This is a genomic window from Bradyrhizobium sp. Ce-3 (assembly GCF_022835695.1).
GTDB lineage: Bacteria > Pseudomonadota > Alphaproteobacteria > Rhizobiales > Xanthobacteraceae > Bradyrhizobium.
Map to the genome: position 1 here is coordinate 336,818 of NZ_BQUV01000007.1, position 56,437 is coordinate 393,254.

Annotated in this window: 52 protein-coding genes and 1 tRNA gene (2 of these 53 cut by a window edge); 29 read left to right on the forward strand and 24 right to left on the reverse strand. The window is 64.7% G+C overall.

Features of this window, described 5'->3' with window-relative positions:
- A protein-coding gene (hisB, locus tag BRSPCE3_RS25040) for an imidazoleglycerol-phosphate dehydratase HisB (RefSeq protein WP_244068958.1) crosses the window boundary here: on the reverse strand, window positions 1–306 show its 5' portion. 288 nt of this gene lie to the left of the window's left edge; 306 of the gene's 594 nt are visible here — the first part of the coding sequence; its start codon is at window positions 304–306; its stop codon lies off the left edge, out of view.
- A gap of 267 nt (window positions 307–573) precedes the next feature.
- Here hisB and hslV point away from each other — a divergent pair, with 267 nt between their 5' ends.
- The 5 genes from hslV (at window position 574) to BRSPCE3_RS25065 (ending at window position 4,871) form a co-directional block, all read left to right on the forward strand.
- Complete coding sequence (hslV, locus tag BRSPCE3_RS25045) at window positions 574–1,131, forward strand: ATP-dependent protease subunit HslV (protein WP_244068959.1); 558 nt, start codon at window positions 574–576, stop codon at window positions 1,129–1,131.
- Between the two features lie 2 nt (window positions 1,132–1,133).
- Window positions 1,134–1,619: a GNAT family N-acetyltransferase gene (locus BRSPCE3_RS25050; RefSeq protein WP_244068960.1), complete on the forward strand. Its 486-nt coding sequence runs from the start codon at window positions 1,134–1,136 to the stop codon at window positions 1,617–1,619.
- Entirely contained in the window at window positions 1,616–2,212 is a 597-nt protein-coding gene (locus tag BRSPCE3_RS25055) for a DUF2585 domain-containing protein (RefSeq protein WP_244068961.1), read from the forward strand. Before BRSPCE3_RS25050 ends, BRSPCE3_RS25055 begins: the two co-directional genes overlap by 4 nt.
- A 61-nt stretch (window positions 2,213–2,273) precedes the next feature.
- Window positions 2,274–3,578, forward strand: a complete 1,305-nt coding sequence (hslU, locus tag BRSPCE3_RS25060) for an ATP-dependent protease ATPase subunit HslU (protein WP_244068962.1) — start codon at window positions 2,274–2,276, stop codon at window positions 3,576–3,578.
- A 168-nt stretch (window positions 3,579–3,746) separates the two neighbouring features.
- Window positions 3,747–4,871, forward strand: a complete 1,125-nt coding sequence (locus tag BRSPCE3_RS25065; protein ID WP_244068963.1) for a hypothetical protein — start codon at window positions 3,747–3,749, stop codon at window positions 4,869–4,871.
- Window positions 4,872–4,873: 2 nt separating this feature from the next.
- Here the strand turns inward: BRSPCE3_RS25065 and BRSPCE3_RS25070 are convergent, their stop codons facing one another.
- Genes BRSPCE3_RS25070 through BRSPCE3_RS25080 form a run of 3 tightly spaced genes read right to left on the reverse strand, consistent with a single transcriptional unit; the run spans window position 4,874 to window position 7,762 of the window.
- Window positions 4,874–5,464 carry a Smr/MutS family protein gene (locus tag BRSPCE3_RS25070; protein ID WP_244068964.1) on the reverse strand — a complete coding sequence of 197 codons (591 nt, stop codon included), beginning with the start codon at window positions 5,462–5,464 and terminating at the stop codon, window positions 4,874–4,876.
- The gene (locus tag BRSPCE3_RS25075) at window positions 5,461–7,080 is read right to left on the reverse strand and encodes a murein transglycosylase A (protein ID WP_375709958.1); all 1,620 of its coding nucleotides are present in this window, start codon (window positions 7,078–7,080) and stop codon (window positions 5,461–5,463) included. The genes BRSPCE3_RS25070 and BRSPCE3_RS25075 overlap by 4 nt, the downstream gene beginning before the upstream one ends.
- Entirely contained in the window at window positions 7,058–7,762 is a 705-nt protein-coding gene (locus tag BRSPCE3_RS25080) for a Tim44/TimA family putative adaptor protein (RefSeq protein ID WP_244068965.1), read from the reverse strand. The genes BRSPCE3_RS25075 and BRSPCE3_RS25080 overlap by 23 nt, the downstream gene beginning before the upstream one ends.
- A gap of 420 nt (window positions 7,763–8,182) precedes the next feature.
- On the opposite strand from BRSPCE3_RS25080, the gene secB reads away from it, so the two are divergent.
- Window positions 8,183–8,671, forward strand: a complete 489-nt coding sequence (secB, locus tag BRSPCE3_RS25085) for a protein-export chaperone SecB (RefSeq protein WP_106321797.1) — start codon at window positions 8,183–8,185, stop codon at window positions 8,669–8,671.
- Between the two features lie 152 nt (window positions 8,672–8,823).
- On the opposite strand, the gene dnaQ is transcribed toward secB, so the two are convergent.
- From dnaQ to BRSPCE3_RS25105, 4 genes are read right to left on the reverse strand one after another with little or no spacing between them, the layout of a single operon-like run.
- Window positions 8,824–9,546 carry a DNA polymerase III subunit epsilon gene (gene dnaQ / locus BRSPCE3_RS25090; RefSeq protein ID WP_244068966.1) on the reverse strand — a complete coding sequence of 241 codons (723 nt, stop codon included), beginning with the start codon at window positions 9,544–9,546 and terminating at the stop codon, window positions 8,824–8,826.
- Between the two features lie 31 nt (window positions 9,547–9,577).
- Window positions 9,578–10,177: a dephospho-CoA kinase gene (coaE, locus tag BRSPCE3_RS25095; RefSeq protein ID WP_244068967.1), complete on the reverse strand. Its 600-nt coding sequence runs from the start codon at window positions 10,175–10,177 to the stop codon at window positions 9,578–9,580.
- A 47-nt stretch (window positions 10,178–10,224) separates the two neighbouring features.
- The gene (locus tag BRSPCE3_RS25100; RefSeq protein ID WP_244068968.1) at window positions 10,225–10,833 is read right to left on the reverse strand and encodes a Maf family protein; all 609 of its coding nucleotides are present in this window, start codon (window positions 10,831–10,833) and stop codon (window positions 10,225–10,227) included.
- Window positions 10,834–10,843: 10 nt separating this feature from the next.
- The gene (locus BRSPCE3_RS25105; RefSeq protein ID WP_050425362.1) at window positions 10,844–11,680 is read right to left on the reverse strand and encodes a pyruvate, water dikinase regulatory protein; all 837 of its coding nucleotides are present in this window, start codon (window positions 11,678–11,680) and stop codon (window positions 10,844–10,846) included.
- 450 nt (window positions 11,681–12,130) lie between these two features.
- Between BRSPCE3_RS25105 and hemJ the strand changes: the two genes are divergently transcribed.
- From hemJ to BRSPCE3_RS25140, 7 genes are all read left to right on the forward strand, one after another.
- Entirely contained in the window at window positions 12,131–12,553 is a 423-nt protein-coding gene (gene hemJ / locus BRSPCE3_RS25110; RefSeq protein ID WP_244069056.1) for a protoporphyrinogen oxidase HemJ, read from the forward strand.
- A 251-nt stretch (window positions 12,554–12,804) separates the two neighbouring features.
- Window positions 12,805–14,070, forward strand: coding sequence for a transcription termination factor Rho (gene rho / locus BRSPCE3_RS25115; RefSeq protein ID WP_021078151.1), 1,266 nt, complete (start codon window positions 12,805–12,807; stop codon window positions 14,068–14,070).
- 311 nt (window positions 14,071–14,381) lie between these two features.
- Window positions 14,382–15,707 (forward strand): tRNA uridine-5-carboxymethylaminomethyl(34) synthesis GTPase MnmE, encoded by a 1,326-nt coding sequence (gene mnmE, locus BRSPCE3_RS25120; RefSeq protein ID WP_244068969.1) that lies wholly within the window; start codon window positions 14,382–14,384, stop codon window positions 15,705–15,707.
- Between the two features lie 237 nt (window positions 15,708–15,944).
- Window positions 15,945–17,828 carry a tRNA uridine-5-carboxymethylaminomethyl(34) synthesis enzyme MnmG gene (gene mnmG / locus BRSPCE3_RS25125; protein ID WP_244068970.1) on the forward strand — a complete coding sequence of 628 codons (1,884 nt, stop codon included), beginning with the start codon at window positions 15,945–15,947 and terminating at the stop codon, window positions 17,826–17,828.
- Between the two features lie 131 nt (window positions 17,829–17,959).
- A complete protein-coding gene (gene rsmG, locus BRSPCE3_RS25130) occupies window positions 17,960–18,625 on the forward strand; it encodes a 16S rRNA (guanine(527)-N(7))-methyltransferase RsmG (protein WP_244068971.1) in 666 nt (221 codons plus the stop codon).
- Between the two features lie 31 nt (window positions 18,626–18,656).
- Window positions 18,657–19,508, forward strand: a complete 852-nt coding sequence (locus BRSPCE3_RS25135; RefSeq protein WP_244068972.1) for a ParA family protein — start codon at window positions 18,657–18,659, stop codon at window positions 19,506–19,508.
- 141 nt (window positions 19,509–19,649) lie between these two features.
- Window positions 19,650–20,540 carry a ParB/RepB/Spo0J family partition protein gene (locus tag BRSPCE3_RS25140; RefSeq protein ID WP_244068973.1) on the forward strand — a complete coding sequence of 297 codons (891 nt, stop codon included), beginning with the start codon at window positions 19,650–19,652 and terminating at the stop codon, window positions 20,538–20,540.
- A gap of 154 nt (window positions 20,541–20,694) precedes the next feature.
- Here the strand turns inward: BRSPCE3_RS25140 and holA are convergent, their stop codons facing one another.
- The 7 genes from holA to pheS all read right to left on the reverse strand — a co-directional run bounded on the left by holA (window position 20,695) and on the right by pheS (window position 30,953).
- Window positions 20,695–21,726 carry a DNA polymerase III subunit delta gene (gene holA / locus BRSPCE3_RS25145; protein ID WP_244068974.1) on the reverse strand — a complete coding sequence of 344 codons (1,032 nt, stop codon included), beginning with the start codon at window positions 21,724–21,726 and terminating at the stop codon, window positions 20,695–20,697.
- 8 nt (window positions 21,727–21,734) lie between these two features.
- Window positions 21,735–22,292, reverse strand: a complete 558-nt coding sequence (gene lptE, locus BRSPCE3_RS25150; RefSeq protein ID WP_244068975.1) for an LPS assembly lipoprotein LptE — start codon at window positions 22,290–22,292, stop codon at window positions 21,735–21,737.
- Window positions 22,279–24,927: a leucine--tRNA ligase gene (leuS, locus tag BRSPCE3_RS25155; protein ID WP_244068976.1), complete on the reverse strand. Its 2,649-nt coding sequence runs from the start codon at window positions 24,925–24,927 to the stop codon at window positions 22,279–22,281. The genes lptE and leuS overlap by 14 nt, the downstream gene beginning before the upstream one ends.
- A 284-nt stretch (window positions 24,928–25,211) precedes the next feature.
- Window positions 25,212–26,156, reverse strand: coding sequence for an MBL fold metallo-hydrolase (locus tag BRSPCE3_RS25160; RefSeq protein WP_244068977.1), 945 nt, complete (start codon window positions 26,154–26,156; stop codon window positions 25,212–25,214).
- 31 nt (window positions 26,157–26,187) lie between these two features.
- A complete protein-coding gene (locus tag BRSPCE3_RS25165) occupies window positions 26,188–26,964 on the reverse strand; it encodes a sulfite exporter TauE/SafE family protein (protein WP_244068978.1) in 777 nt (258 codons plus the stop codon).
- Between the two features lie 214 nt (window positions 26,965–27,178).
- The gene (gene pheT, locus BRSPCE3_RS25170; protein ID WP_244068979.1) at window positions 27,179–29,587 is read right to left on the reverse strand and encodes a phenylalanine--tRNA ligase subunit beta; all 2,409 of its coding nucleotides are present in this window, start codon (window positions 29,585–29,587) and stop codon (window positions 27,179–27,181) included.
- Window positions 29,588–29,870: 283 nt separating this feature from the next.
- The gene (pheS, locus tag BRSPCE3_RS25175) at window positions 29,871–30,953 is read right to left on the reverse strand and encodes a phenylalanine--tRNA ligase subunit alpha (RefSeq protein WP_244068980.1); all 1,083 of its coding nucleotides are present in this window, start codon (window positions 30,951–30,953) and stop codon (window positions 29,871–29,873) included.
- Between the two features lie 219 nt (window positions 30,954–31,172).
- On the opposite strand from pheS, the gene BRSPCE3_RS25180 reads away from it, so the two are divergent.
- The gene (locus tag BRSPCE3_RS25180) at window positions 31,173–31,583 is read left to right on the forward strand and encodes a hypothetical protein (protein ID WP_244068981.1); all 411 of its coding nucleotides are present in this window, start codon (window positions 31,173–31,175) and stop codon (window positions 31,581–31,583) included.
- A gap of 16 nt (window positions 31,584–31,599) precedes the next feature.
- Here BRSPCE3_RS25180 and rplT read toward each other — a convergent pair whose 3' ends face one another.
- From rplT to infC, 3 genes are all read right to left on the reverse strand, one after another.
- Entirely contained in the window at window positions 31,600–31,959 is a 360-nt protein-coding gene (rplT, locus tag BRSPCE3_RS25185) for a 50S ribosomal protein L20 (protein WP_029081033.1), read from the reverse strand.
- A gap of 75 nt (window positions 31,960–32,034) precedes the next feature.
- On the reverse strand, window positions 32,035–32,235 hold the full coding sequence (gene rpmI / locus BRSPCE3_RS25190) for a 50S ribosomal protein L35 (protein WP_008539890.1): 201 nt from the start codon (window positions 32,233–32,235) through the stop codon (window positions 32,035–32,037).
- Window positions 32,236–32,614: 379 nt separating this feature from the next.
- Window positions 32,615–33,154, reverse strand: a complete 540-nt coding sequence (infC, locus tag BRSPCE3_RS25195) for a translation initiation factor IF-3 (RefSeq protein ID WP_244069057.1) — start codon at window positions 33,152–33,154, stop codon at window positions 32,615–32,617.
- 228 nt (window positions 33,155–33,382) lie between these two features.
- Here infC and BRSPCE3_RS25200 point away from each other — a divergent pair, with 228 nt between their 5' ends.
- Together BRSPCE3_RS25200 and BRSPCE3_RS25205 are read left to right on the forward strand one after the other, a co-directional pair.
- Window positions 33,383–34,219 carry a carboxylesterase gene (locus tag BRSPCE3_RS25200; RefSeq protein WP_244068982.1) on the forward strand — a complete coding sequence of 279 codons (837 nt, stop codon included), beginning with the start codon at window positions 33,383–33,385 and terminating at the stop codon, window positions 34,217–34,219.
- A gap of 176 nt (window positions 34,220–34,395) precedes the next feature.
- The gene (locus tag BRSPCE3_RS25205; RefSeq protein ID WP_244068983.1) at window positions 34,396–34,863 is read left to right on the forward strand and encodes a nuclear transport factor 2 family protein; all 468 of its coding nucleotides are present in this window, start codon (window positions 34,396–34,398) and stop codon (window positions 34,861–34,863) included.
- A 134-nt stretch (window positions 34,864–34,997) separates the two neighbouring features.
- Here BRSPCE3_RS25205 and BRSPCE3_RS25210 read toward each other — a convergent pair whose 3' ends face one another.
- From BRSPCE3_RS25210 to BRSPCE3_RS25220, 3 genes are read right to left on the reverse strand one after another with little or no spacing between them, the layout of a single operon-like run.
- Window positions 34,998–35,795: an acyl-CoA thioesterase domain-containing protein gene (locus BRSPCE3_RS25210; protein WP_244068984.1), complete on the reverse strand. Its 798-nt coding sequence runs from the start codon at window positions 35,793–35,795 to the stop codon at window positions 34,998–35,000.
- Between the two features lie 34 nt (window positions 35,796–35,829).
- Complete coding sequence (gene queG, locus BRSPCE3_RS25215) at window positions 35,830–37,017, reverse strand: tRNA epoxyqueuosine(34) reductase QueG (RefSeq protein WP_244068985.1); 1,188 nt, start codon at window positions 37,015–37,017, stop codon at window positions 35,830–35,832.
- Window positions 36,966–37,658: a glutathione S-transferase family protein gene (locus BRSPCE3_RS25220; protein ID WP_244068986.1), complete on the reverse strand. Its 693-nt coding sequence runs from the start codon at window positions 37,656–37,658 to the stop codon at window positions 36,966–36,968. Before BRSPCE3_RS25220 ends, queG begins: the two co-directional genes overlap by 52 nt.
- Window positions 37,659–37,921: 263 nt before the next feature.
- On the opposite strand from BRSPCE3_RS25220, the gene BRSPCE3_RS25225 reads away from it, so the two are divergent.
- Window positions 37,922–38,728: an undecaprenyl-diphosphate phosphatase gene (locus BRSPCE3_RS25225; protein ID WP_244068987.1), complete on the forward strand. Its 807-nt coding sequence runs from the start codon at window positions 37,922–37,924 to the stop codon at window positions 38,726–38,728.
- Between the two features lie 143 nt (window positions 38,729–38,871).
- Here the strand turns inward: BRSPCE3_RS25225 and BRSPCE3_RS25230 are convergent, their stop codons facing one another.
- Window positions 38,872–39,840, reverse strand: coding sequence for a complex I NDUFA9 subunit family protein (locus BRSPCE3_RS25230; protein ID WP_244068988.1), 969 nt, complete (start codon window positions 39,838–39,840; stop codon window positions 38,872–38,874).
- Window positions 39,841–39,988: 148 nt separating this feature from the next.
- Between BRSPCE3_RS25230 and BRSPCE3_RS25235 the strand changes: the two genes are divergently transcribed.
- A tRNA-Leu gene (locus tag BRSPCE3_RS25235) sits at window positions 39,989–40,075 on the forward strand.
- Window positions 40,076–40,237: 162 nt separating this feature from the next.
- On the opposite strand, the gene BRSPCE3_RS25240 is transcribed toward BRSPCE3_RS25235, so the two are convergent.
- The gene (locus BRSPCE3_RS25240; protein ID WP_244068989.1) at window positions 40,238–41,503 is read right to left on the reverse strand and encodes an MFS transporter; all 1,266 of its coding nucleotides are present in this window, start codon (window positions 41,501–41,503) and stop codon (window positions 40,238–40,240) included.
- Window positions 41,504–41,965: 462 nt separating this feature from the next.
- Here BRSPCE3_RS25240 and BRSPCE3_RS25245 point away from each other — a divergent pair, with 462 nt between their 5' ends.
- The 8 genes from BRSPCE3_RS25245 (at window position 41,966) to ptsN (ending at window position 51,823) form a co-directional block, all read left to right on the forward strand.
- The gene (locus BRSPCE3_RS25245) at window positions 41,966–44,749 is read left to right on the forward strand and encodes an autotransporter outer membrane beta-barrel domain-containing protein (protein WP_244068990.1); all 2,784 of its coding nucleotides are present in this window, start codon (window positions 41,966–41,968) and stop codon (window positions 44,747–44,749) included.
- Window positions 44,750–45,008: 259 nt separating this feature from the next.
- A complete protein-coding gene (locus BRSPCE3_RS25250; protein ID WP_244068991.1) occupies window positions 45,009–45,623 on the forward strand; it encodes a ribonuclease D in 615 nt (204 codons plus the stop codon).
- A 170-nt stretch (window positions 45,624–45,793) separates the two neighbouring features.
- Window positions 45,794–46,528 (forward strand): LPS export ABC transporter periplasmic protein LptC, encoded by a 735-nt coding sequence (gene lptC, locus BRSPCE3_RS25255; protein ID WP_244068992.1) that lies wholly within the window; start codon window positions 45,794–45,796, stop codon window positions 46,526–46,528.
- 5 nt (window positions 46,529–46,533) lie between these two features.
- Window positions 46,534–47,265, forward strand: a complete 732-nt coding sequence (locus tag BRSPCE3_RS25260; protein WP_375709959.1) for an LptA/OstA family protein — start codon at window positions 46,534–46,536, stop codon at window positions 47,263–47,265.
- 352 nt (window positions 47,266–47,617) lie between these two features.
- Window positions 47,618–48,604 carry an LPS export ABC transporter ATP-binding protein gene (gene lptB, locus BRSPCE3_RS25265; protein WP_244068994.1) on the forward strand — a complete coding sequence of 329 codons (987 nt, stop codon included), beginning with the start codon at window positions 47,618–47,620 and terminating at the stop codon, window positions 48,602–48,604.
- 90 nt (window positions 48,605–48,694) lie between these two features.
- Window positions 48,695–50,344 (forward strand): RNA polymerase factor sigma-54, encoded by a 1,650-nt coding sequence (rpoN, locus tag BRSPCE3_RS25270; protein WP_244068995.1) that lies wholly within the window; start codon window positions 48,695–48,697, stop codon window positions 50,342–50,344.
- Between the two features lie 185 nt (window positions 50,345–50,529).
- Window positions 50,530–51,129 carry a ribosome hibernation-promoting factor, HPF/YfiA family gene (gene hpf / locus BRSPCE3_RS25275; RefSeq protein WP_244068996.1) on the forward strand — a complete coding sequence of 200 codons (600 nt, stop codon included), beginning with the start codon at window positions 50,530–50,532 and terminating at the stop codon, window positions 51,127–51,129.
- 232 nt (window positions 51,130–51,361) lie between these two features.
- Window positions 51,362–51,823: a PTS IIA-like nitrogen regulatory protein PtsN gene (gene ptsN / locus BRSPCE3_RS25280; RefSeq protein ID WP_139479410.1), complete on the forward strand. Its 462-nt coding sequence runs from the start codon at window positions 51,362–51,364 to the stop codon at window positions 51,821–51,823.
- 201 nt (window positions 51,824–52,024) lie between these two features.
- Here ptsN and BRSPCE3_RS25285 read toward each other — a convergent pair whose 3' ends face one another.
- Window positions 52,025–52,630 (reverse strand): TetR/AcrR family transcriptional regulator, encoded by a 606-nt coding sequence (locus BRSPCE3_RS25285; protein ID WP_244068997.1) that lies wholly within the window; start codon window positions 52,628–52,630, stop codon window positions 52,025–52,027.
- A gap of 379 nt (window positions 52,631–53,009) precedes the next feature.
- Between BRSPCE3_RS25285 and BRSPCE3_RS25290 the strand changes: the two genes are divergently transcribed.
- From BRSPCE3_RS25290 to BRSPCE3_RS25300, 3 genes are all read left to right on the forward strand, one after another.
- Window positions 53,010–53,813 carry an SDR family NAD(P)-dependent oxidoreductase gene (locus tag BRSPCE3_RS25290; RefSeq protein ID WP_244068998.1) on the forward strand — a complete coding sequence of 268 codons (804 nt, stop codon included), beginning with the start codon at window positions 53,010–53,012 and terminating at the stop codon, window positions 53,811–53,813.
- 36 nt (window positions 53,814–53,849) lie between these two features.
- Complete coding sequence (locus BRSPCE3_RS25295) at window positions 53,850–54,980, forward strand: DUF5938 domain-containing protein (RefSeq protein WP_244068999.1); 1,131 nt, start codon at window positions 53,850–53,852, stop codon at window positions 54,978–54,980.
- 142 nt (window positions 54,981–55,122) lie between these two features.
- A protein-coding gene (locus BRSPCE3_RS25300; protein WP_244069000.1) for an AMP-binding protein crosses the window boundary here: on the forward strand, window positions 55,123–56,437 show its 5' portion. 215 nt of this gene lie beyond the right edge of the window; the window shows 1,315 of its 1,530 coding nt (coding positions 1–1,315); it begins with the start codon at window positions 55,123–55,125; its stop codon lies beyond the right edge, outside the window.

The following is a 56,437-nucleotide window of genomic DNA, read 5'->3' on the forward strand; positions in this document are numbered from 1 at the left end:
CAGCGTCTCGTCCATCGGCATGTGGATCGAGGCGTAACGGGTGATGCCGGCCATGTTGCCGAGCGCCTGCTTGACAGCCTGCCCGAGCGCGATCCCGACGTCTTCGGTGGTGTGGTGGTAATCGACATGGAGATCGCCATCCGCCTTCACCGTGATATCGATGCGCGAATGCCGGGCCAGGAGGTCGAGCATATGGTCGAAGAAGCCGATCCCGGTCGAAACCGTGGATACGCCTGCTCCGTCGAGGTTGACCGTCACCTCGATGTCGGTCTCCTTGGTCTTGCGCTTGATGGTTGCCGTGCGCATGAAGATTAAGCTTTCCCGTGCCGAAAACGCCGGTCTTTTAACAGGCTGATGTCACCTTCGCTACTGCGGGATGACCCCGAAACGGCCTAACTTCGGGCCATGGTGACCGGAAATCCTTGTCGATTTAGTTGTGACGCGTTTTCTTCCCGCGAACCGGTGCCCATCCCGGATCGAGTCCGGGACAGGCTTCGCTCGAAAACGCTCTGATTTCCCCCGATTGTAACCCCCTGCCCGACCGCCTAAATCTGCCCGGAAGAGAGGTAAACTATGCAAGCATCCCAAAATGAGCTGCCGGTCTGGCATGGCACCACGATCTGCACGGTCCGCAAGGGCGGCAAGGTGGTGATCGGCGGCGACGGGCAGGTCTCGATCGGCCAGACCGTGATCAAGGCCAATGCCAGGAAGGTCCGCCGGATCGGCAAGGGCGACGTGATCGGCGGCTTTGCCGGCGCCACCGCCGACGCCTTCACCCTGTTCGAGCGGCTGGAAAGCAAGCTGGAGCAGTATCCGGGGCAATTGACCCGGGCCGCCGTCGAGCTCGCCAAGGACTGGCGCACCGACCGTTATCTGCGTCGGCTGGAGGCCATGATGATCGTGGCCGACAAGGACGTCTCCCTGGTGCTGACCGGCACCGGCGACGTGCTGGAGCCCGAATCCGGGGTGATGGCGATCGGTTCCGGCGGCAATTACGCCCTCGCCGCGGCCCGCGCGCTGGTCGATACCGACAAGGACGCCGAGACCATCGTCCGCCGCGCGCTGGATATCGCCGCCGATATCTGCGTCTACACCAACCGCAACGTGACGATCGAGACGATCGGCGGCTGAGCATGGCCGGCCCCTATCATTTCCGCCCGATGACGACGGCCGACCTGCCGCAGATCAGGCGGTGGCTGGCATTGCCGCATGTCCGTGAGTGGTGGGGCGATCCGGCCGAGCAATATGCGCTGGTCAGCGGCGACCTCGATGAGCCGGCGATGGACCAGTTCATCGCCGCGACCGATCAGGGCGATATCGGCTATATCCAGTGCTACGACCTGACGGCGTGGAATTCAGGCTTCGGCACCCATCCGGCCGGCACCCGCGGCATCGATCTCTTCATCGGCGAGCCAACGATGATCGAGGGCGGCCACGGCTCGGCGCTGATCCGCGCCTTTGCCGACGACCGGCTGGCGCAAGGTGCGCCGCGCATCGTCACCGATCCCGATCCGGCCAATGCGCGTGCCGTCCGTGCCTATGCGAAGGCCGGCTTCCGAGAGGCAGGAATGGTCGACACGCCCGACGGGCCGGCGCTGCTGATGGTGCGCGACGCATGACGATCGCGCCAAAGCCCGGCATTCGCGTTCCGGCGTGGCAATGGCTCGCGATCGCAGCCGCGCTGCTCGCGCTCCAAGCGGCGTTGCTCTATGCGATGGGCCGTTTACCGATCTGCGCCTGCGGCTATGTCAAGCTCTGGCACGGCACGGTGCAGAGCTCGGAGAACTCGCAGCATATCGCCGATTGGTACACGCTGTCGCATGTGCTGCATGGCCTGCTGTTCTATGGCCTGACCTTCCTGCTGCTGCCGCGGCTCGCCTGGCCGGGGCGGCTGATTGTCGCGATGCTGATCGAGGGCAGCTGGGAGCTCGTCGAAAACTCCAACTGGATCATCGAGCGCTACCGCGCCGGCACGATCTCGCTCGACTATTACGGCGACACCATCGTCAATTCGGTCTCGGACACGCTCGCGATGGTTTTCGGCTTCCTGCTGGCGCGCAAGCTGCCGATCGCCGCAACGGTCGCGCTCGGGATTGTGTTCGAAATCGTGATGCTGCTGCACATTCGCGACAATCTGACGCTCAACATCATCATGCTGATCCACCCGTTCGAGGCGATCAGGCAGTGGCAGGCCGGTCCGCCCATCTTTTAGGGGATATTGCCTTGGAAGAGTGCCGCTTGCCGAGACCCCGATTTCAACCTAGCTAGAGCCAATGACCGACTTCTCCCCCCGCGAAATCGTTTCTGAACTTGACCGTTTCATCGTCGGCCAGGCCGACGCCAAGCGCGCCGTCTCGATCGCGCTGCGCAACCGCTGGCGGCGGCTGCAGCTCGCCGGTTCCCTGCGCGAGGAGGTTCTGCCCAAGAACATCCTGATGATCGGGCCGACCGGCGTCGGCAAGACCGAGATCGCGCGGCGGCTGGCCAAGCTCGCCGGCGCGCCGTTCCTCAAGGTCGAGGCCACCAAGTTCACCGAGGTCGGCTATGTCGGCCGCGACGTCGAGCAGATCGTCCGCGACCTCGTCGAGGTCGCGATCGCGCAGACCCGCGAGCGCAAGCGCAAGGACGTCCAGGCCCGCGCCCAGCTCGCCGCCGAGGAACGCGTGCTGGATGCGCTGGTCGGACCGGGATCGAGCCCGGCGACGCGCGAGTCGTTCCGCAAGAAGCTGCGTGCCGGAGAGCTCAACGACAAGGAAATCGAGATCGAGACGCAGTCGGGCGGCAGCGGCATGCCGATGTTCGAAATCCCCGGCATGCCCGGCGCCCAGATGGGTGCGATCTCGCTCGGCGACATCTTCGGCAAGATGGGCGGCCGCAGCAAGACCCGCCGCCTGACGGTGGAAGGCTCGCACGAGATCCTCGTCAACGAGGAATCCGACAAGCTGCTCGACACCGATCAGCTGGTGCAGGAGGCGATCAGCGCGGTCGAGAACAACGGCATCGTGTTCCTCGACGAGATCGACAAGATCTGCGTGCGCGAGAACCGCGCCGGCGGCGATGTCTCGCGCGAGGGCGTGCAGCGCGACCTGCTGCCGCTGATCGAGGGCACCACGGTTTCGACCAAGCACGGCGCGGTCAAGACCGACCACATCCTGTTCATCGCCTCGGGTGCCTTCCATATCGCCAAGCCGTCGGACCTGCTGCCGGAGTTGCAGGGCCGCCTGCCGATCCGCGTCGAGCTACAGGCGCTGACCCGCGACGACATGCGCCGGATCCTGACCGAGCCGGAAGCGTCGCTGATCAAGCAATATGTCGCGCTGCTGAAGACCGAGGGCGTCACGCTCGACATCACCGACGGTGCGATCGACGCGCTGGCCGACGTCGCGGTGGCGGTCAACTCCACGGTCGAGAATATCGGCGCAAGGCGTCTGCAGACCGTGATGGAGCGCGTGCTCGACGAGATCTCCTTCACCGCCCCCGATCGCCACGGCGAGACCATCCAGGTCGACGCCGACTACGTGACCAGGCATGTCGGCGACCTCGCCAAGAACGCCGATCTGAGCCGGTTTATTCTTTAGCCGACGCTATGCCGTCGCCCCGGCGAAGGCCGAGGCCCATAACCATCGCTGCCTGTATTGAGCCAAGACTCGGGCCGCTATCCTGTCTAAAAACTGAGCTTTGTGGTTATGGGTCCCGGCCCCCGTGCGCAATCGCGCACTAGGCCGGGACGACACAGTGGGCGATCGATGAATCTGCGGGTGTGGCAAAACCCTTGGCGCTTGATGCTGGCCGTCAACGCGGCGGTGCTGGTCGGGGTGTTCCTGCACAAGATCGCGCTGCCGCCCTTCGTTCCCTACATCCATTTGCTGGTCGACTATCACTACGGCTTCACCAAGCGCGCGCTGGTCGGCGCGATCGTGTCGCTGTTCACCGACAAGGTGCCGGTGTGGCTGGTGTTCGCGCTGGCCGGCGCGATCTGGCTGCTGACGCTCGGACTGTTCGTCCGGCTCTTTCATCGCACATTCGGCTTCGACGATGCGCATTGGCCGCTGTTCGTCTTCATGGCGGGGTCGCCGTTCTTCCTGAAGAACTTCATGCATACGCTCGGCCATTTCGACATCTATGGCTGTGCGCTGACGATCGTGCTGCTGCTGATCCCTGCGCGCTCGGTCATGTATGTGCTGATCGCCGCGCTGTTCTCGATCGTTCTGATCCTGGTCCATCACATCTTCGTCCTGATGTATGTGCCGACGATCACCGCCATCGTGATGCTGCGCTTCTACCTGATGCAAAATGCGACGCCGCGAAGCATTATCTTCGGCATCGGCGCACTCGTGGCGGTCGGCATCCTGTTCCTGGTCGCGCAATTCGCCGGCACGGTCGACGTGCCCTATGACGAATTCATCCGCCACCTGCAAAGCCGGATGGCCGATCCGTCACGCACCGACCTGCTGCAGTTCGGCTACATCTGGTACCAGCCGCTGTCGAAGGAGTTCGCCGATACCTGGGCGCGAATGCCCTCGAACATCCTCGGCGTTCCGGTGTTCGCGCTGCTGATCTGGCTGCACACGCCGCTGTGGCGCTATTTCGCGCGGCTGATCGGCGCGCTCACCAACGAGCTGCATCGGCGGATCGTGCTCGCCGCGCTCGTTGTAATCAGCGCCGGCTACCTCGTGATGTTCGTCACCGTGTTCGACTATTCGCGCTGGATCTCGAACTGGGCGGTCTGCATGTTCCTGATGCTGCACGCGGTGAAGATGCTGCCGGCGTCGAAAGACGTAGCGCCGATCGCCTCGGATGATCGCAAGACGACAGTCTTGGGCTGGATCGTCACGCTGATCCCGCGCGTCGGAATCGTCAGACCGTTTTAGGCTCAGCGCGCGCGGCGGACCCGCACATAGAGCGCGCCCTCGCCGCCATGGCCGACATGGGCTTCCTCGAAGCCGACCACCAGCGAGCGGAATTCCGGAAGGCTGAGCCATTCCGGCACCTGGCGGCGCAACACACCGCGTTCGGACTCCAGTCCTCCGACCTTGCCCTTGCCGGTGATCACGAGCACGAAGGTGAGCCCATCATGATGGGCGCGCTGCAGGAAGGCGAACAGCACGCGATGCGCGCGGATCTGCGTCATGCCGTGCAGGTCGAGCCGCGCATCGATCTCCTGCCGGCCGCGCGACAATTTTGCGCGCTCGCGGCGGCCGATCGGCGCCAGCGGCGGCGCCTGCGGCCGCGGCACCGGCGCGGCCTTGACCGATGTGACCGGCTTGACCGGAATCGGCTTTGCCGCGGCGTGGTGGGTGGCCGGATCAGAGGCCGTGGCGTGGGCCTTCGCGGCGGCCGACTTCTTGCGCAGCGGCTTGACCTGCTTGGCGACGCTTTCCCAGAGCGCACGCTCCTCCTCGCTCAGCGCACGCTTGCGCCGCGGCGGAGCGGACAGATCGGGGATCGGCGCGGGTCGTTTCATTGCTCGCGATGATGGCGATAGCGCCGAAAGCGCCGCTTCTCCTGAGACTGCGGAATATCCGGCCGGGCGACCGGCAACGGCACCGGTTCTGCCACAGGAGCGGCCTGCGCGACAGGGGTTGTTGCCGGAGGAGCAGCGGGCGCTGCATCCTTCGCGGGCGGATTCTTGGCGGCGCCGCTGGTTGCGTCTTTTGTCCCGGCCTTGGCGACGGTCGCAGTCGGCACATCCGCGGGCTTCGCCGCCGGCTTGTCCTTTGGCGGATCGGTCTGCGGAAACAGTTTTGCGATTTTGGCCGACGGCCGCTCGTCAGGGATCGGCAGCTTGTGGCCGCGCGCGACGGGATCGAGACCCCTGGGCACCAGCATCACGAACTGCATATTGTGCCGCAGCCGGCCCGAGACCTTTCCGGCGTCGGCGCCGGCGCCGAAATAGAGATCGGCGCGCGCCGGGCCGACAATGGCCGAACCAGTGTCCTGCGCGATCATCAGCCGGTGGAACGGCGTCTTCGACTGTTCGGATTCGATCGGCAGCTCGCCGGCGATGAAGAACGGCGTGCCGTAGACATGCAGCGCCTTATCGACCGCGATCGAGCGGCCCGGCGTCAGCGGCACGCCCTGCGCGCCGACGGCCTCGTCCTTGTCGGATAACGGCACCTCGCGGAAGAACACGTAGGCGCGGTTCTGCCGCCGCACATCCTTGGCGCCGTCGGGGTTCTGCTCCATCCATTCCCTGATCTTCTGCATCGACATCTGCTCCCTCGGGATGATGCCGCGATCGATCAGGACGCGTCCGACCGGCGTATAGGGGTAGCCATTATGCGCGTCATAATTGATGCGCAGCGTGGTGCCGTCCTCGAGCTTGATCCGCGCCGAGCCCTGGATCTGCGCGAACAACAAGTCGGTCTGGCTCTTCAGCCAGGCGATCTCCAGCCCGCGGCCGGCGATCGCGCCGTCCTCGATCTGGGCGCGGTCGTAATAAGGCACGAGCTTGCGCCGGCCGATCTTGCGATACACCGGGCCGCCGTTGGGCAGCCCGACCGACGCCTGCGTCTTGCCGCGCACGAACAAATTGGACGGGCGGCGATAAACCGGAACATTATAGACGTCGGTCTGGGTCTTCGAACCATCGAGCACCGGCTCGTAATAGCCGGTGACGAAACCGGCCTCCTCGCCGAGCCGCGAGATCCGCAGCGGCACAAAATTCTGCTCGAAGAATTCCTTCGCCTTCGCGCCAACGGCGAGATTGAGCCCCTTGGCGATCCGGCAGGGATCGCGCAGCGAGCTGCCGAGTGCCTTCGAATCGACCGGTGCGCCCTGCTGAGCGGCGATCGGCTTGCAGCTGGTGCGAAACGCGTTGTAGGCGGCGAGATGATCGTCGTCGTTCCAGCCGGCGACATTGGCCCAGCCGAGCGGCTCATACTGGCTGCCGCTGACCTGCAACGGCAGTTCCAGGTTGGGATAGGGGATCGGGTGGGTCTGCTCGTGCCGCGGCGGGGTGTGCCGGCTCGACCTGTAACGCGCGGCGATCGCCGCCGTGGAGCACACCACCGCGAGCGCGCAGCACGCGATGGCGAGGCGCCCGTAGCTGAGATGTTTAGTGAGCGCTTCCAGTGCCAACCAGCTTCCAGTTCGGATCGCGGGAAGTCGAGTCGCGGGCGAATGTCCAGACGTCGGTGATGTCGGCGACCTTGTCCGGGCTGCCGTCGACGATGGTGCCCGCCTTGTCACGCGTGACCGAGATCATCTGCGACACGAAACGGACGGTGAGCTGGGTCGAGCGATCGCGCGTCTCCGCGCTGACGATCTCCGCCTTGTCGATCGAGACGAACCGCGTCTCGGTCTTCTGCTCATGCTTCTCGCGGTCCTTGATCGCGGCCTCGAAGCTCTCATAGACCTCGCTCGAGAGCAGGTCGCGCAGCGCGCGGCGATCGCCGTTGGCAAAGGCCAGCACGATCATTTCATAGGCCGAACGGGCGCCCGAGAGGAAATGCCGCGGATCGAACGACGGATCCTGGACGGCCACCGCGTCGAGACCCTGCGCCAGCGGCGTGCCGGGCTCGGCGACGCCCTTCCAGCGTTCGGTGGGTTCGACCGGCTCGGCGGGCGCGGCCGGGGGCGGCTGATCGATCACCGATCCCGGGATCGGCACGACGTTGTTATCCTGGCCGCGCTGCAGGACGTTGGGTGCTGCACGATCATACGGCGGCCGCTCGCTTCCCGTGCGCTGCCCGAGAACGCTGCGCAGGCGCAGGAAGATAAACACGGCAAGCGCCAGGAAGATGATGGTGTAGATATCCACGTCGAATTCGCTTTCTGGTCTCTGCCGGCAACGGGCCGGACACCAAAGCGTTCCCGGTCGGGAACGGCAGAGATTACATCGCCGAGTGAGTCCGCAGCATGTAGGCACGAAACTGTGCCCGGCCAATGGCGCTTTTTGGCACGGGCAAGTGTAGCGTGTTTTGACCCCCGGGGGAAACCCGTTCCTTCCCGGAAATCGCGCATCTTCAATAATTTAGGAAGCCGTTAAGAGGTTGGGCGGAGCTGTGCTCGCGCGGCCCGTTGCCGCAGATTTGGTCGCAGGCCGTCGGGACGCGCCCGTTCGTCGTCCTTGTGGACCGAGCCGGGCCTATGATAGCCACTCGCCGGCATCGGCATTCCCAACACCTTAACGCGTGCCGTCGGGCATCCTGTCCCGAGCGCCGCTCCAGGAGACATTTCCATGACCAATGGCAACGGCGCCCCCGTCGAACAGGCCGCTCCCCAGCTCAACGTGCTGGCGCAGTACACCAAGGACCTGTCGTTCGAGAACCCGAATGCGCCGGCCTCGCTCGGCCAGCAGCAGCAGCAGCCGGCGATCAACATCCAGATCAACGTCTCGGCCAACAACCTGTCGGACAATGAGTACGAGGTGATCCTCTCGATCGAGGGCAAGGCCGAGACCGCGGGCAAGGTGATGTTCAGCTTCGACCTCGCCTATGCCGGCGTCTTCCGGATCGTCAACGTGCCGCAGGAGAACCTGCATCCGCTGGTCATGATCGAGTGCCCGCGGCTGCTGTTCCCGTTCGCACGCGAGATCGTCGCGACCTCGGTCCGCGACGGCGGCTTCCCGCCGCTGCTGCTCGACCCCGTCGATTTCGTCGGTCTCTATCGTCAGAACATGGAACGGCAGGCGGCCGCCCAGGCCGCTTCCGGCGTCAAGCCGAGCTGATCTGAGTCAGCGAATACGGAAAGCCAAATCCCGTCATCCTGAGGAGCGCGCAGCACGTCTCGAAGGATCGACGGGCCCCGATCATGGCCGATTCATCCTTCGAGGCTCGCTCCGCTCGCACCTCAGGATGACGGAAATCGCAATACGTTGAATCAAGCCGCCGGGGCCGCAGCGGGCGCTGGCGGCGGCAGATAATCGTTCCAGAGCGGCTTGTCGCCGAGCGTGGCGACGAAGGCCCGGTGGGCCTCGCGATCCGCATCGCTGACCCGTGCAACCAGCGGAGTCTCGCGCTGGCGCCGCGGCGCATCACTGTGGCTGCCCGCACGCGCATCCGAATTTTCCGACGCCAGAATGAGCTGCGACTGCCGCGCACCGATCAGGTCGATATAGACCTCGGCCAGCAGCTCGGCGTCGAGCAAGGCGCCGTGCTTGGTGCGGCGGGAATTGTCGATCTGATAGCGCGAGCAGAGATCGTCGAGCCGGTTCGACACGCCGGGATGCTTCCGTCGCGCCAGCAGCAACGTATCGACCAGCCGGTCCTTCGGGATCGCTTTCCGCTTGATGCGGTCGAGCTCGGCATTGATGAAGCTGATGTCGAAGGACGCGTTGTGGATCACCAGCGGCGTGTCGCCGATGAAGGCCAGGAACTCCTCGACCACTTCGGTGAACAACGGCTTGGAGGCCAGGAACTCGGTCGACAGCCCGTGCACGGCGAAGGCCTCAGCCGGCATGTCGCGCTCGGGATTGATATAGACGTGGTAGGTCTGCCCCGTGGGCATCCGGTTGAAGATCTCGACGCAGCCGATCTCGACCAGCCGGTCGCCGCGGAGCGGATCGAGGCCAGTGGTTTCGGTATCGAGAACGATTTCGCGCATGACTTGAGGGAATCCGGAAAAGGCGAGCGAATCAGGCGCGCCGCTTCGGCATCTTAGCAACCTCGGCCAGAATGTCGCGGATACGCGCCCGCACCGGATCAAGTCCGTGCGAGGTATCCACCATGAAATCCGCGCGCTTGCGCTTCTCGGCGTCCGGCATCTGCTTGGCAATGATGGCATCGAGTTTCGCCGCATCCATGGTGCCGCGGGCCAGCACGCGCTCGCGCTGCAGTTCCGGCGAGGTGGTGACGACGACGACGGCATCGACGCGCTTCTCGCCACCGGTCTCGAACAGCAGCGGCACGTCGACGACGACGATCGCCTTGCCTGCCGCTTCCGCATCGGCAAAGAACTTCTGTCGCGACGCGCCGAGCATCGGATGCACGATCTGCTCGAGCTGCTTCATCGCCGCGGGGTCGTGCACCACGCGCGCCGACAGTTTTGCACGATCGACCTTGCCGTCGGCGGTGGTGCCGGGGAAGGCTGCCTCGATCGCCGGCGCGGCTTCGCCTTCGTAGAGCTGATGCACGGCCGCATCGGCGTCGTAGACCGGCACGCCGGCCTCCATGAACAATTTCGCCGTGGTGGATTTCCCCATCCCGATCGAGCCGGTCAGTCCAATAATCAACATGGCATCAACATCGGTTCAGCATCTCTTCGTCGCCATCCCTCAGTGCCTCACACCGCGAGCAGTTTTTCACGGCGCAGGAACGCGAGCAGCGACAATAGCGGCAGGCCGAGGATGGTGAAATGGTCGCCTTCGATCCGCTCGAACAGATGAACCCCGAGGCCCTCGAGCTGGTAGGCGCCAACGCTGGTCGTCACCGCCTCCCCGGCCTGGGCGAGATAGGCCTCTATCTCGCCGGCGGTGAGCCGCCGCATCGTCATCCGGGCCACGCTCACATCATCGAACAGGACCTTGCCATCGCGCGCGACCGAGACCGCGGAATGCAGAGCGTGGGTCTGTCCGGCGAGCAGACCGAGCTGCTCGGCCGCCTGTGCGCGGTCGGCAGGCTTGCTGAACATCCGCTGCCCCAGCGCCAGGGTCTGATCGGCACCGACGACATATTGCCCGGGCCTTTGCCCGGAGACGAACAGCGCCTTCGCGCGCGCCAGCAGCGATGCGATCTCGCCCGGCGCCGAAAGGCCGGAGTTTTTCTGCACCGCGCGTTCATCGATATCGGCCGGCAACGTCCCGAATTTGAGGCCGGCGTTTTCGAGCAACATCCTTCGCGCCCGGCTTTGCGAGGCAAGGATCAACTGCTGCGGGCCGCACCAGATGCTCATGATGTGACGATCACTCCGGCGGCCGCGCGCGCTGGCGGTCGTTATAGAGCTTCATGATCGCAGCCGCCGTCTCCTCGATCGAGCGACGCGTCACGTCGAGCAATGCCCAGTTGAATTTCGCACTCAGGCGCCGCGCAAACGCGACTTCGTCGGCCACCGCCTGCTTGTCGATATAGGTGTCGTTGTCGCGGTCGCCCATCGTGAGCAAACGGTTCTGCCGAACCTGGATCAAGCGCTCCGGTGTCGCATGCAGGCTGACCACCAATGGCTTCTTCAGGGTCTCGAGCTGGTGCGGCAGCGGGATGCCCGGCACCAGCGGCACATTGGCAGTTCTGATGCCGCGGTTGGCGAGATAGATCGAGGTCGGGGTCTTCGAGGTGCGCGACACCCCGACCAGAACGACGTCGGCCTCCTCGAGGCCTTCGACATGCTGACCGTCGTCATGGATCATCGTGTAATTCAGCGCGTCGATCCGGCTGAAATATTCCGCGTTCAGCACATGCTGCGCACCGACGCGTCCGGTCGTCGCGGCACCCAGATACGCCTCGAACAACTGCATCACCGGCCCGATGATCGACAGGCTCGGCACATTGATCTCCTTGCACTTGCCCTCGAGCCGGCCGACCAGATCCTTCTCCAGCAGCGTGAACAGCACGATGCCGGGCGATTCCTCGATCTCGTCGAGCACCCGATCGAGCTGCTTCTGGCTGCGCACCAGCGGATAGACATGTTCAACCGCGGTGACGTTGGCGTATTGCGCGGCGACCGCGCGCGCCACGGTGATCAGCGTCTCGCCGGTCGAGTCCGACACCAGATGCAGGTGGAAATAATTGGAGGTCGTCGGCACCAGAGCCCCTGTCTATCCTGTGAATCCCTGTGGAGGTCGGGGAGAGAATCCGGGTCCGCCGCCCGGCCTTTGTATATCTCGTCCCTTTCTTCACAGCACCGCGGAAAAGGATAAGTCGACGTCACAGACAGAATGATAGTGAACCGGTGTGGATTTGTCTCTTGATAAGCTGGCCACAGCGATCCGCAACCAATTGAGTCCTGCGGCGGATTCCGGATTTCCGCCACCAACTGCCGAAATGTTGAGGGATGTGAACAAGCCCGCAAGAACGGCTGGATCGTTTTGCATGAGTCAAATTCACCGCCACTTAGACTCAAACCTTAGATTCTAAACTTAATTAGGTTTAGGAGAGCCGTGTGAGCGGATATGTATCCGTCCCCCGCTGGCAGAGCTTCGCGCGCAACGCCAAGACCTCCCCCGAGCTGTTCCCTGAAAGGCATCGCTGCGATGTTGTATGACTGGATCAAGGCGCTGCACATCGTCGCCGTCATCTCCTGGATGGCCGGCATGCTCTATCTGCCGCGGCTATTCGTCTATCATTGCGAAGCCGAGCCCGGCTCGAAGCAGTCCGAGACCTTCAAGGTCATGGAGCGGCGGCTTTTGAAGGGGATCATCAACCCTGCGATGATCGTCACCTGGTTGGCCGGGCTCTATCTGGTCTGGGCCGGACACTGGTACCTGTCGGGCTGGTTTCACGTCAAATTTACGCTGGTCCTCATCATGTCGGGTATCCACGGCTTTTTGTCTCGCTGTGTGAAGGATTTCGCCGCCGACCGGAATCAGCGAAGCCAGAAATTCTATCGTATTATCAACGAGGTGCCGACGCTTCTGATGATCCTGATCGTCATCATGGTGGTGGTGAAGCCATTCTAGACATTGCGATGCCTAAGAAGCATGCTTCAGTCCTTCTTGCGAAGGACGGATCGATTTTCTATATAGGTTTTATCCCACCCCACGCAGGCGGATGTGGCCGCGTTCCGGTTCTTTTCGGGCCGGCGCCGCATCAGGTTTGAAAGCCCAAACGGCACTTTCCTGGCTGAGACCTGCGGACCTTCCTTTGGCGTCCGCTTTTTCCAAGCCACCTCGCACCCCTTCCCAACCTACTTCCTGACAGGACTACCCCAATGCGGGAAATCAAACTCCAGGACCTCAAATCGAAAACGCCGGCCGAGCTCGTCTCGTTTGCGGAAGAGAATGGGGTCGAGAATGCCAGCACCATGCGCAAGCAGGAGCTGATGTTCGCAATTCTCAAGCAGCTCGCGATCGCCGAGACCGACATTATCGGTGAAGGCGTCGTCGAGGTGCTGTCCGACGGCTTCGGCTTCCTTCGTTCGCCCGACGCGAACTACCTGCCCGGCCCCGACGACATCTACGTGTCGCCGTCGCAGATCCGCCGTTTCGGCCTGCGCACCGGCGATACGATCGAAGGCCATATCCGCAGTCCGAAGGAAGGCGAACGCTATTTCGCGCTGCTCAAGGTCAACACGCTCAATTTCGAAGACCCGGAAAAGTCGAAGCACAAGGTCAATTTCGACAACCTCACGCCGCTGTTTCCCAATCAGCGTTTCCGCATGGAGCTCGAGGATTCCACCAAGAAGGACCTTTCCGCCCGCGTGATCGACATCGTCGCGCCGATCGGCAAGGGCCAGCGCGCGCTGATCGTGGCGCCGCCGCGCACCGGCAAGACGGTGCTGATGCAGAACATCGCGCACTCGATCACCGCCAATCATCCCGACTGCTATCTGATCGTGCTGCTGATCGACGAGCGTCCGGAAGAAGTCACGGACATGCAGCGCTCGGTGAAGGGCGAGGTGGTGTCGTCGACCTTCGACGAGCCCGCGGTACGCCACGTCCAGGTCGCCGAGATGGTGATCGAGAAGGCCAAGCGCCTGGTCGAGCACGGCCGCGACGTCGTGATCCTGCTCGATTCGATCACGCGCCTCGGCCGGGCCTACAACACCGTGGTGCCGTCATCCGGCAAGGTGCTGACCGGCGGTGTCGACGCCAATGCGTTGCAGCGTCCGAAGCGCTTCTTCGGTGCCGCGCGCAACATCGAGGAGGGCGGTTCGCTGACCATCATCGCGACCGCACTGGTCGATACCGGCAGCCGCATGGACGAGGTCATCTTCGAAGAGTTCAAGGGTACCGGTAACTCCGAACTGATCCTCGACCGCAAGGTCTCGGACAAGCGGACCTTCCCGGCGATCGACATCGCCCGCTCCGGCACCCGCAAGGAGGAGCTCATCACCGATCCGCAGGTGCTGAAGAAGATGTATGTGCTGCGCCGGATCCTCAATCCGATGGGCACCATGGACGCGATCGACTTCCTGCTCGACAAGCTGCGGAACACGAAGAGCAACTCGGAATTCTTCGATTCCATGAACACCTGAGGCCTAAGGTCGGGCCGAACAGGAAAGGGCGCTCCGCACAAACGGGGCGCCTTTTTTCATGCTGCGGGTTTGCTGCAGCACGATGCAGCAAAAATTGAGCCGCCTTTCGCACCGAATATTCATATAAATATCTGATGTGATTTATATTTCCATCATGGCTGTGTGATTTGGTTGATAATGCCGCAGCAAAATTGCTGCGCGGCTGCTGCAATGAATTGCGATGCTGCAACGCAGCATAGTGCGGCACGGCGTGCAAAACGGGAGCCAAAACGGGAGCGTTGCCTTTGCCGATTTGCTGGAAGAAATAGGCGATGCATCCGCGCGACCAGACTATCTTCGCATTGTCCTCCGGACGGCCGCCGAGCGCGATCGCCATTATCAGACTGTCTGGCCCAATGGCCGAGTCGGTCATTGCGGGACTGGCCGGCAAGGCGTTGGCGCCGCGGATGGCGACCCGGGCGCTGCTCCGCGATTCGAACCATCAACCGATCGATGACGCAGTCGTGCTCTGGTTCCCGGGTCCTGGTAGCGCGACCGGCGAGGACGTCGCCGAATTTCATGTCCACGGCGGGCGTGCGGTCCTGGCGGCGATGTTCGACGCCATCGCGGCCTTCGACAATGTCCGACCGGCCGAGCCCGGCGAGTTCACCCGGCGCGCATTCGAGAACGGCAAGCTCGACCTGACCGAGGCCGAAGGCCTGGACGATCTGATCCATGCCGACACCGACCGTCAAAGGCGCCAGGCACTGCGCCAGCTGAAAGGGTTGCTCGGCGACCGCGCCCGCGACTGGCGCGAGCGGATCATCGCGGCGTCCGCGCTGATCGAGGCCGGCATCGATTTCTCCGACGAAGGCGATGTGCCGGCGGAACTGATCGCGCCGGCGCTGGAGAAGATCCGGGCGCTGCATGACGAGATCAAGCAGGTGCTAGCGGGGCAGGGGCAAAGCGAGCGGTTGCGCGACGGCCTGGTGGTCGCGATCGCGGGCCCGCCGAACGTCGGCAAATCGACCCTGATCAATCAGCTTGCCAAGCGGGAGGTCGCGATTGTCTCGCCGCATGCCGGCACGACGCGCGACGTGATCGAGGTCCAGCTCGATCTCGATGGCTATCCCGTCACGGTCATCGACACCGCCGGGATCCGCGAGACCAGCGATCCGGTGGAGCAGGAGGGGGTTCGCCGGGCGCGGGCCCGGGCCGCCGAAGCCGACCTCGTGCTGTGGCTGGCCGACAGCGGCGGCGCGAAGCCCGCGCACGGTGGCGCGACCCCGACCTGGCTGGTGCGAAACAAGATCGACCTGGTCAGGACGCCGGCGGGTGAGGGCAGTAGCTACCCCGAGTTCAGGATATCGGCGGCCCGCGGCGACGGTCTCTCCGAGCTGATCGCCGCATTGGTCGGTTTCGCTCACGACTATTTCGCGACCAGCGAGGGCGGTCTGATCAGCCGGACCCGGCAGCGCGGGTTGCTCGAGGAGACTGTCGAATCTCTTCGGCGCAGCATCGACGTGGTCGGGCAGGGCGAGGAGCTCGCCGCTGAGGAACTGCGCAGGGCCGCCTATTCGCTCGGCCGTCTGCTCGGTCGGGTTGATGTCGAGGACATCCTGGACGTCATCTTCCGCGAGTTTTGCGTCGGAAAGTAGCGGGGGACGCCCCCTTGTTTCACGTGAAACATGGTTTCGATCTGGTTAAGGAACTCTCCTCCGTTTCACGTGAAACAATTGCCGTCAGCTGGAGTGCGCTGTTTCACGTGAAACAGCTCCGCCCGGCGTTGCGAGCGAGGTGAAGCAAGCCATATCTCGCCCATCGGACCAGGTCGCAGACCGCCGATCTCAACTTCGTTCTTCCGGCTTTCATCACTCCGCGATAGAAGTCCCGCCATGACTTCCAGGGCAGATTCATTTGACGTCATCGTCATCGGCGGCGGCCATGCCGGCTGCGAAGCCGCGAGTGCTGCTGCCCGGATGGGCGCGAAGACGGCCCTGGTGACGCATCGTTTCGCGACCATCGGCGCGATGTCCTGCAATCCCGCGATCGGCGGGCTTGGTAAGGGCCATCTGGTCCGCGAAGTCGATGCGCTGGACGGTCTGATGGGCCGGGTCGCCGACGCCGGCGGCATCCAGTTTCGCATGCTCAATCGCCGCAAGGGTCCGGCGGTCCGTGGCCCCCGGGCCCAGGCCGACCGCAAGCTCTATGCGGCGGCGATGCAGGCGGCGATCACCGAGACAGCGAACCTCGGCGTCATCGAAGGCGAGGCGGACGAACTGATCGTCGTCGACGGCCGCGTGACCGGCATCCGTCTGGGCGACGGCCGTCAGCTCGATGCGGGCGCTGTCGTCATCACGACCGGAACCTTCCTGCGCGGTCTGATCCATCTTGGCGAGAAGAACTGGCCGGCTGGCCGGGTAGGCGAGGCGCCGGCCATGGGCCTGTCCAACTCGTTCGAGCGAGCCGGCTTTGTGCTCGGCCGGCTCAAGACCGGGACGCCGCCGCGTCTCGACGGCACCACGATCGACTGGTCTGCGGTCGAAATGCAGCCGGGAGACGAGCCTCCGGAGCCCTTTTCGGTCATGACGGACCGGATCACGACCCCGCAGATCCAGTGCGGCATCACCCGGACCACGCCGGCGACCCATGAGGTGATCCGGGCCAATGTGCACCGCTCGCCGATGTATTCCGGCCAGATCAAGAGCTCCGGGCCGCGCTATTGCCCCTCGATCGAGGACAAGATCGTCCGCTTTGGCGACCGCGATGGCCACCAGATCTTCCTGGAGCCGGAAGGGCTCGATGACAGCACGGTCTATCCCAACGGCATCTCGACCTCGCTGCCGGAGGAGGTCCAGCTCGCGATCCTCGCCACCATCCCCGGCCTTGAGCGGGTGAAGATGGTCCGGCCGGGCTATGCGATCGAATACGACCACGTCGATCCCCGTGAGCTCGATCCGACCCTTGAGACCAAGCGTCTGCGCGGGCTTTTCCTGGCCGGGCAGATCAATGGCACCACGGGATACGAAGAGGCGGCCGGGCAGGGCATCGTTGCCGGGCTCAATGCCGCCCTGGCCGCCGGCGGGACCGATCCGATCGTGTTCGACCGTGCTGACGGCTATCTCGGCGTGATGATCGACGACCTCGTGACCCGCGGCATCACCGAGCCCTATCGGATGTTCACCTCGCGCGCCGAATACCGGCTGACGCTGCGGGCCGACAATGCCGATCAGCGGCTGACCGACAAGGGTATCGCGCTCGGATGCGTTGGAGCGGCCCGCGCGGAGCGCCATCGGACCAAGATGACGGCGCTGGATGCGGCCAAGACCCTGGCGAAGTCGCTTGCGATCACACCGAATGAAGCCGCCAAGCACGGGCTGGCGCTCAATCGCGACGGTCATCGCCGCTCCGCCTTCGAGCTGCTGGCCTATCCGGAGATCGAGTGGCCGGCGGTCCAGGCGATCTGGCCGGAGCTATCGGCCATTGACCCTGCGATCACGGTGCATCTCGAGATCGATGCCAAATACGATGTCTATCTGAAGCGCCAGACCGCAGACGTTGACGCCTTCCGGCGCGACGAAGGCCTGGTCCTGACCGATGTCGACTATGCCGATGTGCCCGGCCTCTCCAACGAAGCGCGCGCCAAGCTGCAGAAGGCGCAGCCGCGGACGGTCGGCCAGGCCGGCCGGATCGACGGCATGACGCCGGCGGCGCTTGGAATCTTGGCGGCCTATCTCCGGCGCGAGGCACGACGGAAATCGGCTAAGGCGACCGCCTGACGTTTCACGTGAAACACGAAGGCTGAGCGCCGATAACTTTCGCCAGGCCGAAGCGTTGGGCAGGTCCATCGCTTGCCAGACTCAGCTACGATTGACTTTCCATCGTCAGACCGCACGGCCCTGCTCCCAGAATGGCTTCAGCTCCGCAATCCGCCGAACTCGGCATCTCCGCCAAAGACAAGGCAGCGGCACTCGTGCTGACGCCTGTTTCACGTGAAACAGAGGTCCGGCTCGATCGCTACATCGCCCTCCTCCTGGAGTGGCAGGCCAAGACCAATCTCGTCGCGCCGTCGACGCTGCCAAATCTCTGGACCCGCCACGTCTCCGATTCGTTGCAGCTCCTGAGCCTCGCGCCGACGGCCAAGTCCTGGGTCGATCTCGGCAGCGGCGGCGGCTTCCCCGGCGTCGTGCTCGCCTGCGCCCTGGCCGAGACGCCTGGGGCGTCGATCCATCTGGTTGAGCGAATCGCCAAGAAGGCCGCGTTCCTGCGGGAAGCGATTCGGGTCACGGCGTCACCGGGGACGGTGCATCTGGCTGATATCGGGGATACTGTGGATAGAATCGCGGGGCCCATCGATTGCGTCACCGCGCGGGCACTGGCTCCGTTACATCAACTGATCGGCTTTGCCGAGCCGTGGGTCAAAAAGGGCGCCAAGGCGCTGTTCTTGAAGGGTCAAGATGTAGAGGCCGAATTGACCGAGGCCACTAAATATTGGAATATTGAGCCAAAGCTACACGCCAGCCGGACCGGCGGACAGGGCTGGATCGTCGAACTCGGGTCAATCGAGCGGCGCTAGGGGACTCCGCAAGAGCAAATGGTATTTTGGTATGACTGTGATGGACAAGGTTTATCAAGGGGATAAGGCGCTCCAAGCGCCGGGCCATCCGCGCATCCTGTCGCTCGCCAACCAGAAGGGCGGCGTCGGCAAGACCACCACAGCGATCAATCTCGGCACCGCACTCGCTGCGATTGGCGAGCGCGTCCTGATCGTCGATCTCGATCCGCAGGGCAATGCCTCGACCGGGCTCGGCATCGACCGCCGCAGCCGCAACTGCTCGACCTACGACGTGCTGATCGGCGAAGCGCCGCTGCGCGATGCCGTGGTCGCGACCGCGGTGCCGCGGCTGCATATCGCCGCCTCCACCATGGACCTCTCCGGCCTCGAGCTCGAGCTCGGCACCACGCCGGGCCGCGCCTTCCGGCTGCGCGACGCGATCGCCGGGTTGAACAACAACGTTTCACCCGATTCCGATTACACCTATGTGCTGATCGACTGCCCGCCCTCGCTCAATCTGCTCACGGTGAATGCGATGGCTGCGTCGGACGCGATCCTCGTGCCGCTGCAATGCGAGTTCTTCGCACTCGAAGGTCTGTCGCAATTGCTGCAGACCGTAGAGCAGGTGCGCTCGACGCTCAATCCGACCTTGTCGATCCACGGCATCGTGCTGACCATGTTCGACTCGCGCAACAACCTCTCCAACCAGGTGGTTGCCGACGTGCGCCAGTTCATGGGCAACAAGGTCTACGACACCATGATCCCGCGCAACGTGCGCATCTCGGAAGCGCCGTCCTACGGCAAGCCGGTGCTGGTCTACGATCTCAAATGCGCCGGCAGCGATGCATATCTCAAGCTCGCCACCGAAGTGATCCAGCGCGAGCGCGAGCTGCGCGCGCATTGACGATGCACAGGATGGGCGCCATGCAGCGATCCCCATCCTCGTCCGCGACGACAGCGATGGGTTTCGCCGCGCGCGGCCCATCCTGCGATTCTGAAATTCAAGTCTGGAGTACTGCGCGTGAATCCAAGGGAGCTCGCAACAATGGCCGATGAAGCGCGTTCGCGACTGGGGCGCGGGCTGGCAAGCCTGATCGGAGATGTCGGCGGCGAGGCGGCCGCGCATGTCGAGCGGCCGCGCAACCAGCGCAAGGTGCCGATCGAATTCCTCAAGCCCAATCCGCGCAATCCGCGACGCAGCTTCGCCGACACCGAGCTCGGCGAACTCGCCGATTCGATCAAAGCGCGCGGCGTGATCCAGCCGATCGTGGTGCGCGCGATCAAGGGCACCCAGGACCGCTACGAGATCATCGCCGGCGAACGCCGCTGGCGCGCCTCGCAGCTCGCCGGCCTGCACGAAGTGCCGATCGTGCCGGTCGAGGTGAATGATTCCGACGCGCTCGAGATCATGATCATCGAGAACGTGCAGCGCGAAGACCTCAACGCGATGGAAGAGGCGCTGGGTTATCATTCGCTCGCCGACGAGTTCAAACGCAGCCAGGAAGACATCGCCAAGATCGTCGGCAAGAGCCGCAGCCACGTCGCCAACATGATGCGGCTGACCAAGCTGCCGGCCGAGGTACAGGCGCTGATCTCGAAGGGCGATCTCTCCGCCGGCCACGCCCGTGCGCTGATCGGCGTGCCGGATCCGCTTGCCGCCGCAAAGCGCATCGTCGCCGAAGGCCTCAACGTCCGTCAGGCCGAGGCGCTGGCGCATGAGGAGGGCGTGCCGGAACGCAAGCCGCAGAAGGCGCGCAGCGGCAGCGCGGCCAAGGTCGACAAGGATGCCGACACGCTGGCGCTGGAGAAGCGTGTCAGCGATGCGCTCGGTCTTGCCGTCACCGTCAGCCACCGCGATCCCGGCGGCACCGTCCAGATCAACTACCGCAACCTCGAGCAGCTCGACGAGGTGATACGGCGGCTGGAAGGCGGCTAGTTCTTCCAACAACTCTCCACGTCATTGCGAGGAGCTCGCGACAAAATTGCAAAGCAATTTTGCGCTGAAGCGACGAAGCAATCCATCGATCCGCATATGCGGACCCATGGATTGCTTCGCTTCACTGGCAATGACGTCTTCCCAATATCGTGCGTTATCCCCGCCGCTTCGCGTTCGCCGCGATCGACAGCAGCGCGCGCTGCCCGATCACGGCGGCGAGCGAGGCCTGCTTGCGCATGTCGAGCGCCGCGGTGGCGAGCTGGTCGATCACGATGACCAGGCGTTGCGGCGTGAAATTGCGCAGCGCGATCTCGACCATCGGTTTGCGCGAGAAATGCAGCCGCGGAAATCCGCCTTCGAGCACGGCCGATGCCGGCGTCCCGTCAGCGATCGCCAGCGCCGATTTGTGCAGCCACGCCGCCTGGCGCTGCGCGGCCGAGATGATCACGCCGGGGTAGGTGCCGGCGACCATTGCCTTGGTGAACTCGCTTTCGACCAGCGCGGCGTTACCGGCGAACGCGCCGTCGACGATCGGATCGAGCTTCAGCTCGGAGGCGTCGGAGACCACGGTCATCACGTCGTCGAGCGTGATCTCGCCCTTGCCATGCGCGAACAGCGCGAGCTTGCGCAGCTCGTTGCGCGAGGCCATGCGGTCGCCGCCGAGCAGCGACATCAGCACCGCACGCGCGTCTTGCGCGAGCCGCAGGTTGGAGGTGCGCAGCTCGTCCTCGATCAGCTTGGTCAGATCGCGCTCGGTGTCGGGATAGCAGCCGATCGCGACCGCGCTCTTGGCGCGCTCGCAGATCTTGCGCAGCGGCGATTCCGGCCGCAGTTCGCCGGCCTCGATCACGATGCGGCAATCTTTCAGGGCTGGGGTTTCGGTCAGCGTCTCGACGCCGCTCGAGAAATTGCGTGATCCGGCCCGGACGCGGATGGCGCGGCGGCCGCCGAACAGCGGCACCGTCATGGCCTCGTCGACCAGCCGCGACGGCTCGGCGGCGAGCTCGTCGCCATCGAGCCGCACCAGCGAGAACGGATCGTTGGGATCGTCGACGGCCGAGGCCATCAGCGCGTCGGCGCGCTCGCGCACCAGGCCGAGGTCCGGGCCGTAAACCAGGATGATCGGCCGGCCGGCATCAGGCCGGGCGAGGAAGTTATCGATTTCTTTTCCGCGAAGCGCGACCAATGCAGCGATCAGGTTCCGGCCGAGAAGAACGAGGCGAGCCGGGTCTGGATGTTGTCGGCGATCTCCTGCGCGGCGCGGTCCTCGGCGTCGCGGAGGGCGCGGGTCCGGGCGAAGCGCTGGTAGGAACCGGGCATGTCATAGGACACGCGCGAGAAGGTGGTGCCGGTCATGACCGACTTGTTCGACGCGATCTCGACCAGGTTGAACTGGGCATCGATGCCGTAGTTCTCGCTGGTCGGCAGCGCGGTGGTCGGGTCAATCATCAGCGAGGAACGGCTGGTATTGAAACGCAGCACCAGCCGGTGCGTCGGCGGTGCGCCGGTGGCGGTGCCGTAGAGCTTGAAGGCGAGGGCGTTGCGGACCTCGACGCCGACCCGGGCCTCGCGGGACGCGTTCGCCTTGTCGACCGGGGGAACCTCGACGCCCATCAACTTTTCGCGCAAGGCGGACGACTGACCGTCGAGCGTGCGCTCGGCATACATCGGCTGGAAGCATCCGGCCGTCAGCGCGGCCAAGGCAGCCACAGCCACGAGCCGGGCGGCGATCCCAATCCTAGCCGACAACATTGACGATCCTCATGGGCACCACAATCACCTTGCGGACGGGTTTGCCGCCCAAGGCGGCTTTTACCGCATCGAGCGCCAAAACGGCAGCCTCTATATCCGCATTTTGCGCCGTCCGTGGCACGGTAACATCACCTCGTTTTTTACCGTTGACCTGGACGACCAGGGTCACGCTGTCTTCGACCAGCAAATCGCGTTCGATTTGCGGCCAATCGGCCTCGGAAACCAGCCCGGACTGGCCCAGAACCACCCAGCACTCCTCGGCCAGATGCGGCATCATCGGCGAGAACAGCTGGACCAGGACGGTTGCGGCTTCCTTCACCGCCCAAGAAACATCTGGAGCGAGGTCCGGCGCCGGCTGGTCGCTCACCGTGGTTTCCTTGGCCAGCACCTCGGACAGCGCATTGGCGAATTCCCGGATATGGGCGAGACAGACGTTGAAATGCAGCCGCTCGATCCCGGACGACACCTTGTCGAGCGCGCCATGGGCCGCCTTGCGCAGCGCCAGCGCCTCGGGCCCGAACGTCGCCGGCCGGGCCGCCGGCGCCGTTTTGGCAATCTCGGCCGATTCATTGACCAGCCGCCACAGCCGCTGAACGAAGCGCGAGGCGCCCTGCACGCGTTCGTCGCTCCAGATCACGTCGCGGTCCGGCGGCGAGTCCGACAGCATGAACCAGCGCGCGACGTCGGCGCCGTAGCTCGCGATGATGTCGTCGGGGTCGACGGTGTTCTTCTTCGACTTCGACATCTTCTCGATCGGGCCGATCGCGATGTCCTCGCCGGTCGCCAGCAGCATCGCGCGGCGGCCGTTGCCGCCGACCTCGATCTTCACCTCGGCCGGCGTGACCCAGCTGCCGTCGGCCTTCTGGTAGGTCTCGTGCACCACCATGCCCTGGGTGAACATGCCGGCGAACGGCTCGCTCATATCGATGTGGCCGGTGGCCTTCATCGCGCGGGTGAAGAAGCGGCTGTAGAGCAGATGCAGGATCGCGTGCTCGACGCCGCCGATATACTGGTCGACCGGCATCATCCGGTTGGCGACCGCGGGCGTGGTCGGCGCGGTCGCGTTCCACGGATCGGTGAAGCGCGCGAAATACCAGGACGAGTCCACGAAGGTGTCCATCGTGTCGGTCTCGCGCACCGCCTTGCCGCCGCACTTCGGACAATTGACGTGCTTCCAGGTCGGGTGATGGTCGAGCGCGTTGCCCGGCTTGTCGAAGGACACATCCTCCGGCAGCGTCACCGGCAGCTGGTCGTCGGGAACCGGCACCACGTCGCACTTCGGACAATGGATCACCGGGATCGGGCAGCCCCAATAGCGCTGGCGCGAAATGCCCCAGTCGCGCAGGCGGAAATTCACCTGCCGCTCGCCGACCGGCGCATTGCCGCGCAACTCGCTCTCCAGCCGCTTCGCGACCTCTTCCTTCGCCGCTTCGATCGTCATGCCGTCGAGGAAGCGCGAATTGATCATGCGGCCGTCGCCGTCATAGGCGGTGTCAGTGATCACGAATGTCTTCGGGTCCTGGCCCTCGGGGCAGACCACCGGCACGTTGCCGAGATTGTACTTGTTGACGAAGTCGAGGTCGCGCTGATCGTGCGCCGGGCAGCCGAAGATCGCGCCGGTGCCGTATTCCATCAGCACGAAATTCGCGACATAGACCGGCAGCTTCCAGCTCGGATCGAACGGATGCACCGCCTTGATGCCGGTGTCGAAGCCCTGCTTCTCGGCGGTGTCGATGATCGATTGCGCGGTGCCGATCTTCTTGATGTCGGCGATGAACTCGGCGAGCTTCGGGTTCTTCGCTGCGGCCGCCTGCGCCAGCGGATGATCCGCCGAGATCGCCATGAATTTTGCGCCGAACAGCGTGTCCGGCCGCGTCGTGAAGATCTTCAGCTCGTTCTCGCCGGCCGGCGTGGTCGCCGGATCCAGCGCGAAGCGGATCAACAGGCCCTCGGAGCGGCCGATCCAGTTGCGCTGCATCAGCCGCACCTTGTCGGGCCAGCGGTCCAGGCCGTCGAGCGCTTCCAGCAGCTCCTGCGCGTACTTGGTGATCTTGAAGACCCACTGGCTCATTTCCCGTTGTTCAACAACGGCGCCCGAACGCCAGCCGCGGCCGTCGATCACCTGCTCGTTGGCGAGCACGGTCATGTCGACCGGGTCCCAGTTCAGCTTGCGCTTCTCGCGCTCGGCGAGGCCGGCGCCCAGCATGTCCAGGAACATCTTCTGCTGATGCTTGTAATAGCTGGGGTCGCAGGTCGCGAACTCGCGGCTCCAGTCGAGCGACAGCCCGATCGACTTGAGCTGCTTCTTCATTGCGGCAATGTTGTCGTAGGTCCAGGCCTTCGGCGCCACCTTGCGCTCGATCGCGGCATTCTCCGCCGGCAGGCCGAACGCGTCCCAGCCCATCGGGTGCAGCACATTGAAGCCCTTGGCGCGCATGAAGCGGGCCAGCACGTCGCCGAGCGTGTAGTTGCGGACGTGCCCGATATGGATGCGCCCCGACGGATACGGGAACATCTCGAGGACGTAGTATTTCGGCCGCGGATCGTCGTTCTTGGAGGCGAAGATCGCCTTTTCGTCCCAGGTGGCTTGCCAGCGGGGCTCGGATTCACGGGCGTTATAGCGTTCGGCGGTCATGAAATCGCAAGGATTTTGGGTGGCTTTGGGGTCCCATCCGGGGACGGCGGACTAGGCCACAAAAGCGCCTGCGGGGTCAACGGCTTGGGGCCCCCAAACGCCCGATCCCGCCGCGCAGCCGCCCTGTCGCTGCCGCAGGGGCACCGCCCGTCGCCTCCCCCGTCGTCCTGGCTTTCGCCAGGACGACATCGAATATTTGGCGCGATAGGGTCGCCGCTCTCTCCTCCCGTCGTTCCGGGGCAGCCCGCAGGGCTCTCGCTTCGCGAGCCCCGGAATGCCTCGCCTCACACCGGCAGCTTCAGCTCCATCAGATCCTTCGCCACGACGATCCGGCCCTTGAAGTTCGTCTTCACGTCCCTGGTCCAGTCGTCGTCGGTGACGGTGGGATCGTCACCGGGAACGAAATGGCTCAGCACAAGCGTCTTGACGCCGGCGGCGGCGGCGATGCGGCCGACGTCTTCGGTCGAGGTGTGGCTGTCGAGCAGATGCTTCTTCAAGGTCGCGCCGTTCTTGGTCTTGGCGACCAGGCGATCGACCGCGGGGATGTAGAGGCATTCGTGCACCAGCACGTCGGCGCCCTTCGCGAACTCGGCAAGCTTCGGATTGTAGGCGGTGTCGCTGGAGAACACGATCACACCGTCCGGCGTCTCGAACTTGTAGGCGAAATTGTCGACGATGGGCGGATGCGGCGTGCGGAACGCGGTGACGGTAACGTCAGGCGTCTTCAGCACCACGCCGTCCTCGGCGATGTCTTTCGCGATCAGCAGCTTGCGCGGGTCGGGCCGGCCTTCGTCCTCGATCCGGGTCTCGACGTCGAACTTGTTCAGCTCCCAATATTCTTTTGTCATCGCCTCGATGCCCTTGGGGCCGAACGAATGGATCGGCGTCGAGAGGCCGGCGGCCCAGGCGTTGTAGAACAGGTTGCCGTATTCGAGGTTGTGATCGGAATGGTGGTGGCTGATGAAGATGTACTTCACGGACGGGATCGGCACGCCGGCGCTGACCAGCTGGCGGCTGACGCCCATGCCGCAATCGATCACGAACGGCGTGTCGTTGACGACGACGAGATTGGCGGGGTTGGAGGCGCCGATGCCGACGCGCGGTCCGCCCTTGGTGCCGAGGAACACGATACGGGTGCGGGGCTTCGCATTCTGCGCGCGCACCGCCGGCGCCGCGAGCACGGCGGCGCTGCCGAGCGCCAGTTTCAATGCATTGCGGCGATCGATCATCGGTTCACTCCCTGAATTCCTTGCGGCGACCCTAGCCGCCGCGCAAAAGGCCATCAAGCGCCGGCAGGCCGACGATGACGGCGGCCGCGATCAGCGCGTAGCAGATCGCGCGGAACGCCTGCTCGCTTGCCTTGCCGAACAGTGAGGCGCCGAACCAGACGCCGATGCCGTAGACGGGACCGACGATCAGCGAGAACTTGATCGATTCGATCGTGATTAATCCGGTGAACCAGTAGCTGACCAGCGAGAAGAAATCCGAGGCGCCGAAGAACAGCACGATGTTGGCGCGCGAGATCACCGACGAGATCGGGCGTCCCAGCCAGTAGGCGACGATCGGCGGACCGCCGGTCTGGGCGAGGCCGCTGCAGAAACCGGACAGGCCGCCGACGCCGATCGAGAGCGCGGCGTGGTCCTTGCCGTGGTAGCGCCAGCCCGACAGCAGCAAGGCGAGCAGCGCCGCGACGAAGCAGGAGATGATCCAGCGCGTCGTCACCGGCTCGAGCACGGTGAGGAAATAGGTGCCGATCGGAACGCCGACCAACGCGCCGGCGACCATCACCGCGGTGGCCTTGCGGTCGGCATGGGTCCAGGCGTTCGGCAGCAGCGGCGTCGCTGCGACGAAGTCGATGACCAGCAGCAGCGCCGCCACCAGCCGCGGCGCGGCGACGCTGCTCGCCAGCGGCATGAAGATCAGCGCCGAGCCGAAGCCGGAGAAGCCGCGCGCAGTGCCCGACACGAACGCGATCGCGCAGATTGCAAGCGCGATGCTGGTCGAGATGTCGGAGGGGATCAGGGAGAGGGAGGTCATGGGAAGGGAATGAGGTTCAATTAGCTACCCGACAAATGCACTCATGCTGACAGGCCATTCTGTCAGACCCGTCATCCTGAAGCGCGAGCTCTTGCGAGCCTCGAAGGATGAATCGGCCCGCAGTCGGGCCGTCGACTCTTCGAGACGGCCGCTGCGCGGCCTCCTCAGGGTGACCGTGGTGGGGTTGCGCGGTGCCCCACCACCATGACCCGCCTCACGCGCGCAGCGTGCCGCCGGTCTTCTTCGTCACCTCGGCGACGATCTTGGCGGCGACGGCGTCGATCTCCTGATCGGTCATGGTCTTCTCGCGCGGCTGGATCGTCACCGCGATCGCGATCGACTTCTTGTCGGGATCGATGCCCTTGCCCTCGTAGAGGTCGAACACGCTCACGTCGGTGATCAGCTTCTTGTCGACGCTCTGCGCCGCGCGAACGAGATCGCCGGCCTTGACGCTGCGGTCGACGATGAAGGCGAAGTCGCGCGACACCGGCTGGAACGCCGAGAGCTCCAGCACCGGCTTGGCGCGGGTCGCCCGCTGCTTGCCCTGCGGGATGCGCTCGAGGATCACCTCGAACACGATCATCGGACCGTCGGCGCCAAGCGCCTCGGCTACCCGCGGATGCAGCTCGCCGAAAGTGCCGAGCACGTTCTGCGGACCGATCTGGATGGTGCCGGAGCGCCCCGGATGCAGCCAGGCGGGGCCGCCAGGGACGATCTGCAACGCCTGCATCGGCGCGCCCGCGGCGGCCAGCACGGCGAAGGCGTCGGCCTTGGCATCCATTGCGTCAGCCGTGGTCGAGCCGGTCCAGTGCCGTCCGATCCCCTTCGACGAGGCGTAGCCATGGCGCACGCCGGAGGCGGCCACCAGCTGGTCTTCCGGCCGGTCGCCGCGGAATACCTGGCCGACCTCGAACAGCGCCACGTCAGGAGTGCCGCGGTTGATATTGGCCTGAGCCGCTGCGACGAGACCGGGCAGCAGGCTCGGCCGCATGTCGGAGAGATCGGCTGCGATCGGGTTGGCGATCACCAGCTCGCTCTGGCCGCCGCCGAACAGTTTTGCGGCGTCATTGGTGATGAACGACCAGGTCACGGCTTCCACCATGCCGCGCACGCCCAGAGCGCGCTTGGCGCGGCGGGTGCGCTGCTGCATTGGCGTCAGCACCGGCTTGCGCGGCTCCTCGCCACGCTCGAACGGCGTCATCGGCACCTTGTCGACGCCGACGATGCGCACGATCTCCTCGACGAGGTCGGCCTTGCCCTCTACGTCGGTGCGCCAGGACGGGACCGCGACCTTCACCACGGGGCCGTTGCCGGCCAGCATGAATCCGAGCCGGGTCAGGATCAGCTTCACCTCGACCAGCGGCACCTCGATGCCGGCCAGACGCTTCACCTCGCCGAGCGGGAAGTCGATGACGCGATCCTCGCCGAACTGCTTGCCGACCACGACGTTCTCGGACGGCGTACCGCCGCACAGCTCCAGCACCAGCTTGGTCGCGAGCTCGAGCCCGGGCACCATGAAGGCCGGATCGACGCCGCGTTCGAAGCGATAGCGCGCATCTGAATTGATGCCGAGCTTGCGGCCGGTCTGCGCGATGTTGATCTCGTTCCACAGCGCCGATTCGATCAGCACATCCGTGGTGTTGTCGTCGCAGCCCGAGGCCTCGCCGCCCATGATGCCGGCGAGCGATTCGACGCCGTGCTCGTCGGCAATTACGCAAACATTGCTGTCGAGCGTGTAGGTGCGGCCGTCGAGTGCGAGCAGCGTCTCGCCATCTTTCGCGCGGCGGACGGTGAGCTTGCCCCGCACCTTCTTGGCGTCGAACACGTGCAGCGGACGGGCGCGGTCGTAGGTCATGAAGTTGGTGATGTCGACCAGCGCGTTGATCGGGCGCAGGCCGATCGAAGTCAGCCGCTTCTGCAGCCATTCCGGCGACGGGCCGTTCTTCACCCCGCGCACCAGCCGCAGCGCGAAGCCCGGGCATAGCGTGGCGTCTTCCACCTTGACCTGGACCGGGCAGGGGAATTCGCCCTTGATCGGCCTGATGCCGGGATCCTTGAACTTGCCCATGTCGGCAGCGGCGAGGTCGCGCGCGATGCCGTGCACGCCGGTGCAGTCCTGCCGGTTCGGCGTCAAATTGATCTCGATGGTGGGATCGCCGAGCCCGGCCCAGTCGGCATAGCCCTTGCCGAGCGGCGCGTCGGCCGGCAGCTCCATGATGCCGTCATGGTCTTCCGAGATCTGCAATTCGGCGGCCGAGCACAGCATGCCGCGGCTCTCGACACCGCGGATGGTGCCGACGCCGAGCGTGATGTTCTTGCCGGGGATGTAGGTGCCGGGCGGCGAGAACACACTGATCAGTCCCGCACGCGCATTCGGCGCCCCGCACACCACCTGCACCGGCGCGCCGCCGTCGCCGGTGTCGACCATGCAGACGCGCAGCCGGTCGGCATTCGGATGCTGCTCGGCCGAGATCACGCGCGCGATGGTGAACGGCGCCAGCGCCTTCGCCTTGTCCTCGATGTTCTCGACCTCAAGCCCGATCATGGTGAGCTTGTCGGCGAGCTTGTCGAGCGGCTCGTCGGTCTCGAGATGTTCCTTCAGCCAGGAGAGGGTGAACTTCACGGCTGCATGCCTCGGTTCTTGTTGGTGTTCACTGTGATACTTGCACCGGCGCCAGGGCTCCCTCCCCCCTTGCGGGCGAGGGTTGGGGAGAGGGGTAAGCCGCTTGCTCGGAGCAATGTTGTGTTGTGGGTTGCCGCTGCAACATCGAAGCTAAAAGGGCTCGCGGAGACGTGTCGGCTCGCGACTGCATTCAGCGCCCGCGGCCACCCCTCTCCCTGCCCCTCCCCCGCAAGGGGAGAGGGAACGGAGAGAGTCCCCGCAATGTCGTTTGCGTGCAGCGACATCACGAACTCAATCCGCCCGCGATGGTCGGGATGTCGAGCGGCTTGAAGCCGTAATGGTTGAGCCAGCGGACGTCGTTCTCGAACAGCTGGCGCAGATCGGCGATGCCGTATTTCAGCATCGTGATGCGGTCGAGGCCCATGCCCCAGGCGAAGCCCTGGTAGACGTCGGGATCGATGCCGCAGGCGCGCAGCACGTTCGGGTGCACCATGCCGCAGCCGAGAATCTCCATCCAGTCCTCGCCCTCGCCGAAGCGGATCTCGCCCTTGTCGCGGCGGCACTGGATGTCGACCTCGAGCGACGGCTCGGTGAACGGGAAGAACGACGGCCGGAACCGCATGTTGATGTGGTCGACCTCGAAGAATGCCTTGCAGAACTCGTGCAGGATCCACTTGAGGTGGCCGAGATGCGAACCCTTGTCGATCACGAGGCCTTCGACCTGGTGGAATTGCGGCGTGTGGGTCGCATCAGAGTCGATGCGGTAGGTGCGGCCCGGGCAGATGATGCGGATCGGCGGTTTCTGCGTCAGCATCGTGCGCACCTGCACCGGCGAGGTGTGGGTGCGCAACAGCATGCGCGAGCCGTCCTGCTTCGGATTGAAGAAGAAGGTGTCGTGCATCTCGCGCGCGGGATGGCCGATCGGGAAGTTCAGCTTGGTGAAGTTGTAATCGTCGGTCTCGATGTCGGGACCTTCGGCGATCGCAAACCCCATGTCGGCGAAGATGGTGTTGACCTCGTCGAACACCTGGCTCAGCGGATGGATGCGACCGGTCTCGGCCGGCGTCTCGCGCAGCGGCAGCGTGACGTCGATGGTCTCGGCGGCGAGCCGCGCATCGAGCGCGGCTGCCTTCAGCACGTCGCGCCGGGCCGCCAGCGCCTGGGTCACCGCATCCTTGGCGAGATTGATCTTCGCGCCCTCGGTCTTGCGCTCGTCCGGCGACATCTTGCCGAGGGTCGCGAGCAGGGCCGAGATCGAGCCCTTCTTGCCGAGCGCCGAGACGCGCACCGCCTCGAGGGCGGCCTCGTCGGCGGCCGAGGCGATCTGGTCGAGGATGGATTTTTCGAGCGTTGCGAGGTCGGACACGGTCAATTCCTGCGCTTGAGCGGAGCATGGTCTGGCGGGAAGGGCCGGTCAGCGAACCGGACCTCACCTTGCGGGCCATGCGCGAAAATTCGGCTGGGTTGTCGCCGCCCGAAGGCCGTAACGTCAAGCAAAAAGCCGGTCATTTCGGGCCGATGGGCGGCTGCATTGAACCCGACGCGGAGGCCGGGCTACCCAAGGGGAGTTCAAGGAGACTGCGCGATGTTGCTGCGATCTTGCCTGGCCGTGCCCGCGGTTCTGTTGATGCTCGGAACGGCGCAGGCCGCGACCGAGGAATGCCCCGCCAAATCGACCCAGATGGACGACATCATCGCGGAGCTCGAGCAGGCGCCGAGCTGCAACCGCGCGATGAAGATCTTCGAGGCGTGCGAATACGGCGCCAGCGGCGACGTCCAGTTCGGCGAGGTGGTCGAGAAAAAATGCGAGGCGGACTTCCTGTCCGGCCTCGGAGCGTCGCAGAAGAAGGCCTATGCCAGTGAGCTCAGGCGCTGTGACCACAAATACGACAACCAAAGCGGCACCATGTACCGCTCATTCACAGCGTTTTGCCGGGCGATCGTCGCCCAGCGCTTGTCGCAGAAAGCGCTGAAAGCGAGCCCGAAAGCCCGCTAGAAGCTCCCGCCAGGGATCAGGCTGCCAGCGCCGCCTTGGCCTTCTCGGCGATCGCCTGGAACGCCACCGGCTCGTGGATCGCGAGATCCGACAGCACCTTGCGGTCGACGACGACGCCCGACTTGGAGAGGCCGTTGATGAACACGCTGTAGGTCATGCCGAACGGACGCACTGCGGCGTTGATGCGCTGGATCCAGAGCGCGCGGAAGGTGCGCTTCTTGCGCTTGCGGTCGCGGAAGGCGTACTGGCCGGCCTTTTCGACCGCCTGCTTGGCGGTGCGGATCGTGTTCTTGCGGCGGCCGTAATAGCCCTTGGCGGCCTTGAAGACTTTCTTGTGCTTGGCGTGAGAGGTCACACCGCGTTTGACGCGAGACATGACGGAAATCCTTGATCTGGAAGAGGTGACGGGGGCTCGCGCAGACGCGGGCCGGGTTCAAGCGAATGAGCGCGATCAGGCGTTCGGCAAGAAGTACTTCTTGACGTTGTCGCCGTCGGTCTTGAACAGCACGCGGGTGCCGCGCAGCTGACGGATCTGCTTCTTCGTCCGCTTGATCATGCCGTGGCGCTTGCCGCGCTGGGCGTGCATGACTTTGCCAGTGGCAGTCACCTTGAAGCGCTTTTTAGCGCCCGACTTGGTCTTCAACTTGGGCATTTAGCTCTCCTGTCGCACAGCACGAAAATCGCCCCGAGAGGCGTTCGGCCGGCTAAAATGCTCGTTAGAGCGTTGAAAGTGCTATGGTTTTTTCCGAATTGAAAGAACCTGCACTGAACGTCGCCACGGCAGCCCTTGATCAGCCGGGCGGCGAAGGCCCGGCTTATGACAGAGGATCGGCGGTTTTGCAACGTTTGACGTTGCCAAACAACGGGACCGTAGCCCGGATGGAGCGGAGCGAAATCCGGGGCCGGCGCTTCCACGGATCGGCCTGTCCCGGATTGCGCTGCGCTCCATCCGGGCTACGAAGGCCCGTCAAACGCGAAACAGCCCGCCGATCCGACGGGCCGTTCCAAATGCTGTAAGCGACCAATTCGAATTAGCGCGGCGCCAGCACCATCACGACCTGGCGGCCTTCGAACTTCGCGTCCTGCTCGACCTTGGCGAACTCGGCAACGTCGGCCTTCACCTTGTCCAGCAGCTTGGTGCCGATCTCCTGGTGCGCCATCTCACGACCGCGGTAGCGCAAGGTGATCTTGACCTTGTCGCCTTCCTCGAAGAAGCGCTGCATGGCGCGCATCTTCACGTCATAGTCGTGATCGTCGATCATCGGGCGGAGCTTGATCTCCTTGATCTCGACGACCTTCTGCTTCTTGCGGGCTTCGGCGGCCTTCTTCTGCGCGGAATATTTGTACTTGCCGTAGTCCATGATCTTGCAGACCGGAGGACTGACATTCGGCGAAATCTCGACGAGGTCCATGCCGGCTTCCATGGCCAACTTGATGGCCACCATGGTCTCGACGGTGCCTTGGTTGACACCATCGGCATCGATTAGCTGGATCTGCGCGTTGCGAATCTCATCATTGGTGCGCGGCCCGTCTTTTGCGACTGTGGGCGGGGCTCTATTGGGACGGCGAATGGGTAACTCTCCAAAGTTGTGAAAGGGAAGGCGGATATTTTGAAGCAAGACGCCGCGACGGGCAAGCGAACTCGCTTCCTTAAGCGGCAAAACCGCCAATTGCGAGGCATTTTAGCCACGCCCGGCACATATAGCGGGCGCACCTGCTCCGCAAGGCGGGCTGGCCGCCGTTGACCGCTACCGTCAGACAATTGAAAAGCAGGTCTCTGACACGCGAGTGACCGAACCATGAGCCAAACCGCCGCATCCGACCAGGAACCCGCCTTCATCGAGGTCGGCGAGGGCCGCGGGGCACGCCGGATCGCGGTCCGCGCCCGGGCCGGGAGCGGCCCCGGCAGCGCAAATGGCGCGCCGGGCAGCACAAGTGGTGCGCCGGGCCTCATCTGGCTCGGCGGCTTCAAGTCCGACATGACCAGCTCCAAGGCGCTCGCGCTCGATGCATGGGCCGCCGAGCACGGCCGCAGCTGCGTCCGGTTCGACTATTCCGGCCATGGCGAATCCGGCGGCGAATTCGCTGACGGCACGATCGGGCGCTGGCTCGAGGAGAGCGTTGCGGTGTTCTCGCAGTTCTGCAGCGGGCCGCAGGTCGTGATCGGGTCCTCGATGGGCGGCTGGATGGCGCTGCTGCTGGCACGCGAGATCATGCGTCGCGGCAACGCGAACGCGCAGCTCGCCGGCCTGGTGCTGATCGCGCCGGCGCCCGACTTCACCGAGGAATTGATGTGGAAGGGTTTTTCGCCGGAGATCCGCGCCGAGATCGAGACCAAGGGCGTCTGGCTGCGTCCGTCCGAATATGGCGACGGCTCGCCCTATCCGATCACCCGCAACCTGATCGAGGAGGGCCGCAACCATCTGCTGCTCGGAAGCCAAATCGACGTCGGCTGCCCGGTGCGCATCCTGCAGGGCGCGCAGGATCCCGACGTGCCGTGGAAGCACGCCTTCGCGCTGGTGCACCGGCTACCGGCCGAGGATGTGGTGCTGACCATGATCCAGGACGGCGATCACCGGCTGTCGCGTCCGCAGGACATCGCGCGCATCATCGCCGCGGTGGCGGAGATCGGCTAAGCTCTTTTCCCTTCTCCCCTTGTGGGAGAAGGTGGCACGGACGAAGTCCGTGCCGGATAAGGGGTTCTCTCCGCGGAGACAGACCCCTCACCCGTCTCGAATGAGCTCTCGCTCATTCGATCCACCCTCTCCCACAGGGGGAGAGGGAAGGAAAAGCGAGCGGCCGGGAGAAGCCAGTGAACACCACAACAATGCTGCGCGCGTTCTGCGACGCGGTCGAGCAGCGCGACGGCAAGGCCTTCGCAAGCCTCTTCACCGAAGACGGCGTCTATCACGATGTGTTCTACGGCGCGTTCGCGGGCCACGCAAAGATCGCCGAGATGATCGACGACTGGTTCTACCGCACCGCGACCGATTTCCGCTGGGTGATGCACGATCCCGTCAGCGACGGCGCGACGCTCTACGCGCGCTACACGTTCAGCTACCGCTCGACCCTGCCGGAGGCCAAGGGGGCACGCGCGATGTTCGAGGGCGTCGCGATCATGCGGCTGCGCGACGGCAAGATCACGGAGTACCACGAGGTCGCCAACACCGCGCCGGCCTTTGTCGACCTGAATTTCGCGCCTGAGCGGATTGCCAAGATCGTCGGCAAGCAGGGTGCTGCGCTCAAGGCGCGGGACGAGATGAAGCGGCATTTGGGATGAGCTGCGCGGCTCTCTCCATCGTCATTCCGGGGCATCGCGCAGCGATGAGCCCGGAATCCATCAGGCCGCAGCGCGGGTGGAGCAATGGATTCCGGGCTCGCGCTTCGCGCGCCCCGGAATGACGGTGGAGAAACTTACGGCGGCGGCGGATTGGTCATCGGCTTGCGCTGGGCGAGCGCGGCCACGGTCGAGGTGCCGATCGGACCCTGCTCGTCATAGAGCCAGCATTCGCCGATCGCGACGCCGTCGGTGGCGTGGTGGTTGACGACCTCGAAGCCGATCCAGTTGCTCACCGGCAAACGATGTAGATAGATCGTGACGTCGCTGTTGATGTAGCCGAGCCCCTGGTCGCCGGCATTGGCGAAGGGGCTCGCGAAATCCGCGCCGGTCGCGACATGGACGAACGGCGTCATCTTCACGCCGGCGACGAGCTCGCGCACTTCGCTCATCCAGAGCCTTCGTTCGCCGAGCGAACCCATGTGGCCTGTGATCGGCCGCGTCTCCCATTTGCCGTTCATGCCGAGCCGCGGATCGGCCGGCTTCGGAATGTCAGCGGGTGCCGGCACCTGCCAGTTCGGCGGTGACCAGACATTGCCGGGCGCATTTTCCGTCCGGCGCAACAACTGGCAGGAGGTGCGCGCCATGCTGGTGCCGCCGGAGACGAACTCGGCCTCGATCACCTTGATGCGGAGGCCGTCGCGGACGAGCCTGGTCTTCACCTCGACCGGCGTCGTGATGTTGGGCAGCCGGAACATGTCGACCGTGAGGCGTGCGGGGACGAAATCGTCGGAGCCGTGGCGCTCCTCGATGACGAAGCCGAGCAGGCCGATCACGACGCGACCGTGCATCGATTCCGGGCTCCACGGTCCGTTCGCAACCGACGTCGGCATGAAGCCGTCGCCGTGTCTGGTGAAGAAAGGCTGGTTTGTCATGGCCTGCGACCATGACGGGAACGGCGCGATGAAATCAAGAGGCGGCCGCGCGCCACTCGTTTTGCACGCCGACGTCAGGCTCGCCGCCGGCCCGCGAGGCCAGCGCCGCGAATTCATCGGGGGCGATCAGCTGCGCAAGCGCCCACACCGCGGCGCCGCGCACCAGCGGGCTCGCATCGTCGAGCAAACGTTGTGCTTCGCCGGCCAAGTCTGCATCGCCTGAGTTGCCGATCGCGATCAGCACATTGCGGATGAAGCGGTCGCGGCCGATCCGCTTGACCGGCGATTTCGTGAACAGCGCGCGAAAGGCGGCGTCGTCGAGCCGCACCAGCTCTGCGAGCGCAGGCGCGCGCAACGCATCACGCGCCGCGAGCTTCTGCTCGCGTCCCGCCAACGCGAACTTGTTCCACGGGCACACCGCGAGGCAGTCGTCGCAGCCATAGATGCGGTTGCCGATTTGCTTGCGGAATTCGTGCGGGATCGGTCCCTTGTTCTCGATCGTCAGATACGAGATGCAGCGCCGCGCATCGAGCTTGTAGGGGGCGGGAAACGCAGCGGTCGGACAGATGTCCTGGCAGGCGCGGCAGCTGCCGCAATGATCGGCTTCGCTCTCGTCGCGCGGCAATTCGGTCGCCGAATAGATCGCGCCGAGAAACAGCCACGAGCCGAACTCGCGTGACACCAGATTGGTGTGCTTGCCCTGCCAGCCGATGCCGGCCGCCCGCGCCAGCGGCTTCTCCATCACAGCGGCGGTGTCGACGAACACCTTCACCTCGTCGCCGGTCGCAGCAGCGAGCCAGCGCGCGAGAATCTTCAGCCGCTTCTTGATCACGTCGTGATAGTCGTCGCCCTGCGCATAGACCGAGATCGCGCCATGCGACCGGCGCGCCAGAATGTTCAGCGGATTGTCGTCGGGCCCGTAATTGACGCCGAGCATGATGATCGAGCGCACGCCGGCCCACAGCACGCGCGGATCGGCGCGGCGCTCCGGATTGGCTGCGAGCCAGTCCATGTCGCCATGGCCGCCGGAGCCGAGGAATTCCAAAAAATATTGTCCGGCCTCTGCCGTCGCATCAGGCGTGGTGACGCCAATGGCGTCGAAGCCGAGCGCGCGCGCCTCGCGCTTGAGCGCTGCCTTGAGATCGGACGGAGAGAGCGTGACCGCCTGGTTCAGAAGTCGAGGTCCACATAGGTGCGCGACGCCGGCACCCCCGCCAGCCATTCGCTGAGCAGCGGGCGGAACGACGGGCGGGACTTCACCCGCGCGTACCACGCTTTTGCCGCGTCGTCCTCGCTCCATGGCACGTCGCCCAGATAGTCGATCGCCGAGAGATGCGCCGCGGCGGCGAGGTCCGCGTAGGTCAGGCGGTCGCCGGCGAGATAGTTCCGTGTCTTCGCCAGCCAGCCGATATAGCTCAGATGATAGCGCACATTGACCTTGGCGGCGCGCATGATGTCCGGCGCCGGCGGACCGCCGCCATTGTCCTCGCTCATGAAGCGCTTGTAGATCCGCTCGGTGACCAGCGGGTTGGAGGCTTCCTCGAAGAATTTCTCGTTGAACCACGCCATCAGCCGGCGCACCTCGACGCGCTCGGCCGAAGACGTCGGCATCAGCCGACGCTCGCCGGCATCGAGGCCATGCGTCTCGTCGACATATTCGGCGATGATGGGCGCACCCGGGATCGGCGGAAAACCCTCGGCGATCAGGACCGGCGTGGTCGCCGCCGGATTGAGCGCGAGGTACGCCTCGCGCCGCTCCCAGACCCGTTCCTCCACCAGGCGCAGATCGAGGCCATATTCGCCGAGCACGAGGCGAATGAAGCGCGAATGCGGACAGAACGGATGGTGATACAGCGTATACATGAAGCCCTTGGTAGTGTCGTGGCGCTTAAGAAACCATCAACCTGTGTGACCTGACCGTGTGATTTGGCCAGCTCAGTTCCGCTCGTCTCTATGTCGCGTCAGCACGCAAACCGGTAGCCACCCCCGCAGATGGTGCGGGTCACAAAAACGCTATAGCCCAGCAAATCGGCCGGGTAACCCATTGTTTGACGATTCTTTGCGATTGCGGCCTATGTGCGAATAAGCGAGAAGAATCCGGTTTTCCACACAGGGCAGTTCAGACCATGATGACGGATATGCTGCGGGCGGTGATTCTCGGCATCGTCGAGGGCGTCACCGAGTTCCTGCCGGTCTCTTCGACAGGCCACCTGCTGCTCGCGGAACGCTTCTTCAATCTCGGCGAAGGCAATTTCTGGAAGAGCTTCGCGATCCTGATTCAGCTCGGTGCGATCCTCGCGATCCTCGTGCTCTACTTCAACAGATTGTGGCGCGTCGCGCTCGGCATGTTCTCCAATCCGGACGACCGCCGCTTCGTGATCGGCGTGCTGGTGGCGTTCCTGCCCGCCGTCGTGATCGGCCTGATCGCCGGCAAATACATCAAGGAATTCCTGTTCAATCCGTGGGTGGTCTGCTTCACGCTGATCGTCGGCGGCGCCGTCCTGCTCTGGGTCGATCAGCTCGATCTCAAGGTGTACGAGGACGACGCGACCCGGTTCCCGCTGCTGATGTATTTCTGGATCGGCGTCGCGCAGTGCCTGGCCATGATCCCCGGCGTGTCGCGTTCCGGCGCCAGCATCGTCGCTGCGATGCTGCTCGGCGCCGACAAGCGCTCGGCGGCGGAGTTCTCGTTCTTCCTCGCGATCCCGACCATGGTCGGCGCGTTCGCCTATGATTTCTACAAGAACCGCGCCGACTTCAGCTCGGACAATCTCAGCGTCATCGCGGTCGGCTTCGTGGTGTCGTTCATCACCGCCATGATCGTGGTGCGGGCCTTCCTCAACTTCGTCACCCGCCGCGGCTTCACCTTCTTTGCCTGGTGGCGCGTGATCGTCGGCACGCTCGGCCTGATCGCGCTGGCGATGGGACGGTAGACCCGTCTCGTCGTCCCGGCGCAGGCTGGGACCCATAACCACAAGTCTTTGCTGGTTATGCGAGATGGCGCCACAGGCCTGCACAAAGCGGGCATTTGTGGCGATGGGTCCCGGCCTGCGCCGGGACGACAAGTTGAGAGACCTTACGCGCTCTTCTTCTGGAACTGCCCCGTCGCGCGGAAGCGCCAGAGATATTGCGGGGCGACCGCTTCCATCGAATCCGGCGTGATGCCGAGGCCGGCGAACGTGAGATCGGCGGCCTTGGCGGCGTCGGACACCACATTGTCCGAGCGCAGCATCGCGACCTGGTCCGGGGTCAGCGTGAACGGCCCCGGCGCGAATTGCAGGACATACGACTGCAGCTTGGCGAGGCCGAATGGCAGCGGCGCCAGCATGCGGTCGCGCTGGGTGATCTCGAGAATGATCTGCATAACCTCGCGCATGGTCAGCACCTCGGGACCGCCGAGCTCGTAGGTGGCGCCGGCCTTCGCCTTGCCGTCCACGGCATCGGCCACGGCGTCCGCGACGTCGGCGACATAGGCCGGCTGCAGTCTGTTGACCCCGCCGCCGACCAGGGGCAGCACCGGCGACATCCGCGCCAGCGCCGCAAAGCGGTTGGTAAACTGATCCTCGGGCCCGAACAGCAGCGACGGCCGCATGATGGTGGCCTCCGGTAGGGCCGCCTGCACCGCCTGCTCGCCTGCCGCCTTGGCACGGTAATAGCTAGAGGCCGAATCCTTATCGGCGCCGATCGCCGAGACGTGGACCATCCGGGCGCCGTTCGCGGCCGCCGCCTTGGCGATGGTCTCGGCGCCCTTCACCTGCACGGCGTCAAAGCTCTGCCCGCCGCCCTCGGCCAGGATGCCGACCAGGTTGATGGCGATATGCGAATCACGCATCGCCGCGTCGACCGAGGCCGGGTAGCGCACATTGGCCTGGACCGCATGAATCTGCCCGACGCGGCCGAGCGGCTGCAGATGGAAGGCCAGTTCAGGCCGCCGCACCGCGACTCGCACCCGGTAATCGCGCTTGCAGAGCGCCCGGACCACGTTCCGTCCCAGAAAACCCGATCCGCCGAAGACCGTGACGAGCGTTTCCAGGTTCGATGCCATGAGGTCCATTCCTGCCGGATTCGAGAGCGATTGGGCGCATTTACAGCGTCTCGCGATACGCCATCAGCCCAATTCTGTACAGGCTATTTGAATTTTCGATCGCGAATTTGACAAGCGCGTAACCGATCCTTACTAAGCCGCTCCACATGCCCAGGTGGCGGAATTGGTAGACGCGCTGGCTTCAGGTGCCAGTGGCTTAACGGCCGTGAAGGTTCGAGTCCTTTCCTGGGCACCACCCCCTTTTTAAGCGATTGAAATCGCTCAGCATCCGGAGGGTGGGTGCGGCGAAGCCGCGACCCGCCGACGGTCGAGCTACGCTTCGGCCAAATCATACCTGCGGGCTTAACCCCGAGCATGCCAGGGCCACGCAAGTTGATCGCGTGAGCGTCGTCTCCCCTCACACCACCCGTCGTCCCGCCCGCCGCGCGATCGGCCGTTGCACGAAGTACATCGCGATCATCGAGATCATCGAGCTCGCGACGACGACGTAGCCGATCCGGTCGAAATGCAGCAGCGAGCCGTCCGCATTCTCGGCGACGATCGCGGCGGCAGCCACCGAGCCCAATCCACCAGACAGCTGCTGCACCGATGCGCTGATCGCGCTGAACGAGCCGCGCTGGCTGGCGTCGGGGATCGCCGACATCAGCGCCTGCGAGGGGATCATGCGCGAGAAGATGCCGACGAACATCAGCACATTGACGATGATCGCGGTCAGCAGCGAGACGTGGCCGAGATGGGTGTAGATCAGCACCATGATGGCCGTCACCACGCAGCCGAAGATGAAGGTCGGATATTTGCCGAACGCATCGCTGGCGCGGCCGACCAGCGGCCCCATCAGGATGCTGAACAGGCCGGAGACCAGATAGATCGTCGGCAGGTGGACGATGTCGATGCCGAGATTGTGCACGGTGAACGCGCTGCCGAACGGCATCAGCATGAAGCCGCCGGTCGCCAGCAGCGTCGTCACCAGGAAGGCCAGCGTGTAGCGCGGCTGCGCCACGGTCGCGATCAGATGCTGGAACGGGTTGCGGTCGTGCTGCAGCTTGAGATGGCCGTCGACCGGCGCCATGAAGAGCGCGATGGCGGCGATCGCCGCGAGCGACAGGCCGACGATGGCGACGAAACAGATGTGCCAGTTCCAGTGGTTGGCCAGAAAAAGTCCGGCGGGCACGCCAAGAACCTGGCTCGCGGCGAACGCGGTCTGGATGAAGCCCATCACCCGGCCCCGCAGCTGCAGCGGGAACAGGTCGGTGACGATGGCGAGCACGACCGAGCCGATCACGCCGCCGAACAGGCCGGTGACGATGCGGCCGAGCAGCAGCACGTGGAAATTCTGCGCCAGCGCGCACAGCACGGTGCCGAAGGTGAAGCCGACATAGAAGAACAGCAGCATCCGCTTGCGGTCGAAGCGATCGGCAAAGCCGGCGGCGAGGATGCCCGAGATGCCGGCGGCGAAGGCGTAGGCCGAGACCGCGACGCCGAACTGCCCGGCCGTGATGTTCAGCGACGGCATCAGGATGGCGCCGAGCGGCGACATGATGATGAAGTCGAGGATCAGGGTGAATTGCGTGAAGGCGAGCAGCGCGATCAGGAACGATTGGTAGCGCGAGAAGCCGCGTTCCTGGGGCTCGTCGATCGGCGCGGCGATGGTCTGTTCCGACATGAGGCTCATTTCACTGGGAGGCCGGTGCTGGCCGGCAACAGATAGGGAGGGCGCGGTCGGATTTCATGGGGCGCGCGGGCAACAGTTCCCTCGAAATTGAACGCGCAGCGGCAATGACTTGGTCCCGACTCAGGCCCGGTTTGGCCGCCCGCCCGCGTCGGATCTGGCGAGAAAATCGGGATAGCGGCGCACCCGATAAGACCCAGCGATTGTGTCCGGTTGTGCCGGTCGATCACTGCAACGGGTGAGTGGTGTACTTCACAACCCGAGAGGCCTACGCACGTCAAGGGTGTGAATCGTGACAATGCATCTCATGGTTCCGTCTGTGGCGATCACGCAACAAGTCGCTGCAAATCGTTTCAAGCTTGAATGGAGCGGATCAGCCGAAGCTGAGAGCGGAGCAGGGGGAGCAGGGTGCGCGAGGCCGGGGGCTCGGGTTCGCGCCGATGGTGGAGTAAGGGCATGGTTTCCTCGCGGCTCGCGGCGATCCTGTCGTGCACGACCCTGGGTGGCGGCTGTCTGTTGTCGGTGTCGCAGGCGCTTGCCGCGTGCGATAGTCTCGCACCGGTGAGCGGTCAGACGGTGACCTGCTCGACCACGGCTCCGAATCCCTCGCCGGCAGGCGTGCAGGCCGCGGCCGGGAGCTCGAACGTCACCGTGAACGTGCTGCAGGGCGCCGGCATCACGCCGGGCGCCGGCGCGGCCGCGATCGCCCTCGTCTCCGGCAGCACCGCCACCAACAACGGCACGCTGACCATCAGCGGCGGCGGCACCGGCATCTTCGGCAGCGGCGACGGCAATCTCTTCACCAACGGCGCGACCGGGGTGATCACGACCACCGGCGCCGGCAGCAATGCGATCGCCGCCAGCAGCAACGGCAACACGCTGATCAACAATGGCACCATCACGACGCAGAACGGCACCTCGCGCGGCCTTGCCATCACCGGTCTCACGCAGCACAACAGCAACACGCTGATCAACACCGGGACCATCATCACCCAGGGCCCGCAGTCGCACGGCATGTACGTGCAGACCGGCGACAGCAACAGCTTCACCAACAGCGGCACCATCACCACGGCCGGCGCAGGCGCGCGTGCGATCTTCTCCGCCGGACAGTTCGTGAGCATCACCAATACCGGCACGCTGCTGACCACCGGAGGCGATGCCGGCGGCACGCCCAACAACACCGTCTTCATGCAGGGCAATGCCGGCGTGCTGCGCAACAGCGGCACCATCGAGGCGCGGGGCGTCAACGCCGACGGCGTATTCTCCAACACCGCGGGATCGTCGTTCACCGCCCGGATCGAGAATCTCGCCGGCGGCAAGATCATCAGCCAGAACGGGCCCGCGATCCGCACGCTCAACGGCGCCACCACCATCGTCAATGCCGGCCTGATCGCCGGCAACAGCGGCACGGCGCTCGCGGGCGGCGGCGGTGCGGTGACCATGATCCTGCAAACCGGCTCGCAGATATCAGGTCTTGCCGATGGCGGCGGCGGCGGCAACCAGGTGCGGCTGCAGGGCAGCGGCACGGTCGACAATGCCTTTGCGCGCTTCCAGACGCTGACGATGGAAGGCAATGACTGGACCTGGGCCGGCACCGGCACCTTCGCCAACAGCTTCATCAACAGCGGCTCGCTGACGCTGCAGACCTCGCTGACCGGCAACGTCTCGATCGCGGCCGGCACCAGCCTGCTCGCAGGCAACGGCGCCAATCCGTCGATCGCGCCGTTTCCGGGCGGACCGCCGATCACCGTCACCAATGCCGGCGTCATCAACCTGACCAATGGCGGCGCCACCGCCGCAAACAGTCTCACGATCGCCGGCAACTATGTCGGCAATGGCGGTGGCCTCTATCTGCGCACCGTGCTCGGCGGCGACGGCTCGCCGTCGGATCGTCTGGTCATTTCCGGCGGCAACGCATCGGGCTCGACCGCCGTAACCGTCACCAATGCCGGCGGCGCCGGCGCGCTCACCACCGCGGACGGGATCATGGTGGTGCAGGCCGTCAATGGCGGCACCACGACGGCGGGCGCATTCGGCCTCTCCAACGCCGTCGTTGCCGGTGCGCATGAATATCTGCTGTTCCGCGGCGGCGTCTCCGCCGGCAGCGCCGACAATTGGTATCTGCGCTCGCAGCTGTTGCCCGGCACGTCGTCGCCGGCGCCGCCGGCTGCACCTGCACCAACGCCGCCGGCATCGCCGAACGTGGTGCCGCCGCCACCGGGGCTGCCCGCGGAGGATCTGTCGGCGCTGACGCCGCCGCCGGCGGGTGCTGCGCCGGTCGAGCTCTATCGCGAGGAAGTCGCGGTCTATTCGGCGCTGCCGCAGGTGGCGCAAAAGCTCGGGCTCGCGACGCTCGGCACGTTCCATCAGCGCCAGGGCGATCAGGCCTTGCTGACCAATGGCGGTGAACAGCCCGCGGCATGGGCGCGCGCCTACGGCTCGCACAGCTCGCAGAGCTGGGCCGGCACGGTCAGCCCCTCGTTCGACGGCACCATGGCCGGCGTGCAGGTCGGCGTCGACATCCTGCGCTTTCAGTCCGCGCCGGAGCATCATGATCGCGCCGGCTTCTTCTACGCGTATGGCTGGGCCAGCGGCACCATCAACGGCTTCGCGCTCGGCCTCAATGATGTCCGTACCGGCACGCTCTCGATTGATAGCCAGAATATCGGCGGCTACTGGACCCATATCGGCCCCTCAGGCTGGTACGTCGACGCCGTGCTGATGGGCAGCTTCTATGGGGCAAGCCCGCTGTCGGATCGCCAGATCGGCGCGCGGGTGTCGGGCACCGGCGTGGCGGCGTCGCTGGAAGCCGGCATGCCGCTACAGCTGAACCGCTTCATCGCCGTCGAGCCGCAGGCGCAGCTGATCTGGCAGCGGCAGTCGTTCGACAGCTTCAACGACATCTTCTCCAGCGTTGCGCCCGGCAGCGCCGATACGCTGACCGGCCGGCTCGGCGTGCGCGTTCCCGCGACCTTCATTGTCGGCACGGCCGAATTGCGTCCCTATGTCGAGGCCAATCTCTGGCACACGGCCGCGAACGACCGCAGCATCGCCTTCGCGACGACGGACCTGATCGGCGTGCAAAGCCGTGGCACCGCCGTCGAGATCGGCGCCGGTGTCTCCGCGCAGCTCAATCGCACGATCAGCGCCTACGCCAGCGCGGGCTACACGACCTCGGTGGACAGCCTCCATCGCGAGGACATCACCGGCCGGTTCGGCCTCCGCGTCAGCTGGCAATAATGGGCCGCGCGCGACCCTGCGCGCGGTACCTCAAGCCATTGTCTCCGCGGCACAATAGCGCTACATGCTCAACCATCTGTGCCGGCCGGAGAGGGGGCGTTGGGGCCGTTTTGGCCCGATGCCGCGACGCAATCCCAAGGCTTGAACGAAAAAGGCTTGAACGCAACAAGGCTGCTGCACGCTCGCCTGTCGGGACATTGGGCGATAGCCTATCCCAAGAGCGATTCGACGAGAGCGGTTCGACGAGGTTTTTGACAGCATGACCATCCGCCTGCATCGCGGCGACCTGCCCGATCTCACCCGCTACACCGATTCCGTGGCGATCGACACCGAGACCATGGGACTGCATCCGCATCGTGACCGGCTCTGCGTGGTGCAGATGTCGAACGGTGACGGCACCGCCGACGTGATCCAGATTCCGAAGGGGCACACCGATTCGCCGAACCTGAGGGCGCTGCTCGCGAATCCCAAGATCACCAAGATCTTCCATTTCGCGCGGTTCGACGTCGCGGTGCTCTACAACACCTTCGGCGTGATGCCGACGCCGGTCTATTGCACCAAGATCGCCTCGCGGCTGTCGCGCACCTACACCGATCGCCACGGCCTGAAGGATCTGGTGCGCGAGGTACTGAACGTTGAATTGTCGAAGCAGCAGCAGTCGAGCGACTGGGGCGCGCAAAGCCTCAGCGAAGCCCAGCTCGCCTACGCCGCATCCGACGTGCTGCATCTGCATGCGCTGCGCGAAAAGTTGAATGTGATGCTGGCGCGCGAGGGGCGGACCGATCTCGCCCAGGCGTGCTTCGATTTCCTCCCCACCCGCGCCAGGCTCGATCTCGACGGCTGGGAGGCCGAGGACATCTTCGCTCATTCGTAATTTCGCCTGTTAATGATGGGCGCCGAATTCGTCGCGGCAGGGCCGGTTCCGCCCCGTTTCGGCCAAACTGTTCACGCGTGGTCTCCCGCAGGGGCGCGACGCGGGGTCCGGGCTGCATATTGGGGCGGCTCCGGCTAGAATAGGGGCAGTTTCGCGCCTCTGGAGCTCAGGTGAATTCGGTTCAGAATCCAGCCTATGTCACGGGCCTCGAGGCGCGCTTTGCCGCCGCCGCGCGGCACAGCCGCATGGTCCGGATTTTGCGCGTCGCGGTCCCTGCGGTGGTCGGGCTGTCGATGGCCTCGATCATCTTCGTCTCGGTCTACAATCCATTCCGCGAAATGATCCCGAAGCTGCCGGTCGAGATGGATAATCTCGTGGTGTCCGGCACCAAGATCACGATGGAATCGCCGCATATTGCCGGCTTCTCGGCCGACGGACGGCCTTACGAAATGTGGGCCAAGGCCGCGATCCAGGACGTCACCGATCCTGATCATGTCGAGCTGAAGACGATCCGCGCCAAGGTGGCGCAACAAGACGAGTCGACAGTGACGATGGATGCGCGCACCGGCTTTTTCGACAACAAGAAGCAGCTGCTCGACCTGCGCCAGGATATCTTCCTGCAATCGTCCACCGGCTATGAAGCCAAACTGACGCAGGCCTTCGTCGACATCAACAAGGGCAACGTGTCGTCGGACGAACATGTCGACGTCAAGCTGCTGCAGGGCACGCTGACCTCAGACCGCTTGCGGATCTACAACAGCGGCGAGCTCGTGCGCTTCGAAGGCAATGTCGTGATGTACCTCGACAAGCTCGGCGACAACAATCCAAGCCCGGCCGCCGAGCCCGCGCCGCCACCACCTCCTCCGGCGCCGCCGAAGGCGCGCAAATCCGCCAACCCGAAATGAATTTGATGATGAGACGTTTTCCGTACGGCACGGCAATTGCGGCCTTCCTGCTTGCGCTGTTCGCAGCCGGCGCGGCATCCGCGCAGGGCTCGATGAGCGGCGTTCCCAACGCCATGCAGGGCTTTTCGCAGAACCGCGACCAGCCGATCCAGATCGAGGCCGCCGCGCTCGAAATGCGCGACAAGAAGAAGGAAGCAACCTTCTCCGGCAATGTGAAGGTCGTGCAGGGCGACACCACCATGACCTCGAAGATCCTGGTGGTGTTTTACGAGGACAAATCGACCCAGACGCCGGCGCCTGCGCCGGCCGGGACCAAGGCAGCTTCCGCCAAGGGGACTGCGCCGATGCAGTCGGCGACACCCGGCCCCGGCGGCGCGTCGTCGATCAAGCGGCTGGAGGCGAAGGGCAATGTCGTCGTCACCCAGAAAGACCAGGTCGTCACCGGCGAGACCGCAATCTTCGACACCAAGACCAATTTGATCACCATGCTCGGCAGCGGCGGCACCCAGGTGGTGCTGACCCAGTGCCAGAACGTGCTGCGCGGCGACCGTCTGCTGGTCGACATGACCACCGGCGTCTCGCGGGTGGAATCCGACAGCGGCAAGGTGCAGGGCCTGTTCATCCAGTCGCAGGGTGGCCAGAACGGCAAGGGTGGCTGCGGAACGCCGGCCGCCCCCGGCGCGGCGCCCGCGGCCCCGTCGCCGCTTCAGCTGCTTCCGGGCGGCAAGTCGAAATAGAGCCCAGTAAGCCTCACGTAAGGTCATGTAGAATCAATAAGTTATGTAATATTTTGCGGGCGCGAGGTTGAAGCGCGCGGTGCGAGATTGTATCTACTGCAGCGGCCCGGCCGAGCGATGCCGCCTTGAGGGGGATTATATGGCCGGGACAGGGGCATCCATTCATTCAAGGCGCGGGCGGTCGCGCCTTGCCGGGTTGTTTGAGCATGATCTCCGCGCAAACGTATCAGCTTTTGTCGCGACGGAAGGCCGGTATCCAGTTTTCCGGTTCATGCTTGCGCCTTCGCATGCGAATCGATTGGTCCGCAGGCAAAGTCGCGGGATCACCGTGAAAGGCTGAAGCGAAGCGGGGATGGTGGATTTTCTCGGCATGTTCCGGCGGCGCCCTGCGAAACGCAGTACCGGATTTGCGCGCTCGCATGACGACATCACGGCGCTCGGCGACCAGTTCGGCGAGATGCTGACGTCGCCGGTGCGCGATGCGCCGCCGATGGCGCGCGCCGCCTCGGCTCCCGCGGTCGAGCTGCCGCGATCCCAGCCGGCCGCAGCACCTGCGCCGGCGCGCGCGAGACCTGCCAGGAACAACGCCGCTTCGGCGCCGCAACTCATCAAGCGGCCGGGCTATCTGGCTGTGCATAGCGTGGAAAAGAGTTTTGGCAGCCGCCAGGTCGTGCGCGGCGTCAGCATCTATGTGCGCCGCGGCGAGGCGGTCGGCCTGCTCGGGCCGAACGGCGCCGGCAAGACCACCGTGTTCTACATGATCACGGGGCTGATCAAGGCTGATCGCGGCGCGATCGAGCTCGACGGCCACGACGTCACCAAGCTGCCGATGTATCAGCGCGCACGGCTCGGCATCGGCTATCTGCCGCAGGAAGCCTCGATCTTCCGCGGCCTGACGGTGGAGCAGAACATCCGCGCCGTGCTCGAGGTCGTCGAACCCTCGAAGAAGAAGCGCGAGCACGAGCTGGATTCGCTGCTCGACGAGTTCAACATCACGCGGCTGCGAAAAAGCCCGTCGATCGCGCTGTCCGGTGGCGAGCGCCGCCGCGTCGAGATCGCGCGCGCGCTGGCGACGCGCCCGAATTATATGCTGCTCGACGAACCGTTCGCCGGCATCGACCCGATCGCGGTCGGCGACATTCAGGACCTCGTCCGCCACCTCACCAACCGCGGCATCGGCGTGCTGATCACCGACCACAATGTCCGCGAGACGCTCGGCCTGACCGACCGTGCCTATATCGTCTATGCCGGTGAGATCTTGACTGAGGGCAGCCCGGAAGAGATCGTTAATGATCCCGATGTACGCCGGCTTTACCTTGGCGAAGAATTCCGCCTCTAGCCCAAATTTTGCATCCGTCAAGCCGTGTACAAGCTTCACGGACTAAGATAAGCAAGAATCGAGCCAACTTTTAGGGTCGATCTTGCCTCCATGGCACTGACGCAAAGACTAGAGTTCCGCCAGTCGCAGTCACTGGTGATGACGCCGCAGCTGATGCAGGCGATCAAGCTGCTGCAACTGTCGAACCTGGACCTGTCGGCCTTTGTCGAGGAGGAGCTGGAGCGCAATCCGCTGCTCGAGCGGTCCGCCGACGGTCCGGAACCGCCGGTGCCGGGCGAGCCGGCCATGGAGCGGCCGGACTACGGCGATTCCGATAGTTCCTCGAGCTACGGCGACGACGGCTCCGACATGGCTGCGGGCTCGGGCAGCGAGGCTGCCTTCGAACCCGGCCAGGAGGAATGGCTGAACCGCGACCTCGGCACCCGCGCCGAGATCGAGCAGACGCTCGATACCGGGCTCGACAACGTGTTCTCCGAGGAGCCGGCCGAAGCCGCCGCGCGCGCTGCCCAGGACGCGCCACCATCGGTGTACACCGAATGGGGTGGCGGCGCCTCCAGTGACGACGAATATAATCTCGAAGCCTTCGTGGCCGCCGAACTGACGCTGGCCGACCACCTTGCCGAACAGCTCGCGGTGGCGTTCTCGGCGCCGGCGCAGCGCATGATCGGGCAGTATCTGATCGACCTGGTCGACGACGCCGGCTACTTGCCGGCCGATCTCGGCCAGGCCGCCGAACGGCTCGGTGCGTCGCAGCAGGCGGTCGACGAGGTCGTCGCGGTGCTGCAGAAATTCGACCCGCCGGGCGTGTGCGCACGAAACCTCAGTGAGTGCCTCGCGATCCAGCTGCGCGAGCTCGATCGCTACGATCCGGCGATGCAGGCGCTGGTCGAGCATCTCGACCTGCTCGCCAAGCGCGACATCGCGGCCTTGCGAAAGCTCTGCGGGGTCGACGACGAAGACATCACCGACATGATCGCGGAGATCCGCCGGCTCGATCCGAAGCCCGGGTTGAAGTTCGGGACGTCGCGGACGCAGACCATGGTGCCCGACGTCTATGTGCGTCCGGGTCCCGACGGCGGCTGGCATGTCGAGCTCAACAGCGACACTCTGCCGCGCGTGCTGGTCAACCAGACCTATTACTCTGAGCTGTCGAAGACGATCCGCAAGGACGGTGATAAATCTTACTTCACCGACTGCCTGCAGAACGCGACCTGGCTGGTGCGCGCGCTCGATCAGCGCGCCCGCACCATCCTGAAGGTCGCGACCGAGATCGTTCGCCAGCAGGACGGTTTCTTCACCTACGGTGTCGCGCATCTGCGGCCGCTCAATCTCAAGGCAGTGGCGGACGCGATCCAGATGCATGAATCGACGGTGTCGCGCGTCACCGCCAACAAATACATGGCGACCAATCGCGGCAGTTTTGAATTGAAGTATTTTTTCACTGCGTCGATCGCCTCCGCCGACGGCGGCGAGGCTCACTCGGCCGAAGCGGTGCGCCACCACATCAAGCAATTGATCGACGGCGAGGCGCCGTCGGCGATCCTGTCCGACGACACGATCGTGGAACGTTTGCGCGCCTCGGGCATTGATATTGCCCGCCGCACCGTCGCGAAATATCGCGAGGCGATGCGGATACCGTCCTCGGTGCAGCGCCGCCGTGACAAACAGAGCATGCTCGGTAATGCCCTTTCGGCTCCTGCCACCTCGCCCGACCGCTCGCGCGATACAGCCCCCGTTTAGGTTACTTCTAGAGCATAGCTCCGTCCGAGTACGGAGCGGGCCATGCGCTCGTTGCGTTCGCGCCAAATCGGGATAGTCTCAATCGTTCCAGGCGAAGCGTCGTCCAGCAAGGGAGGTGACCGGAAGCCCAGCAAGCATCATGCTCCTGCAAGAGTGACCGAGGCATCCAGCAATTGAGGCATCAAATGACCCTTCGAATCTCGGGAAAGAGCATCAGCATCGGCGAGGCGCTTCGTGCGCGCGTCAGCGAGCGCACCGACGAGGTCCTGCGAAAGTATTTTGATGGCAACTATTCCGGTCACATCACGCTGAGCAAGGATGGCTTCGGCTTCCGAACCGACTGCGCGCTGCATCTTGATTCCGGCATCACGCTGGAAGCCGAATCCAACGCCGCCGACGCCTATGCCAGCGCGGATGCGGCGCTCCTGATGATCGAGAAGCGGCTGCGCCGCTACAAGAGCCGGTTGAAGGATCGCTCGGCCCGCAAGACCTATGCCGCGACCGCAGCGCTTGCCGAATTGAATGGTGTTGGGCTCGACGCGCCGAGCTATATCATCGAAGCGCCGGAGAACGAGGACGAGGTCACCGAGTACAGCCCGGTGATCATTGCGGAGGCAACCACCGCGCTGAAGCGGCTGTCGGTGAGCGAAGCCGTGATGGAGCTCGACCTGAGCGGCGCCTCCTGCCTGGTGTTCCAGCATGGCGGCAGTGGCCGGTTGAACATCATATACCGCCGCACGGACGGCAATGTCGGCTGGGTCGATCCGCCGGCGGTGAGCCCCTGAGGATAGTTGGCCCATGGCATTGACGTCCGAAGCCAGCCCTGCTTATGGTCCGCCGCCTCCAGCAATAAGGGGGGCGGAACAGGGTTCGCAGGTGTTGGCACCGCCGATACGTTGGAGTAGAAGCCCTGCCAGCTGGACCCGGGCTAAGCCCGCATCCCACCTCAACTTCTTGACGCCGCCGCTGTAAAACCTATTTCGCAACCTGACGGTTCATTCACCTCGGAACGTCCCAATGCCGATTACCGATTTGGTCGCACCCGAGGCGATACTTCCTGCTTTGAAAGTCATCAGCAAGAAGCAGGCGCTGCAGGAACTTGCGGCGCGCGCGTCGGCGTTGACCGGGCAGAACGAACGCGCGGTGTTCGAGGTGCTGTTGCAGCGCGAGAAGCTCGGCACCACGGCGGTCGGCTATGGCGTCGCCATTCCGCACGGCAAGCTGCCGAAGCTCGAGAAGCTGTTCGGCCTGTTCGCACGGCTCGAGCGTCCGATCGATTTCGAGGCGATGGACGGCCAGCCGGTCGACCTGATCTTCCTGCTGCTGGCGCCGGAAGGCGCCGGCGCCGACCACCTCAAGGCGCTGGCGCGGATCGCCCGCCTGCTGCGCGACCAGGACGTCGCCAAGAAGCTGCGTGCCTCGCGCGACGCCCAGGCGATCTACTCGGTGCTCGCGCTGCCGCCGGCGAGCGCGGCGTAATCGTCCGCATCGGCGAATTCGTTCGCGCAACTGTCACCAGGACATAGCCTGCTTGTCACGTGATCGCGCACGACGATGCGCGATCGTTTCAACTTGCGTAGCCCGGATGAAGCGAAGCGCAATCCGGGGCAAATCCCGCGACTGGCGCGAATCCCGGATTTCGCTGCGCTCCATCCGGGCTACGAAGCATTCGCAATTCTCTCAGCAGATCGTCGGCAGCAGACGGCGGACCTCTTCGAGCAGATCCGGAACGGCCTTCTCATCATTCGCGAGATGCCTGAGCAGCGCGCTCTGGAACAGGCCGTCGAACAACGCGTAGAGCGCCGCCGGAGACGAGGCCGGCTTCCTGTTGCCGAGCTCGGCGTAGCGCGTGGCGATTCGCCAGATCATCGCTTCGAGGCTCTTGTCGATCTCGAGCACGTCCTTGCGAAACGCGGGCTCGAACATCGCCTGCGAGCGCAGGTCGTACCAGAGCCGGTGCATGCGGGCTTCGTCGCGCAACGTCGCAGCGAGCTTGGCGAGGAAACCTTCGGTCAATTCGTCGCGGCTTCGCGCCGTCGTCACCACCTCGTCATAGCGCGTCACGCATTTCGCCTTGTAGTGACGTACGCAGCAGCAGATCAGATCGAGCTTGTCGCTGAAGTAGTAGTGAAACACGCCGTGCGTGAATGCGGAGTTCTGCGCGATCTCGCGCAGGCTGGTGCGCGCGAAGCCGAGCTCGCCGAGCGTTTCCAGCGCCGCCTCCGCAAGCTCGATGCGCCGCGCGTTGAACTTCTCGTCGCGCAGCGCCTCGGACGCTACAGCCACCCGCTGGGCCGCTCCTGTCGCTTGCCGCGCCATTCCGTGCCTTTCCTGTCTCTTCCCTGCAGCAACTTATACCGCGCCGGACACGGCGTGCTCCATCTCTTCACAATCATCATCTTTGACACTTGTCAAATTCAGACTTGACAAGTGTCAAGTTCCTGGACGAGGGTTGCCGAAATAATTTGGACAACCGTCAAGACGGTTGACCTAACGATATCAAGGAGGAAATGCACTGCCGGGCGCGCCAACGCTGCGCCCCGCCGACGTCGGCCGCCACCACCATTGCGCTGAGACCATGCGACCGCCGGCCCGTGCTGCCGACGGCCACGGCACCGATCGAAATCGCCAAGCCAAAATCACCAAGCAAAGGGAGGACTACGTCATGAGTGGGAAGAGCCTTGAAGGCAGGAAAGCCCTGGTCACCGGCGGCGCCCGGGGGATTGGCGCGGCGATCGCGCAGGCACTGGCACGGTCCGGCGCCGCGGTGATGATCGGAGACATTCTCGACGACGCCGGCAAGGCCAGTGCCGCCGAGATCGCCAAGGCGGGCGTGAAGACCGGCTTTGCAAAACTCGACGTCACCGACGATGCGCAATGGGAGCGGGCCGCCGCAGCCACCGTCGAAACCCTCGGCGGCTTCGACATCCTGATCAACAATGCCGGCATCGAGATCACCTCGCTGGTGGCCGACATCAAGGCCGAGGACGCGCGCCGCATGTGCGACGTCAACATCGTCGGCACCGTGCTCGGCATGAAGCACGCCTTCCGCGCGATGCGGCCCGGCGGAGCCGCGGGCAAGGGCGGCGCTGTGGTCAACATCGCCTCCGTCGCGGCGACGATCGCGTTCCCGAGCATCGCGGTCTATTCCGGCACCAAATCCGCGGTCGACCGCATGACGCGGGTCGGCGCGATGGAGGCCGGCAAGCTCGGCTACGGCGTCCGCGTCAACTGCATCTACCCCGGCCTGATCCCGACCGACATGGGCCTGCAGCTCGCCAATGACATCGTCAAGATCGGCCTGGCGCCGGACGTCAATGCCGCCGTCGGCTCGGTGGTGGAGCAGACGCCGCTCGGCAAGCTCGCCGAGGTCACCGACATCGCCGATGCCGCGGTGTTCCTGTGCTCGAACGAGGCCCGTTTCATCACCGGCATCGGCCTGCCGGTCGATGGCGGCATGGGCATGTAGCAGCAAAGCCGACAACAAATATTTCGGAGGAACGCAATGAGCGAGAAGAAGCCCGTCATCGTCTATGGCGCGTCCGGCTACACCGGTCGGCTGGTCTGCGAATATCTGCGCGAGTACAACATCCCCTTCATCGCCGCCGGCCGCAGCGCCGACAAGCTCAACGCGGCGATGAAGTCGAACGTCGCCGGCATCGAGACCGCCGACTATGAGGTGGTGACGGTGCCGCACACCGCGGCCGCGCTGACCGAGTTGTTCAAGGGCGCCTCGGTAGTGCTCAACACCGTGGGCCCGTTTGCCAAATTCGGCGTCGAGGTGGTGCAGGCCTGCCTCGCGGCCAAGTGCCACTACACCGACACGACCGGCGAGCAGGACTGGCTGATCATGCTCGATCAGGAGTTCGGCACCAAGTTCGCCAATGCCGGCCTGCTGCTGGCGCCGGGCATCGCGCAGATGTACACCACCGGCGAGATCGCGGCCCAGCTGTGCCTGGAGACGCCCGGCCTCGACACGCTTGATATCGCCGTGTTCTGGGGCGGCAGCCCGACCATCGCCTCGACGCAGACCATCCTGGTCAACGCCGCGATGGCCAAGGCCTACTATCTGGAGCAGAACAAGTATGTCGAGCATCAGCCCGATGCCGGTCTCTACAACCTTGCGATCCCCGGCCAGCACGAGCTGGCGCTGGCGCTGCCCTGGGGCGGCACCTCGCATCCGGTGTGGTTCAAGCGCGATCCGCGCGTGGCCAACGTCAAGGTGCTGGGCGGCGTGTTCAACCGCGCCTTGATGCTCGGCGTGCCGCAGATCGTCGCCGCCGCGCTGGAGGCGACCAAGGGCATGAAACCGGACGAGCGCTATGCCGCGTTGGCGCAGACCGCCGCCGGCGTGATGAACACCATGCCGCCGCGCGAGAACCCGCGCGTCAACAAGTCGATGGATTCGGTGTACGCCTCCGGCCCGCTGGGGCGCGCGCACTGCGTCATCTACGGCAACAGCAACTACAAGCAGACCGGCATGCTGCAAGCCTTTGCTGCCGCATATCTGCTGCAGCAGCCGCCGAAGCGCACAGGCTTCGCCTCCGGCTGCCAGGCGTTCGGCCATCACGAGCTGCTCGGGCAATTGCGCAGCTTCGGTCTCGTCGGCAAGCCGGTGCTGACCGTGCATGATTGATCTTGAGCCCCGATCGGATCGGGGCTCAACACTGCCCTCCCTGAAGCGTTTTCGGCAAGCGAACCGATTGCCAGTTTGCTCGAAAACGCACCTTCGCGGGTGACGCAGTCGCGCGTCACCCGCCTCTTGCGCGGGACTTGCCATGCGCTTCATCGATTATCTCGACAAGGGTGCCTCGCTCGGTATTGATGCGCCATGCCTCACCATGGACGGCCGCGATCTCAGCTATGGCGAGGTACAACGGCTGAGTTACCGGATCGCGCGCGGGCTCGAGCGATCGGGCATCGCTCCCGGCGAGAAGGTCGCGATCCTGTCCGGCAACGATCCGCTTGCCTTCGCCTGCGTGTTCGGCATCTCGCGTGCCGCGGCGGTGTGGTGCCCGATCAATCCGCGCAACGAGGCGACCGAGAACAAGTTCATCCTCGACCAGTTCGATTGCAGCCTGCTGCTGTTTCATTCGAGCTTCGCGCCGATGGTCGACGCCGTCAGGCAGGATCTGCCCAAGCTGCGCGCGCTGGTCTGCCTCGATACCGAGTTGCCGTTCGCGTCGTCCTTCGACCAATGGCTCGGCGGGCTCGCCGATGATCTCTATCAGCGCGACACGATCGACGATCTCGCGATGATCCCCGGCACCGGCGGCACCACAGGCAAGCCCAAGGGGGTGATGCTCTCGGGGCGCAACATCGAGGCGATGACCGCGCTGACCCTGATGGGCTACCCGTTCAAGGGCCGCCCGGTCTATCTCGCGCTGGCGCCGCTGACCCATGCCGCCGGCGTGCTGTGTTTTCCGATCATGACGCTCGGCGGCCGCATCGTGATCATGCATCACCCTGATATCGGCGAGTTCCTGGCGTTGATCGAGCGCTATCGCGTCACCCACACCTTCCTGCCGCCGACCGTGATCTACATGCTGCTCGATCATCCCGGGCTCGATGCGGCCGATCGCAGCTCGCTGCAATGCTTCTGGTATGGCGCCGCGCCGATCTCGGCGACGCGACTCGCGGAAGCCTTGCGGCGGATCGGGCCGATGGCGCAGCTGTTCGGCCAGACCGAGGCGCCGATGATGATTTCGATGATGGCGCCGGCCGATCACTACAACGCAGATGGCTCGATCGCGATGGAGCGCCTTGCGTCCGCCGGGCGGATCGGCCCGCTGGTGCAGGCCGGCATCATGGACGGTGACGGCAAGCTGCTGCCCGCCGGATCGCGCGGCGAGATCGTGGTGCGCGGCTCGCTTGTCATGGACGGCTACTACAAGAACCCGCAAGCGACGCGCGAAGCCTCGGCGCATGGCTGGCACCACACCGGCGACATCGGTTACATCGACGGCGACGGCTATCTCTACATCGTCGACCGCGCCAAGGACATGATCATCACGGGCGGCTTCAACGTCTACTCGATCGAGGTCGAGAACGCGTTGCGTGCCCACGAAGCGGTGCAGGACTGCGCGGTGATCG

Bases quoted from the DNA above. Each gene is read 5' to 3' on its own strand.
- BRSPCE3_RS25055 (WP_244068961.1), top strand. From the start codon at position 1,616: ATGACGATCGCGCCAAAGCCCGGCATTCGCGTTCCGGCGTGGCAATGG.
- BRSPCE3_RS25050 (WP_244068960.1), top strand. From the start codon at position 1,134: ATGGCCGGCCCCTATCATTTCCGCCCGATGACGACGGCCGACCTGCCG.
- rpoN (WP_244068995.1), top strand. From the start codon at position 48,695: ATGGCACTGACGCAAAGACTAGAGTTCCGCCAGTCGCAGTCACTGGTG.
- rsmG (WP_244068971.1), top strand. From the start codon at position 17,960: ATGGCTTCAGCTCCGCAATCCGCCGAACTCGGCATCTCCGCCAAAGAC.
- BRSPCE3_RS25295 (WP_244068999.1), top strand. From the start codon at position 53,850: ATGAGCGAGAAGAAGCCCGTCATCGTCTATGGCGCGTCCGGCTACACC.
- rho (WP_021078151.1), top strand. From the start codon at position 12,805: ATGCGGGAAATCAAACTCCAGGACCTCAAATCGAAAACGCCGGCCGAG.
- BRSPCE3_RS25225 (WP_244068987.1), top strand. From the start codon at position 37,922: ATGATGACGGATATGCTGCGGGCGGTGATTCTCGGCATCGTCGAGGGC.
- BRSPCE3_RS25160 (WP_244068977.1), bottom strand. From the start codon at position 26,156: ATGATCGATCGCCGCAATGCATTGAAACTGGCGCTCGGCAGCGCCGCC.
- queG (WP_244068985.1), bottom strand. From the start codon at position 37,017: ATGGCTGGCGGGGGTGCCGGCGTCGCGCACCTATGTGGACCTCGACTT.
- BRSPCE3_RS25140 (WP_244068973.1), top strand. From the start codon at position 19,650: ATGGCCGATGAAGCGCGTTCGCGACTGGGGCGCGGGCTGGCAAGCCTG.
- mnmE (WP_244068969.1), top strand. From the start codon at position 14,382: ATGCATCCGCGCGACCAGACTATCTTCGCATTGTCCTCCGGACGGCCG.
- leuS (WP_244068976.1), bottom strand. From the start codon at position 24,927: ATGACCGCCGAACGCTATAACGCCCGTGAATCCGAGCCCCGCTGGCAA.
- dnaQ (WP_244068966.1), bottom strand. From the start codon at position 9,546: ATGCGCGAAATCGTTCTCGATACCGAAACCACTGGCCTCGATCCGCTC.
- hpf (WP_244068996.1), top strand. From the start codon at position 50,530: ATGACCCTTCGAATCTCGGGAAAGAGCATCAGCATCGGCGAGGCGCTT.
- BRSPCE3_RS25200 (WP_244068982.1), top strand. From the start codon at position 33,383: ATGAGCCAAACCGCCGCATCCGACCAGGAACCCGCCTTCATCGAGGTC.
- BRSPCE3_RS25070 (WP_244068964.1), bottom strand. From the start codon at position 5,464: ATGAAACGACCCGCGCCGATCCCCGATCTGTCCGCTCCGCCGCGGCGC.
- BRSPCE3_RS25220 (WP_244068986.1), bottom strand. From the start codon at position 37,658: ATGTATACGCTGTATCACCATCCGTTCTGTCCGCATTCGCGCTTCATT.
- lptB (WP_244068994.1), top strand. From the start codon at position 47,618: ATGGTGGATTTTCTCGGCATGTTCCGGCGGCGCCCTGCGAAACGCAGT.
- BRSPCE3_RS25240 (WP_244068989.1), bottom strand. From the start codon at position 41,503: ATGTCGGAACAGACCATCGCCGCGCCGATCGACGAGCCCCAGGAACGC.
- BRSPCE3_RS25065 (WP_244068963.1), top strand. From the start codon at position 3,747: ATGAATCTGCGGGTGTGGCAAAACCCTTGGCGCTTGATGCTGGCCGTC.
- BRSPCE3_RS25230 (WP_244068988.1), bottom strand. From the start codon at position 39,840: ATGGCATCGAACCTGGAAACGCTCGTCACGGTCTTCGGCGGATCGGGT.
- rpmI (WP_008539890.1), bottom strand. From the start codon at position 32,235: ATGCCCAAGTTGAAGACCAAGTCGGGCGCTAAAAAGCGCTTCAAGGTG.
- hslV (WP_244068959.1), top strand. From the start codon at position 574: ATGCAAGCATCCCAAAATGAGCTGCCGGTCTGGCATGGCACCACGATC.
- rplT (WP_029081033.1), bottom strand. From the start codon at position 31,959: ATGTCTCGCGTCAAACGCGGTGTGACCTCTCACGCCAAGCACAAGAAA.
- ptsN (WP_139479410.1), top strand. From the start codon at position 51,362: ATGCCGATTACCGATTTGGTCGCACCCGAGGCGATACTTCCTGCTTTG.
- BRSPCE3_RS25290 (WP_244068998.1), top strand. From the start codon at position 53,010: ATGAGTGGGAAGAGCCTTGAAGGCAGGAAAGCCCTGGTCACCGGCGGC.
- BRSPCE3_RS25135 (WP_244068972.1), top strand. From the start codon at position 18,657: ATGACTGTGATGGACAAGGTTTATCAAGGGGATAAGGCGCTCCAAGCG.
- BRSPCE3_RS25245 (WP_244068990.1), top strand. From the start codon at position 41,966: ATGGTTTCCTCGCGGCTCGCGGCGATCCTGTCGTGCACGACCCTGGGT.
- BRSPCE3_RS25250 (WP_244068991.1), top strand. From the start codon at position 45,009: ATGACCATCCGCCTGCATCGCGGCGACCTGCCCGATCTCACCCGCTAC.
- BRSPCE3_RS25180 (WP_244068981.1), top strand. From the start codon at position 31,173: ATGTTGCTGCGATCTTGCCTGGCCGTGCCCGCGGTTCTGTTGATGCTC.
- lptE (WP_244068975.1), bottom strand. From the start codon at position 22,292: ATGTTGTCGGCTAGGATTGGGATCGCCGCCCGGCTCGTGGCTGTGGCT.
- hslU (WP_244068962.1), top strand. From the start codon at position 2,274: ATGACCGACTTCTCCCCCCGCGAAATCGTTTCTGAACTTGACCGTTTC.
- BRSPCE3_RS25260 (WP_375709959.1), top strand. From the start codon at position 46,534: ATGATGAGACGTTTTCCGTACGGCACGGCAATTGCGGCCTTCCTGCTT.
- mnmG (WP_244068970.1), top strand. From the start codon at position 15,945: ATGACTTCCAGGGCAGATTCATTTGACGTCATCGTCATCGGCGGCGGC.
- secB (WP_106321797.1), top strand. From the start codon at position 8,183: ATGACCAATGGCAACGGCGCCCCCGTCGAACAGGCCGCTCCCCAGCTC.
- BRSPCE3_RS25100 (WP_244068968.1), bottom strand. From the start codon at position 10,833: ATGAGCATCTGGTGCGGCCCGCAGCAGTTGATCCTTGCCTCGCAAAGC.
- BRSPCE3_RS25165 (WP_244068978.1), bottom strand. From the start codon at position 26,964: ATGACCTCCCTCTCCCTGATCCCCTCCGACATCTCGACCAGCATCGCG.
- BRSPCE3_RS25210 (WP_244068984.1), bottom strand. From the start codon at position 35,795: ATGACAAACCAGCCTTTCTTCACCAGACACGGCGACGGCTTCATGCCG.
- coaE (WP_244068967.1), bottom strand. From the start codon at position 10,177: ATGTTGATTATTGGACTGACCGGCTCGATCGGGATGGGGAAATCCACC.